The following is a 57,127-nucleotide window of genomic DNA, read 5'->3' as shown; positions in this document are numbered from 1 at the left end:
CGCAGGCACCCTGGGCGAGGCCGACCTCGCCGACATCGACGCCCGCCTCTCCGGCACCGACACGCTGCTGAAGACCGAGTACCCCGGCGATGACGGATCCCGCCAGCCCGTGCACACCCTGTACGTGCCCGCCGACCGGTTCCGGCTCGACCTGCCGGCGCAGTTCGGCCAGACGGCCGCACTGGCCGTGGCGGACTTCGGCGGCACCGTGGCGCTTGCCCAGGCTGTCGGCCTCGGTGCGCTCGCCGACGAGCTCGCGCCTCTCGTGGACGCCAAGCTCGTCGCCGAGCCGATCGAGGACCTGCGCCTCGACTTCGAGGACGGCTATGGCGCTCGCGGTGACGACGAGGAGGACGCGGATGCGGTCCTCGCCGCCGAGCGGGTGGCTCAGGCCGTCGCCGCCGGCGTCGCGCCCCCGTTCATCGGGATCCGGTTCAAGTGCTTCGAGGCGCCCACGCGCCGGCGCGGGATCCGCACGCTCGACCTCTTCCTGTCGACGCTGGCCGCGAACGGTCCGCTGCCGGACGGCCTGGTGCTGACGCTGCCCAAGGTCACCACGGTCGAGCAGGTCGAGGCGATGGTCTCGCTGTGCGAGCGGTTCGAGGAGCGCCTCGGGCTGCCCGCGGGCCGGCTGCGCTTCGAGGTGCAGATGGAGACGCCGCAGCTCATCGTCGCCGCGGACGGATCCGTTCCGGTCGCGACGCTCCTGCACCGCGCCGACGGCCGCGTCTCCGCGCTGCACTACGGCACCTACGACTACAGCGCCTCGCTGCAGATCGCCGCGGCCTACCAGTCCATGGAGCACCCCGCCGCCGACTTCGCCAAGCAGGTCATGCAGGTGGCGGTCGCCGAGACGGGCGTGCGGATCTCGGACGGATCCACGAACGTGATCCCCGTCGGCGATCCGGACCACGTCATCGAGGCGTGGAAGCTGCACGCCCGCCTGGTGCGGCGCTCGCTCGAGCGCGGCTATTACCAGGGCTGGGACCTGCACGCCGCCCAGCTGCCCACTCGGTACCTCGCGACCTACGCGTTCTACCGCGAGGGTTTCGCCGCGGCTGCCAAGCGCCTGGACAACTACCTGCACGGCAGCGACGCCACGATCATGGACGAGCCGGCGACGGCCCGCGCCCTGGCACGGTTCGTCGTGCGCGGCCTGGAGTGCGGCGCGCTCACGGCCGACGAGGTCCGCTCCGCGACCGGATCCGAGCCCGCAGAGCTGGTCCGCCTCGCACACCCGAAACTCGCAACCAAGGAGGCCGTCTCTTGAGCACCCGCACCTACTACACGCCCGCCGGCGGGCTGCCCCCGCAGACCGACCTGCTCACCGACCGCGCGGTCGTCAAGCTCGCCTACACCTTCATCCCGAAGGGCGTGATGCGCGACATCGTCACCAGCAGCCTGCCCGGGTTCTCGAACACGCGGGCATGGATCATCGCGCGTCCCACGCCGAGCTCCGCGCAGACGTTCTCGCAGCTCATCGTCGAGATCGCGCCCGGGGGAGAGGCGGCCAAGCCCGAGCCGGAGGCCGGAGTGGAGAGCGTGCTCTTCGTGACGACTGGCGAGCTCACCCTCACGCTCGAGGGCGAGCGGCACGTGCTCGAGGCGGGCGGCTACGCCTTCATCACGCCGGGCGCGCAGTGGTCGCTCGCGAACGAGGGATCCGAGATCACCAGCTTCCACTGGATCCGCAAGGCCTACGAGTACCTCGAGGGCGTCGACGCTCCGGCGTCCTTCGTCACGAGCGACAACGACATCGAGCCCGTCTCGATGCCGGACACCGACGATGTCTGGGCCACCACCCGCTTCTCCGACGCGAGCGACATGGCGCACGACATGCAGGTCAACATCGTGACCTTCAAGCCGGGCGGATCCATCCCGTTCGCCGAGACGCACATCATGGAGCACGGCCTGTTCGTGCTGCAGGGCAAGGCCGTCTACCGGCTCAACGACGACTGGGTGGAGTGCGAGGCTGGCGACTACATGCTGCTGCGCGCGTTCTGCCCGCAGGCCTGCTACGCCGGCGGCCCCGAGGACTTCCGCTACCTGCTGTACAAGGACATGAACCGTCAGATCCGCCTGACCTGACGACCTGATCCCGTGTCGAACGCCGCGCACCCCTCGGGTGGGCGGCGTTCGGCGTCCGTGTGGCGTTTCGACGCCCACGGCGTCGGCAGGAGATGGAAATCGCTGCTCCCTCCAGTGCGGGAGCAGCGAAATCCATCTCTCCGAGCGGAGCTCGTAGGGAAGGAGATGGAAAACGTCGCTGAGCGTGTGCGGCGGGCGACGTCTTCCATCTCCGGACGGGGATCTGCCGACAGGGACGCGAGGGGATCCGGGTCGTCGATCCGGGGCGAGGCCGGGCTCCCATCCACAGCGAACGGGGCCCGCCGGATCGGCGAGCCCCGTTCGGGAGAGAGCGACAGTCAGGCCTTCAGGCCGGCGGCCTTGGCGGCCGCGGCCTCCTCGGCTGTCGGGATCTGCTCGATCCGGCCGAGCACCACGGTGAAGAAGAAGACGCCGATCACCAGCATGACGCCGGCGACGATGAACGCCACGGCGAAGCTGCCGGTGAACTGCACGATGAATCCGGTGACGATCGGGGCGGTCGTGCCGATGAGATTGTTCACCGTGTTCATGACCGCTCCGGTCGATCCGACCGCACCCTCGGGAGCGATCAGGGCGGGCAGGGAATTGGTGACGCTGAAGGCGATGGTGATGCCGGTCGTGCCCAGTGTGATCCAGATCAACGACCAGACCAGGTCGTGAGTGAAAGCGGTCCCGACGATCGTGATCGCGAGTAGCATGCCGCCGATGATGAACGCGCGCCGGACGATGGTGCTGGACTTGCCGTTCCTGATCAGACGATCCAACCAGAACCCAGGCAGCAGGTACTGGATGACCACGGCGAACAGCCAGGGGATCGCTGTAACCAGACCGGACTTGGCGACGTCCATGTGCATCTCGGCCTGCAGGAAGCCCGGAAGCCAGGTCAGCAGCATCCACTGCACGTATCCCGCGCAACCGAGGCCCAGCGACATACCCCACACCTTGCGCTGGCGCAGGATGTAGCCGAGGTTGGCAAGCGGGTTCGGCTTCGGGGCGTCCTCGTGCTGCGCGCCTCCGTCGAGGATGTGGTTCAACTCGGCATCGCTGAGCTTGCCCCTGCGGTTCATCTCCTTCGGGTCGCGGTACCGGAAGAAGAAGACGACCATGTAGATGAGGCTGAGCACCCCGATCGTGATGAATGCCCCGCGCCATCCGAAGAAGGCGACCGCGGCGCCGACGAGCGGGAAGCCGATCACGTTGGACAGGCGCTGGCCGCTGTCGAAGATCACCGTGGCCATGCCGCGTTCGGTGCGGGGGAACCAATAGCTGGTGACCTTCATCGCGCCGGGGAAGATCGGCGCCTCGGCGAAACCGAGGATCAATCGGGCGATGAGCAGCAGGCCCATGCCGCTGATCATGGCGGTGAGGAAGCAGGAGACGGCCCAGAGGAACGTCGCGGCTCGCATCACCCACTTGATGCCGATCTTGTCCAGCAGCATGCCCATGGGGATCTGCATGAGGGCGTAGGACCAGCCGAAGCTGCCCAGGATGATGCCGATCTGGCCCTCGGTCATACCGAATTCCGCCCGCATGTGGCCTTCGGCGACGGACATCGAACTGCGGTCGATGTAGTTGATCAGCACGGCGAAGAACAGCAGGATCCCGATGGACCAGCGCACCATGCCGACCTTCCTTGGCCGGGGGACGATCAGTCCCGTTCGAGGAATGGTGCCTGCGCCGTCGGAAGAAGGCGTGGTGGGACCGGATGAGGAAGACATGGCGTGGAGACCTCTCTTGCTCGACGTCGAGCTGAGTCTGGACGCACCATCGATCGATGGGCGCACTGGGACTCTAACTTCGGGGAAGAGATTTCGCAATGAAAGATACAGACTCCACATTGTGGAATTATGAGAGAGCGCGGTGATCAGAGGTCTCCCGTTGACACCGTCGAGCTCGCGGCCTAAACTTTCATCAATCAAGATTTTATTTCCACAATTCGGAAATAGCCCGAAACCCGAGACAGACATCAAGGACGATCTCATGAGCTACACCGTCAACGCCTCGATCCTGCTGACCGAGCTGCCGATCCTGGAGCGCCCGGCCGCCGCGAAGGCCGCCGGCTTCGACGCCGTGGAGTACTGGTGGCCGTTCTCCGTCGCCGTTCCCGCGCAGGACGAGGTCGACGCGTTCGTCACCGCGATCCAGGACGCCGGCGTGAAGCTGACGGGTCTGAACTTCTTCGCGGGCGACATGCCGGGCGGCGACCGCGGCCTGGTGTCGTGGGTGGGTCGTGAGGACGAGTTCGCCGCGAACATCGACGTCGTCGTCGAGATCGGCCGCCGCCTCGGCACTAAGGCCTTCAACGCCCTGTACGGCAACCGCCTCGAGAGCGTCGACCCGAAGGCGCAGGACGATCTCGCCGTGAAGAACCTCGCCGCCGCCGGCCGTGCGGTCGCCGAGCTGGGCGGCATCGTCCTGCTCGAGCCGGTCTCGGGCATGGAGACCTACCCGCTGAAGACCGCCGCCGACGCGCTCGCCATCATCGCGCGCGTGAAGGACGAGGAGGGTGTGGACAACGTCCGTCTCCTCGCCGACTTCTACCACCTCGCCGTCAACGGCGACGACGTCGCAGCCGTGATCGCCGGGTACGCCGCCGAGTTCGGCCACATCCAGATCGCCGACGCCCCCGGCCGCGGCGAGCCCGGCACCGGCGAGCTGCCGCTCGCGCAGTGGATCGCCGACGCTCAGGCCGGCGGCTACGACGGCGTCATCGGCCTCGAGTACAAGGCCACCCAGGCGGATCCCTTCGCCTGGATCACCACCGCGGCCGCCCAGGCCTGACCCACCAGATTTCCCGCGAAGGAGCGAAGACATGACCCGCATCGCATTCATCGGCCTCGGCATCATGGGCCTGCCCATGGCCAAGAACCTCGTCACCGCCGGCTACGACGTCACGGGCTACAACCGCAGCCAGGAGGCGATCGACAAGCTCGTCGCCGCCGGCGGCACGGGTGCCACAGGCATCGCTGACGCTGTGAAGGACGCCGACGTCATCATCACGATGGTCCCGGACTCCCCGGACGTGGCCGGTGTCGTGCAGGGCCCGGACGGGGTCTTCGCGAACGCGAAGGCCGGCGCGCTCTGGATTGACAACTCCTCGATCCGCCCCGACGTGGCCAAGGAGCTCGCCGAGGAGGCGGTCGCCGCCGGCCTCGGCGTCGTCGACGCCCCCGTCTCCGGCGGCGAGCAGGGTGCGATCGACGCGGTCCTCTCGATCATGGTCGGCGGATCCCCGGATGACTTCGCCAAGGCCGAACCGGTCCTGAACGCGATCGGCAAGACCATCGTGCACGTCGGTCCCGCCGGTGCCGGCCAGACCGTGAAGGCCGCCAACCAGCTCATCGTCGCCGTCAACATCCAGGCGCTCGCCGAGGCGGTCACGTTCCTCGAGGCGTTCGGCGTCGACACGGACGCCGCACTCAAGGTCCTCGGCGGGGGACTCGCCGGATCCAAGGTCCTCGACCAGAAGGGCCAGAAGATGCTGAACCGCGACTTCGCGCCCGGCTTCCGCCTCGCCCTCCACAACAAGGATCTGGGCATCGTCACCTTCGCGGCACGCTCGGTCGGGGTCACCGTCCCGCTCGGCGCCGCAGTCGCACAGCTCGTGAACGCGCTCGTCGCCCGCGGCGACGGGGGCCTGGACCACTCGGGCCTGTTCAAGCTCACTACCGAGCTCTCCGGCCGCGACTGAACACGGCGCCGCCGGTCGCTGAGCCTGTCGAAGCGCCCGGCCCGCGATCCGGGCCCTTCGACAGGCTCAGGGACCGGATCCCTCTTTCGATACTTCTCCCCTAAGGAAACTCCCATGACCCGCATGCGTGCAGTCGACGCGATCGTCCAGATCCTGATCAAGGAAGGCGCGGACGAGGCGTTCGGCCTCCCCGGCGCCGCCATCAACCCCCTCTACTCCGCGATCCGCGCCAACGGCGGCATCCGGCACACCCTCGCCCGCCACGTCGAGGGCGCGAGCCACATGGCCGACGGCTACAGCCGCACCGGCGACGGCCGCATCGGCGTGTGCCTGGGCACCTCCGGCCCCGCCGGCACCGACATGATCACGGGCCTCTACGCCGCGATCGCCGACTCCATCCCGATGCTCTGCATCACCGGTCAGGCGCCGGTGGCGAAGCTCGACAAGGAGGACTTCCAGGCCGTCGACATCGCGTCGATCGCGAAGCCCGTCACGAAGTTCGCCAAGACCGTCCTCGAGGGCGCGCAGGTGCCCGGCGTCTTCCAGTCGGCGTTCCAGATCATGCGCTCCGGCCGCCCCGGCCCGGTGCTGATCGATCTGCCGTTCGACGTGCAGATGACCGAGATCGAGTTCGACATCGACACCTACGAGCCGCTGCCCGTGGCCAAGCCCGTTGCGACCCGCGCGCAGGCCGAGAAGGTGCTCGACCTGCTCGTGGCAGCGAAGCACCCGGCGATCATCGCCGGCGGCGGCATCGTGAACTCGGGCGCCTCGGACAAGCTCGTCGAGCTCGCCGAGACCCTGGGCGTGCCCGTGTTCCCGACCCTGATGGGCTGGGGAGTGCTCCCCGACGACCACCCGCTCGCCGCGGGCCTGGTCGGCATCCAGACCTCGCAGCGCTACGGCAACGCGAGCTTCCTGGAGAGCGACTTCGTGCTGGGCATCGGAAACCGCTGGGCCAACCGTCACACCGGCGGGCTGGACACGTACCGCAAGGGCCGCACGTTCGTCCACGTCGACATCGAGCCCACCCAGATCGGCCGCGTGTTCGCACCCGACTACGGCGTGGTCTCCGACGCCGGCGCGTTCATCGACGCGCTGCTCGAGGTCGCCCGCGAGCGCGTCGCCGAGCTGCCCGACTACAACGGCTGGGCCCAGGAGTGCCGCGACCGCAAGGCGCGCCTGCAGCGCAAGACGAACTTCGACAACGTGCCGATGAAGCCGCACCGCGTCTACCAGGAGATGCTGACCGCGTTCGACCGTGACACCACGTTCGTCACCACGATCGGCCTGTCGCAGATCGCCGGCGCGCAGCTGCTGCACGTCTACGGTCCGCGCAAGTGGATCAACGCCGGCCAGGCCGGCCCGCTGGGCTGGACCGGTCCTGCGGCCCTCGGTGTGGTGCGTGGCAAGCCTGGTGAGCAGGTCGTCGCGCTCTCGGGCGACTACGACTTCCAGTTCATGATCGAGGAGCTCGCCGTGGGCGCGCAGCACAAGCTGCCGTACATCCACGTCGTGGTGAACAACAGTTACCTGGGCCTGATCCGTCAGTCGCAGCGCGGCTTCGAGATGGACTACGAGGTGTCGCTCGCGTTCGACAACGTGAACACCCCGCAGGACTCCTCCTCGATCGCCACCGGCTACGGCGTGGACCACGTCAAGGTCGCCGAGGGCCTGGGCGCCAAGGCGCTGCGCGTCGAGCGCCCCGAGGACCTCGCCGCGGGCTTCGCCGAGGCGCAGCGTCTGCGCGACGAGTTCCAGGTGCCGGTGGTGGTCGAGGTGATCCTCGAGCGCGTCACCAACATCGCCATGGGTGCGGATCTCGACACCATGAACGAGTTCGAGGATCTCGCGACGTCGCCCGCCGACGCCCCCGAGGCCATCTACGCCCTGCTCGACTGAGCAGCCGTCCGCCGACCCGTAGCCTGTAGGCGAAGCCGACGAGCCGGAAGTAGAAAGGCCACCATGCGCATCCTGATCGCCTCGGACAAGTTCAAGGGCTCCGCCACCGGACCCGAGGTCGCGGCCGCACTCGCGGCCGGGATCACCGCGACCGCGCCGGGGACCGCCATCGACGCGGTCCCCGTCGCGGACGGTGGAGAGGGTACGGTCGACGCCGCCCTCGCCGCCGGGTTCGAGGCGGTCACCGCGACGGTGACGGGGCCCACGGGGCAGCCCGTCGAGGCGCGCTTCGGCGTGCGGGGGGAGCAGGCCATCATCGAGATGGCCGCCGCGAGCGGGCTGGACCAGCTGCCCGGCGGCGTCAAGGACGCCCTTGGCGCCACCAGCCGCGGGACCGGAGAGCTGATCGCGGCGGCGCTGGACCACGGCGCGACCAGCATCGTGCTCGGCATCGGCGGCAGCGCCAACACCGACGGCGGTGCAGGGATGCTGCAGGCGCTCGGCGTCTCGCTGCGGGATGCCGAGGGGCAGGAGCTGCCGGGGGGCGGCGGGGCGCTCGCGCGCATCGCCGCGGTGGACGTGTCGGATCTGGATCCGCGTCTCGCAGCCACCGAGATCGTGCTCGCGAGCGACGTGGACAACCCGCTCCTCGGGGAGCGAGGCGCGCCGGCCGTGTTCGGCCCGCAGAAGGGGGCGAGCCCCCAGGACGTGACCGAGCTGGACGCGGCCCTCGCCCGCTACGCCGCGCTGCTCGAGCAGCAGCCCGGAGTCCGCGCCGCCACGACACTGCCCGGAGCGGGCGGCGCCGGCGGGGTGGGCTATGCCGCCCTGGCCGCACTCGGTGCCCGGCGCGAGCCCGGCGTGGAGGTCGTGCAGCGCCTCACCGGCCTCGCCGAGGCCCTCGGCAGCGGCGATTCCAGGGCCGACCTCGTCATCACCGGCGAGGGCAGCCTCGACGACCAGAGCCTGGGCGGCAAGACCCCGCTCGGCGTGGCCGCGGCCGCGCGTGCGGCGGGCATCCCCGTCATCGCCGTGTGCGGGCGCTCCACGCTGAGCGCCGAGGCGGCCAGGTCGGCGGGATTCGAGCGCGTGTACGCACTCAGCGAGCTCGAGCCGGATCCGGCCCGCAGCATGGCCGAGGCCACAGCTCTCCTCACGGAGGTGGGCCGCCGCATCGGCGCCGACGTCGGCGAGCTCGTGCCGCAGCGCTGAGCGCCCCCCGTCATCGCCGGGATCGGCCGTCGTGACAGCGACCGCCGCCGTCGCCGCCGCGTAGGATCGGAGGTCGGTGAACGATCCCGAGGATGTGGTGAACGGTCTCGCAGACGAGGTGGACACATGACGGAGCGCCCGCGTCTGCGTGACGTGGCCGCCCTGGCCGGTGTCTCGCCGACGACGGCCTCGCACGCGTTCAGCGGGCATCGCCCGGTATCGGCCGCGACGAAGGCCGCAGTGCTGAAGGCCGCGTTCGACCTCGGCTTCGTGATGGAGCGCGATGCGGGACAGCGCACTGTCGGGCTGCTGCTGCGCCCGCCCGAGGCCATCCGCGGGTTCGCGTCCGGCTCCGACGCCTTCACCTCCGTCGCCGGTGCGGTGCTGGTGGCTCTGCTGGGCGCCGGCTTCTCCGTCTCCTCCTTCCTCACACTCGACGACATCGGGGCTCAGGTCGGTCGGCTCGACGCCTTCGTGCTGCTGCACCCCCGCCGTGGGGACGAGGTGCTCCGTGCGCTCATCGAGCGGGACATCCCGACCGTGACGCTGGATCGGGATCCGGACGACGACGACTTCCCGTGGTGGATCAGCGCCGACCACGTCGTCAACGCGCGCATTCTCCTCGGTCACCTGCTGGAGCGGGGGGCGCAGCGCCCGGCGCTGATCGTCGGGTCGACGCAGAACACGTATCTGGAGTCGATCGCCGGCGTCTACGTCCAGGAGATGCGCGCGCGGGGGCTGCCCGTGCTGGTGAGGGAGCTGGAGCCGGTGCGTGGACAGCAGGGCGGAGCGGCGGCGGCCGAGTCGCTGCTGCGCACGCCGACACCGCCCGACGCATTCCTCACCTCATCGGACGTGTTCGCGGTGGGAGCGATCGAGGCGGTTCAGGCGCGCGGGCTTCGCGTTCCCGACGACGTGCTCGTCGCGAACATGATGGACAGCGTCATCGCCGAGCGTGCCGCGGTGCCGATCACGGCGATGAAGGCCAACATGCAGGTCTGGGCGTCGCAATTGACGCGGCTGCTGGAGCGCCGGCTGAACAGCGCCGCTCCGCTCACGTCGCATCTGCGCCTGGAGTTCGATCTGGTGGAACGTGCGTCGACACGGCGGCCGGGGTCAGGCGGCGAGTCGGCCCCGTGATCCCGCGCCGGTGGAGCGCCGACGGCGCCGCATGCGGGAGAGCCCGTCCAAATTATGCAAACGGTGTTGTCACCTCCCTGTCCGAGCGCGACGATATCTGCATCCGAAACGTTTATTCCGGATTGTGAAATCGAGTGTCGACGGCACTGTCGCCGTCGAGAGGGGTTCAAATCACAATGACGTCCAACGATTACGTCCACGTCCCGAGTCGGAGTTCCGAGGGGCTCGATGAGGCTCCCTCCGGCGTGTTCGCGGTGCAGGCGGGAATCAGTCCGCGCCTGTACAACCGGGACCTCGCTCCCACCAACCGCCAGAGCCGCCACTGGAGCGCGTACAGCATCTTCACCCTCTGGGCGAACGACGTGCACAGCCTGGGCAACTACGCATTCGCGATCGGATTGTTCACCCTCGGCCTCTCCGGCGGGCAGATCCTGGGCGCGCTCGGCTTCGGCGCGTTGTTCCTCTTCCTGCTGCTGACCTTCTCCGGATTCATGGGCGAGAAGACCGGCGTGCCGTTCCCGGTGATGAGCCGGGTCGCCTTCGGCATCCACGGCGCGCAGATCCCCGGACTGCTCCGCGGCGGCGTCGCGATCGCCTGGTTCGGCATCCAGACCTACCTCGCCTCCCAGGTGCTGCAGGTCGTGCTGATCGCGATCGCCCCGAGCCTCACGAACCTGCAGAGCGGGTCCTTCCTCGGGCTGTCGGCGCTCGGCTGGATCACGTTCGTCGCGCTGTGGATCATCCAGGTGATCATCGTCAGCTACGGCATGGAGATGATCCGCAAGTACGAGGCCTTCGCAGGCCCGATCATCCTCGCCACCTTCGTGATCCTCGCGGTCTGGGTTCTCGTGCAATCCGGATTCCAGGTCGACTGGGCGCCGACGAAGTCCGCCGGAGGCGCCGACAGCTGGCTGCAGATGCTGGGCGCCGCGTCCCTGTGGGTCTCGATCTACGGCACGTTCGTGCTGAACTTCTGCGACTTCACCCGCGGCGCCAAGTCGCGCAAGGCGATCGTGAAGGGCAACTTCTGGGGCATCCCGATCAACATGCTGTTCTTCGGCGTCATCGTCGTCATCCTCACCGGTGGCAGCTTCAAGATCAACGGCAGGCTCATCACCTCGCCCTCCGAGATCGTCTCCGCCATCCCGAACACGTTCCTGCTGGTACTCGCCTCGCTGGCGCTGATCGCCCTGACCATCGCGGTCAACCTGATGGCGAACTTCGTGGCTCCCACTTATGCGTTGAACAACCTGTTCCCGCGGCATCTGAACTTCCGCCGCGCCGCGCTGATCTCGGCCGTGATCGGGATCGTGATCACCCCCTGGAACATGTACAACTCCCCGGTCGTGATCGGCGTCTTCCTCGGCGGCCTCGGAGCGCTGCTCGGCCCGCTGTTCGGCATCATCATGGTCGACTACTGGCTGATCAAGAAGCAGCGGGTCAACGTGCCCCAGCTCTACTCGGAGTCCCCGATGGGCGAGTACGCGTACACCAAGGGCTTCAACCCGCGCGCCGTGATCGCCCTGATCATCGCCGGCGCGCTGTCGCTGCTGTTCACGTTCCTGCCGGTCTTCCACGCCATCAGCGACTTCTCCTGGTTCGTCGCCGCCGGATCCGCCGCGATCATCTACGCGATCATCGCCGACCGGCGCGGCCCGTTCCACGATGTCGACGGCACCGCGCTCGCGGTGGACGTCACCCACTGAGCGCGGAGGAGGAACACCATGCGCATTCTCATAGCGAACGTCAACACCACCGAGGCGATGACCGATGCCATCGCCGAGGCGGCACGCTCCGCCGCGTCGCCGGGCACGGAGATCATCGGTCTGACGCCGGACTTCGGCGCCGAGAGCTGCGAGGGCAACTTCGAGAGCTACCTCGCCGCGATCGCGGTCATGGACAAGGTCGTCCGCTATGAGGGCGAGTACGACGCCGTCATCCAGGCCGGCTACGGCGAGCACGGCCGCGAAGGCCTGCAGGAGCTGCTCACCGTGCCCGTCGTCGACATCACCGAGGCTGCCGCGTCCACCGCGATGTACCTCGGGCGGTCGTACTCCGTGGTGACGACCCTGGACCGGACGGTGCCGCTCATCGAGGACCGGCTGATCCTCGCCGGACTGCACGACCGGTGCGCCTCGGTGCGCTCCTCGGGTCTCGGCGTGCTGGAGCTCGAGTCGGATCCGGAGCGCGCGGTCGAGGCGATCGCCGCCGAGGCGCAGAAGGCGGTCGAGGTCGACCGCGCCGAGGTCATCGTCCTCGGCTGCGGCGGCATGGCCGAGCTCAAGGAACGCGTCGTCGAGTTGTGCGGCGTGCCGGTCGTGGACGGTGTGCAGGCCGCCGTCCAGGTCGCCGAGAGCCTGGTGCGCCTGGGGCTCACCACTTCAAAGGTCCGCACCTATGCCCCGCCCCGACCGAAGCGCGTCACCGGTTTCCCGGCGACCGCGCGCTGATTCCGGAGCACAATCGAATCACCCCACACCCACCCGTCAACCACCTCACAACGCCGGCGACGTCGCCGGCAGAAGGGAATCCGCGGACATGTCCCAGGAGACCGAAGAACACGCCTCGCTCGACCCGACCGGTGAGCACTACGATCTGGTGATCCGCGGCGAGCGGGTGCTCACCAGCTCCGGGATCCGGCCCCGTGAGGTCGGCGTCCGCGACGGCGTCATCATCGCGATGCAGCCGCTCGGCAACGCGCTCCGGGGCGACGAGATCATCGAGCTCGCCGACGACGAGACCCTGATCCCGGGGCTGGTCGACACGCACGTGCACGTGAACGAGCCCGGCCGCACGGAATGGGAGGGCTTCTCCTCGGCCACCAAGGCCGCCGCGGCCGGCGGCGTCACCACGATCCTCGACATGCCGCTGAACAGCATCCCGCCGACGATCGACGTGGAGGCGCTGGACATCAAGCGCGACGTCGCCCGCAATCAGGTGCACGTCGACGTGGGCTTCTGGGGCGGCGCCGTGCCGGGCAACATCGACAAGCTGCGGGGCCTGCACGACGCGGGCGCATTCGGGTTCAAGTGCTTCCTGCTGCACAGCGGCGTGGACGAGTTCCCGCCGCTGGACCCCGATCAGCTCGAGGAGGACATGCGCGAGCTCGCCACGTTCGACTCGGTCATGATCGTGCACGCCGAGGACTCCCGCGCGATCGACCGCGCGCCCAAGCCCGACGGCGATGACTACGCCAAGTTCCTCGCCTCGCGCCCCCGCGGTGCGGAGAACCTCGCGATCGCCGAGGTCATCGAGCGCGCCCGCTGGACCGGCGCCCGCGCGCACATCCTGCACCTGTCCTCCTCGGACGCGCTGCCGATGCTGCGCTCGGCTAAGCACGACGGCATCAAGCTCACGGTCGAGACCTGCCCGCACTACCTCACGCTCACCGCGGAGGAGATCCCGCTCGGCGCGACCGCGTTCAAGTGCTGCCCCCCGATCCGCGAGGCCGGCAACCGCGAACTGCTCTGGCAGGGCCTGGAGGACGGCACGATCGACTTCATCGTGTCCGACCACTCGCCCTCGACCCTCGACCTCAAGGACCTCGAGAACGGCGACTTCGCCGTGGCCTGGGGCGGCGTCGCGTCGCTGCAGCTCGGGCTGTCGCTGATCTGGACCGAGGCGCGTCAGCGCGGCCTGTCGCTGGAGACGGTGGTGGGCTGGATGAGCGAGAAGCCGGCGCAGTTCGCCGGTCTCACGGGCAAGGGGCGGATCGCGCCCGGCTACGACGCGGACTTCTCGATCTTCGCGGCCGACGACGCCTACGTGGTGGACGTGACCAAGCTGCACCACAAGAACCCGCTCACCCCGTACAACGGCAAGGCGCTCGCCGGCCGGGTGCGCAAGACCTACCTGCACGGCGAGGAGATCGACTTCGCCACTCCGCGCGGCCGCCTGCTGCGCCGCGGCATGGCCGAGGTCGGCTGACACCCACTGTCTCGGAGTCGTCCCCGTGAGCGCGAGCCATAGGTCGCGCTCACGGGGACGACTCGGAAGTGGGAGGCGCTTCGAAGCTCGTCGACGGTGTGCGGACAACGGCGTCCCTCATCGTCGGCGGATCCTGGTGATCCTGAACGGCGGATGCCGGCCCGATTCTGTATCGGGCCGGCATTTTCGCGTGCTCCGAGGTCTTGTCCCGCGAGACTCGAGTTGTCGCACCCGACCGGGCGGGGCGCCGCAATGCGGCTCAGACGCGCGCCGTCTTCACAGCTTCTCCTGCAGAACCGGGATCTCCTGCGAGATCGCGGCCGGTTCCGACGCGGGCGTCGCGGCTGCGCCGTCGATCGTGCCGTCCGAGATACCCTCGGCCTCGCCCTCGAACACGGGCACCTGCGGGTCGCGCTTCTCGAGCAGCACGAAGGAGAAGTATCCGAGCGCGCAGCCGATGAACCAGGTGTAGTTCCCGATCCACGCCACGTCGAAGGCGCCGAGGTCGGCGAACAGCTTGGGGAACACGCCCAGGATCACGGTGGGTATACCGGCGATCAGGATCGCCTTCACGCCGTTGGGGTTGTAGCCGTTGCGGTACCAGTACGGACCCTTCGCGTCCATCGTGTACATCGCGTCGACCTTGATCCGCTGGTGAGCGGCCACGTAGTAGCCGGCGATGAGGATGCCGAACAGGGGGCCGATCAGTGCGCCGAGCACGCCGAGCGTGTAGTGGATGGCGGTGTCGTTGGAGTACCAGTTCCACGGCGTGAGGATCACCGATCCGACGGCGGCGATCATGCCGCCCATCCGCCAGGAGATGCGGTGCGGAGCGACATTGGAGAAGTCGAAGGCGGGGGAGATGAAGTTCGCGACGATGTTGATGCCCACCGTGGCGATCACGAAGGTGAGCCCGCCGAGCAGGATCGCGAAGACGCTGTCGATCTTCTCGACGGTCTTGATCGGGTCCGTGATGAGCTCGCCGAACACCGGCACGGTGGCCGAGGCGGTGATCACGACCAGCAGCGAGAAGAACAAGAAGTTGATCGGAAGACCGAGGAAGTTGCCGCGCTTGACGGCGGCGAACGAGCGGCCGTACCGCGCGAAGTCGCCGAAGTTCAGCATCGGGCCGGAGAAGTACGACACCACGATCGCGATCGCGGTGGCCATGACCGGCAGCGAAGACCAGAAGTCCAGCGGCTTGCCGGCCGAGAGGTCGAAGCTGATGTGGACCCATCCCGCCTGCGAGACCAGGTAGATCGCAAGGACGATCATCACGACGTACACCGCGGGCCCGGCGTAGTCGATGAAGCGCCGGATGACTTCCATGCCGCGCCAGAACAGCGCCGCCTGAGCAACCCAGAGGATCGCATACGAGATCCAGCCCAGTGCCGACAGGCCGAGGAACGAGTGATTCACCAGGTCGTGGGTGCCCGGCACGAACTTCAGCAGCACGATGTTCAACGACTCGGCGGCGAGGAAGGTCTGCACCCCGTACCAGGCGATCGCGATGAGACCGCGGATGATGGCGGGGATATTCGCGCCCCGGATCCCGAAGATGGCGCGGTTGATCACGGGGTAGGGCACGCCGGTCTTCTGGCTGGGCTTGGCGACGAGGTTGGCGAACACCTGGACGATGACGATGCCTGCGACGAGCGCCACCAGCACCTGCCAGCTGGCGAGGCCGAGCGCGAACAGCGAGCCGGCCGTGAGGTAGCCGCCTACCGAGTGCACGTCGGACATCCAGAACGCGAAGATGTTGTACGCGCTCCAGCCCTGCTTGCGCAGAGGCGCGAGATCCTCGTTGGCAAGACGGAGGTCGTACTCGGGCTTCATATTGCCTGCTCCGACCGGAAGGCCGGCCGCCTCGACGATGTCGTGCGGTTTGGTCTCGGGGGCGGCAGAGCTCGCGGAAGGGGGAGGGGGAGGAGTCATCTCGGGGTGCCTTTCGGGAAGGTCCGCCGAGTCCGTCGGCGCCGCGGGTGATGCAGGGATCGCGCCTTCGAGACCTTGAGATGAAGCTATTGATGCGCTCTCCGTCACGGGTTTCCTCCGTGTAACGGCGACGTTAAGTTCGCCCGCCCGGTCTCTTGCCCGGGAACGTTCGATCCGGTAAAGTTGAGTCTTATCAACTCAACTTTCAAGGGGCGGATCCGATCCGGCCCTTGCGCCTCACATGCAAGGAGAACCCAGGAGGACGAATGGCCACCCCTCAGACGGCACAGCAGGACGAGCAGCAGTCGGCGCTCGAGCAGTTCGGCATCAACCTCACCGATCGCGCCCGCCAGGGCAAGCTCGATCCGGTGATCGGACGCGATGCGGAGATCCGCCGCGTGAGCCAGGTGCTCACCCGCCGCACCAAGAACAACCCGGTGCTGATCGGCGAGCCCGGCGTCGGCAAGACCGCCGTCGTGGAGGGCCTCGCGCAGCGCATCGTCGCCGGTGACGTGGCCGAGTCGCTCAAGGACAAGGAGCTGGTGTCGCTGGACATCTCGGCGCTCGTCGCCGGCGCCATGTACCGCGGCCAGTTCGAGGAGCGCCTGAAGAGCGTGCTCAAGGAGATCACCGAGTCCGACGGCCGCGTCATCACGTTCATCGACGAGCTGCACGTGCTCATGGGCGCAGGCGGGGGAGAGGGATCCGTCGCCGCCTCCAACATGCTCAAGCCCATGCTCGCCCGCGGTGAGCTGCGCCTCATCGGCGCGACCACGCTCAACGAGTACCGCGAGTTCATCGAGAAGGATGCGGCGCTCGAGCGCCGGTTCCAGCAGGTCTACGTGGGAGAGCCCTCGGTCGAGGACTCCATCGCGATCCTGCGCGGGCTCAAGGGCCGCTACGAGGCGCACCACGGGGTGACCATCAGCGACTCCGCGCTGGTCGCCGCGGCAGCGCTGTCGAACCGCTACCTGCCGAGCCGGCAGCTGCCGGACAAGGCCATCGACCTCATCGACGAGGCCATGAGCCGGCTCAAGATGGAGATCGACTCGAGCCCTGTCGAGATCGACCAGCTCAAGAGGTCGGTCGACCGGATGCGGCTCGAAGAGCTCGCGCTGAAGAAGGAGAAGGATGCGGCCTCGAAGGAGCGCCTCGCGAAGCTCCGGGAGCAGATGGGCGAGGCAGAGGCCGAGCTCGCCGGCCTCGAGGCCCGCTGGGAGCGCGAGCGCGGCGGCCTGAACCGGGTGGGCGAGCTCAAGAAGCGCCTCGACGAGGCGTTCACCGAGCGCGACAGGGCGCTGCGCGACGCCGACTACGTGAAGGCGTCGAAGCTCGAGTACGAGACGATCAAGCAACTGCAGGCCGAGCTCGCCGAGGCCGAGCGCCAGGCGGACGCCGTGAGCGACGAGCCGCGCATGGTCAACGAGCAGGTCACCGACGAGGACATCGCGGCCGTGATCGCAGCCTGGACGGGCATCCCCGTGGGCCGGCTGCTGCAGGGCGAGAGCGAGAAGCTCCTGCACCTGGAGCGCGAACTCGGCCGTCGCCTCATCGGGCAGAAGGAGGCGGTGGCCGCCGTCTCCGACGCGGTGCGCCGTTCGCGCGCCGGGATCAGCGACCCCGGTCGTCCCACCGGATCCTTCCTGTTCGTCGGCCCCACCGGCGTCGGCAAGACCGAGCTGGCCAAGGCGCTCGCCGAGTTCCTCTTCGACGACGAGCACGCCATGGTGCGCATCGACATGTCCGAGTACGGCGAGAAGCACTCGGTCTCCCGGCTCGTCGGCGCCCCTCCCGGGTACATCGGCTACGAGCAGGGCGGTCAGCTCACCGAGGCCGTGCGGCGGCGCCCGTACAGCGTGGTGCTGCTGGACGAGGTCGAGAAGGCGCACCCCGAGGTGTTCGACGTGCTGCTGCAGGTCATGGACGACGGACGCCTCACCGACGGCCAGGGCCGCACGGTCGACTTCTCGAACGTCATCCTGATCCTCACCAGCAACATCGGATCCCCGATCCTGATCGACCCGACGCTCTCGCCCGACGAGAAGCGCGAGGCCGTGATGGCGCTCGTGCGGCAGGCGTTCAAGCCCGAGTTCATCAACCGTCTCGACGACATCGTGATGTTCCAGGCTCTCACCGAGGACGACCTCGCCCAGATCGTGGAGCTCACGATCGACCAGCTGCAGCGCCGCCTCGCCGACCGCCGGCTGACGCTCGCCGTCACCCCGGATGCGCGCGCCTGGCTGGCCGAGCGCGGCTACGACCCGGTGTTCGGAGCCCGGCCGCTGCGGCGACTGATCCAGAACGAGGTGCAGAACCGGCTGGCGTCGGCGCTGCTCTCCGGCCGCGTGCACGACGGCGACATCGTGCGGGTGGATGTCGCCGCCGATGGATCCTCGCTGGTCCTCACCAGCGATGGCCCCACCGCGCCGCGCGAGGCGGACGCCGGCTCGGATGACGAGACGATCGAGGCCGAGCTGCTCGACGACTGACACGCGGCGCCGTCACGCCAGGGGCCCGGATCTTCCTGATCCGGGCCCCTTTTCCGCGCTTGCACGGCGGCGATCGGGCGGAGCATATATCCGCATTACGGAAAGTACCATCCGAGATTCGGAAAAAAGTCTTGACTCTCGACGAGTGCTCCCGTTAGCCTGAGGGGGTCTCCAGAGCTGGAGATGCACCTGGACCAACAGCATCCGCCCCGCTCGCGAGGCGGACGAGACCATTCGTCGTCGAACCGCCACAGCGTGGCGTTGCGGACGGCCGGCGCTCAGCTCACCCGGTGCCTGCACCCGACGAAGAGGTCGAATTGACTACCAAGCAGAAGAAGGAGTTCGTCCGCCCCGAGGACGAGCGACTGCCGATCGGCGCGACCATCGGCTACGGCATCCAGCACGTGCTCACGATGTACGGCGGCATCATCGCCCCGCCGCTCATCATCGGGCAGATCGCGGGCCTCAAGCCGGCTGACATCGGCGTGCTCATCGCCGCGTGCCTGTTCATGGGCGGACTCGCCACGATCCTGCAGACGGTCGGCGTGCCGTTCTTCGGATCGCAGCTCCCGCTCGTGCAGGGCGTCTCGTTCGCCGGCGTCGCCACGATGGGGGCGATCGTCACGAGCGGCGGCGGGCTGCCGGCGGTGTTCGGATCCGTGATCGCCGCGTCGGTGATCGGTCTGCTCATCGCCCCGGTGTTCGCCACCATCATCCGGTTCTTCCCGCCCGTCGTGACCGGAACGGTGATCACCACCATCGGACTCAGCCTCCTGCCCGTGGCGGCCGGCTGGATCGTCGGCACCGGTGAAGGCTCCAACGCGGCGAAGGGCGCCCTGCCCGGGAACCTCATGCTCGCCGGCATCACGCTCGTGATCGTGCTGATCCTCAGCAAGATCCCGGTGGGCGCGATCTCGCGTCTGGCGATCCTGCTGTCGATCGTGCTCGGCACCATCGTCGCGGTCTTCCTCGGCAAGGCCGACTTCAGCAAGGTCGGGCAGGGCGACATCTTCGCCCTTCCGCAGATCTTCGGATTCGGCATGCCGACGTTCGAGCTCGCCGGCATCATCTCGATGTTCATCGTGATCCTGGTGACGCTGACGGAGACCACCGCCGACATCCTCGCCGTGAGCGAGATCGTGGGCACCAAGGTCGACTCCAAGCGCATCGCCGCCGGCCTGCGCGCCGACATGCTCTCCAGCGCCGTCTCGCCGATCTTCGGCACGTTCACGCAGTCCGCGTTCGCGCAGAACGTCGGCCTGGTCGCGATCACGGGCGTGAAGAGCCGCTTCGTGGTCACCGCCGGCGGTGGCGTGCTCGTCATCCTGGGCCTGCTGCCCGTGCTCGGCCGTGTCGTCGGCGCCATCCCGTCGCCGGTCCTCGGCGGTGCCGGCCTGGTGCTGTTCGGATCCGTGGCCGCATCGGGCATCCGCACGCTCGCCAAGGTCGAGTACAAGGACAACATGAACCTCGTGATCGTCGCCACGTCGCTCGCGGTGGGCATGCTCCCGATCGCCGTGCCGTCGATCTACGCGCAGATGCCGGCCTGGTTCGTGACGATCTTCCACTCCGGAATCAGCTCGGCCGCGGTGACGGCGATCCTGCTGAACCTGCTGTTCAACCACCTCGGCAGCGCCAAGCGCAAGAACGCCTTCGTGTCGGCTCCGACCCGCAGCATCCCGGTCGCGTACCTGGACGCCTTCGAGGACGGGGACTCGATCGTCGACGGCAAGATCGTCGACCGGGACGGCAACGAGGTCGCGGTCGAGCGTCCCTCGCACTGACCCCGGACCCGCGAGACTGCAACTGAGTCTCGAAACTGCAGCACAATCCTGCAGTTTCGAGACGGGGTTGCAGTCTCGCGGGTTCCGTCGGCCGGGACAGACGGGGCCCCGAGATCCACAGTCCGAATAGTGGAAATCAGGATCCAGGATCCGGAAAAGCATTGACCTCGACATCGGAGCAGTGATAGATCTGAAGTGTCTCCCTCATCGGGGACGCACCTGGATCAGCAGACAGGTCAACACTGAGCTGGCCCCCGCGGGGCCGGATCCGGCTCCGCCTCATCCACAGGGAGTCTGCTCAATGTCCGAATCCACTCGCACCGTCTGGCTGAAGAACCCGCTCGCGATCCACACCGGCGACACCGCCGACGCCCGCGGCGGCCTGGTGGTCGCCGGTTCCACGATCCTCGAGGCGGTGCCCGCCGGCGGATCCCCGTCGCGGCCGGTCGACGAGGTCTACGACGCCTCGCGGCACGTGATCATCCCCGGCCTGATCAACACGCACCACCACTTCTACCAGACCCTCACCCGTGCCTGGACGCCCGTGGTCAGCGCCGAGCTGTTCCCCTGGCTGAAGGGTCTGTACGGCGTCTGGGCGGGGCTCACCCCGCGCGACCTCGAGCTCGCGACCACCGCGGCGCTCGCCGAGCTGCTGCTCTCGGGCTGCACCACCGCCGCCGACCACCACTACCTCTTCCCGAACGGGCTCGAGGAGGGCATCGACGTGCAGGTCGATGTCGTGAAGCGCCTCGGCATGCGCGCCACGCTGACCCGCGGATCCATGTCGCTGGGCGAGAAGGACGGAGGGCTGCCGCCGCAGAGCACCGTGCAGGACGCCGACGTCATCCTCGCCGACAGCGAGCGCCTCGTCGATGCCTACCACGAGCGCGGCGTCGGCGCCTTCGTGCAGATCGGTCTCGCACCATGCTCTCCGTTCTCGGTCACCACGGGCGTGATGCGCGACACCGCCGCCCTCGCCGAGCGCCTCGACGTCCGCCTGCACACCCACCTCGCCGAGACCATCGACGAGGAGGACTTCTGCCGCGAGACCTTCGGGCTGCGCACGGTCGATTACCTCGAGAGCGTCGGCTGGCTCTCCGACCGCACCTGGCTCGCCCACGGCATCCACTTCGACGACGCCGAGATCGCGCGCCTGGGCGCGGCCGGCACCGCCGTCTCGCACTGCGCCACCTCGAACATGCGGCTCGCCTCGGGCATCGCACGGGCGGTCGAGCTCGAGGCGGCGGGCGTGCCGGTCGGCCTGGGCGTGGACGGATCCGCGTCGAACGACGGCTCCAACATGATGATGGAGGTGCGCCAGGCCCTGTACCTGCAGCGCCTGCGCTACGGCGCCGCCGCCGTCACGCCCGAACACGCCCTGAACTGGGCGACGCAGGGCTCGGCGCGTGCCCTCGGCCGCAACGACATCGGCATTCTGGCGCCGGGCAAGCAGGCGGATCTGGCGATGTTCACCCTCGACGAGCTGCGCTTCTCGGGCAGCCACGACCCGCTCGCCGCCCTGCTGCTGTGCGGCGCCGAGCGCGCCGACCGGGTCATGGTGGGCGGCGCCTGGCGCGTGCTCGACGGGCAGATCGTCGGCCTGGACGTGCCGCAGCTCATCGCCGAGCACAGCGCCGCGGCCCGCCAGCTGCTCGCCCGGCACGGCTGAGGCCCGGGCCGCCGCGCCCCGGGCCGCTGACCCCCTCGCTCACTGGTCGCATATTGCGGTTTCGCGAGCTCGAATACCGCAATTCGCGACCAGTGAGCAGATCCGGGCCGGGCGCGGATCCGGGCCGGAGGCGGGATCCGGGCCGGGGGCAGATCCGGGCCGAGGGCGGATCCGGGTGGGGGGCTAGCGTCGCGTGGTCGCCCAGTCCTCGGGACCTGTGGATCCGGCCGGGTACTCCTGCATCGGCACCGCGCCCGAGCGCCAGGCATCGAGAGCGGGCTGGATGATCCGCCAGCACTGCTCGGCCGCGTCGCCCCGGACGGACAGCGCCACATCGCCGTCGAGGATCTCGCTGAGCACTTCGGTGTAGGCCAGCAGCGTGCCCTTGCCGAGTTCGGTGGACAGCACGTCGCGGCGCAGGGCGAACGGGTCGTCGCCGCCGTTCACGTTCAGCTCGAGCGCGATCCGGTCGGGGCCGAGCGAGAAGCGCAGCACGCCGCCGTCGGTCGGCGTCCCGGTGAGCCCGCCGGGGATGTGCCGCACCGGCCGGAACGTGACGACGATCTCGGCGCAGCGCTCGCCGAGGGCCTTGCCGCTGCGCAGCGTGAAGGGCACGCCCGCCCAACGCGCCGTGTCGACCTCGCAGGTGATCTCGGCGAGGGTCTCGGTGTTGCGCGCCGGATCCACGCCCTCTTCGTCCGCGTAGGACGGCACGGCGCGGTCGCCGCTCGTGCCGGCGGTGTAGCGGGCGCGGCGGGTCGACACGACCGGGTCGTCGCCGAGGATCCGAGTCGCGCGCAGGGCGGCGGCCATGGCGTCGCGCAGGTCGATCTCGTCCAGGTCCGCCGGCTGCTCCATCGCGAGGATCGCGAGCACCTGCAGCAGGTGGCTCTGGATCATGTCGACCAGCGCCCCGGCCTTGTCGTAGTAGCGGGCCCGATTCTCCAGGGCCAGCGACTCGTCGTAGCGCACCAGAACCGACTGCACGTGATCCGCCGACCAGACCGGCTCGACCAGCCGGTTCGCGAAGCGCACGCCCATGACGTTGAGGATCGTGGAGCGGCCCAGGAAGTGATCGACGCGGAAGACCTGGTTCTCCGGCACGATCCGGGTGACCAGAGCGTTGAGCGCGGCGGCGCTCTGCTCGTCATGACCGAACGGCTTCTCCAGCGCCAGGACCGTGCCCGCGGGCAGGGGGATGTCGACGAGCTTCTCGCACGCGGCCTCGGCCACGGCGGGCGGGAGCGCGAAATAGATCACGAGCGAGCCTTCGGTGCCCGCGATGAGCCCCGCCAGCGAATCGCGGTCGGTGACGTCGGCCTTGACGTACGTGGTCCCGGCGATCCGCGGCAGCTGATCCGTGCCGTCGACCGTGGCGAATGCGGTGCGCACGGCCTCCTGCCAGCGCTCATCGGACCAGTCGTCGGATCCGGCGCCGCGGAGCACCAGAGCGCGGTCGGGCTGGCGTTTCAGCAGCTGCGCGATCGCGGGCAGCAATAGGCGGGAGGTGAGGTCGCCGGAAGCGCCGAGGATGAGCAGCGTCGTCGGGGTGGTCATAGCCCCCACGATAGGCCGCGCCGCGCCCTTCCTGTCGGTGACCCGGGCTAGGCCCCGGATCCTGTGCCTCGCAACATTCGAGTCGTCTCCCTGAGCACGGCCTATAGCTCGTGCTCAGGGAGACGACTCGAATGGGGGAGGGGGAGAAACGCATGTGCGAGACTGCGGCCATGGGTGAGGGTGACGTGCCGGCCGTGCTGATCGAGGACTACGCGCTGCTCAGCGACGGGCGCACCGCCGCGCTCGTGTCGCGGGCCGGCAGCATCGACTGGCTCTGCGCGCCGCGCCTCGACTCCGCGTCGCTGTTCGGCGCCCTGCTCGGCGGGGTCGAGCAGGGGCACTGGAGTCTGCGCCCGGCGGATCCTGACGCGACCGCGACGCGGCACTACGACGGCGACACGTTCTGCCTCGTGACCCGGTGGTCCACCGCCGACGGCGTCGCCGAGGTGACCGAATGGATGCCGATCCTGCTTCCCAAGGATGCGGGGTCGCTCGAGGGAGCGCGGGCCGCGCTGGGCGCAGATCGCACCGACATCATCCGGCGGATCACGGGCATCACCGGGCGCGTGGGTTTCGTGCAGGAGCTGCGCCTGCGGTTCGACTATGCCAGGGCGCTGCCGTGGGTGCGCCAGACCGGCAGCCCGGAATCCCCGGAGCTGACCGCGACCGCCGGCCCCGACGCCGTCGTGGTGCGCGGCGCCGCGCTGCAGCCGCACGGGCACAGTCATGTCGGCACGGTCGAGGTCGCCGCGGGTGAGAGCGTGGACCTGGCTCTCACCTGGTTCCCGTCATACCGCCCGGCTCCGGCGCCGCTCGATGCGGAGGCCGCGGAGCGGGCCACCCGGGCGTGGTGGCAGGACTGGGCCGACGGGATCGCCCACGAGGGTCCGCACGAGGACGACGTGCGGCGCTCGCTGCTGATCCTGCGCGCGCTCACGAACCGCGAGACCGGCGGCATCGCGGCCGCGGCGACGACGTCCCTGCCCGAGGACTTCGGCGGTGCGCGCAACTGGGACTACCGCTACGTCTGGCTGCGCGACGCGGCGCTCACGCTCGAGGCCCTGCTGGCGCACGGCCTCGCGGACGAAGCGCGCGCGTGGCGTGACTGGCTGCTGCGGGCGGTCGCGGGGGATCCGGCCGATCTGCAGATCATGTACGGACTGGCGGGGGAGCGAGATCTGCACGAGCGCGAGATGCGCTCTCTGCCCGGCTACGCCGGATCCGCTCCGGTGCGGGTGGGCAACGCCGCGGCGGAGCAGTTCCAGGCGGACGTCGTCGGCGAGGTGATGGTGACGCTCGCCGCCGCGCGCCGGGCGGGCCTCGACGACTCCGCGCGCTCCTGGTCGCTGCAGCGGGTGCTGCTGCGGCACGCCGAGCAGCGATTGGATCGGCCGGACAACGGCATGTGGGAGATCCGCGGGGATCCGCAGTTCTTCACCCACTCCCGGGTGATGCTGTGGGCGGCGTTCGACCGCGGGGTGCGCGCGGTCGAGGAGGACGGCGAGCACGGCGAGGTGGATCGCTGGCGCGAGGTGCGCGATCGGCTGCGCGCCGAGATCGACGCGCACGGCGTGCGCGGGGGCCGCTTCGTGCAGCACCGCGACACGGACGAGGTCGACGCATCGTTGCTGCTCATCCCGCGCACGGGCTATTGCGCGCCCGACGACCCTCGCATGCTGGCGACCGTGGAGCGGATCGAGGAGACCCTGATCCACGGCGGGCTGGTGAACCGCTACCGCACCAGGTCGGGCGTGGACGGTCTGCCCGGCGGTGAGCACACGTTCCTCGCGTGCTCGTTCTGGCTCGTGGAGCAGTATGCGGTCACCGGGCGCATGGCGGAGGCGCGGGAGCTCATGGACCGGCTGTGCGCGCTGCGCAACGACGTCGGCATGCTGAGCGAGGAGTACGACCCGGTGGGGCATCGGCACGTCGGGAACACACCGCAGGCGTTCTCGCACCTGTCGCTCGTGCGGGCCGCCGACGCGCTCGCCGCGGGGTTGCACAGCGAGCGCTGAATTCGGCCGGCTCGAGTTCGTGTCGGGGTGCAGCGCCGGATCCCGAGATCAGGACGAATGACCGAGATCAGGCGGATATCGGCGGATCCGACCTGATCTCGGTCACATCTCCTGTTCTCGGCGTGCGCCGCACCCGGGAGGCCCTGTTCTCAGGATTCGTCGATCCCGGGAGAGGCCCTGGCGGCGCCGACGCGGTGAGGATCCGATCACGCAGAACGCCCTCCCCGCGTGCAGGCGGAGAGGGCGTTCGGATCCGGTCGGATCAGTCGTTGACGAGCAGCGTCTCGGCGATCGGACGGCGGGTGCGCGGCGCGTTCTCGCGCTGCTGCAGCTCCTCCGACGCGGTGCGGATGTCGCCCAGCTCGCCGACGGCCATGACCGAGATCGGGGTGAAGTCGCTGCTCAGGTCGAACGCGGCCGCGATGGCGTCGCGGTCGAAGCCGCCCATCTGGTGGGTGGACAGGCCGTTGGCGTGCGCCTGCACGGTGAAGTGCGCGGCCGCCTGGCCGGTGTCGTACAGGGCCCAGGTCATGGGCTCCCCGTCGCGGGTGGTCTCGGCGACGAACACCACGAGTGCCGCAGCGTCGGGGGCCCAGCCGCTGTTGAAGCCGGCCAGGGTCGCCACGATCTTCGCGTGCGCCTCGGAACCGCGGCGCGCCACGATCGCGCGCCAGGGCTGGAAGTTCACGGCGGTCGGCGCCCAGCGGGCGGCCTCGAGTGCGCTGGCCAGCGCGGCCTCGTCGATGGCGGAGGTGGCGTCGAAGATACGGGTGCTCCAGCGCTCGGCGAGGACGTCGAGGATCGGGGCGTCGGTGACCGCGGTGCGGTCGATGGCGGGCGTGCTCATGGTGATGAGGCCTTTCGGATCGGGTCGTGTGCTGCCGGACCTCATCGTCCGTACAGCAGGGGTTAACGATCCATGCACGTGAATATTCCGAGCGGGTTCGGATCCGTTCGGAGAGCGCCAGACCCGAACCCGAACCCGGATCCGCGGATCGCGCCCTCCACGACCGCGAGACTGCATCTCTGTCTCGAGACTGCAGTCCATTCGTGCTGTCTCGAGACGAAGATGCAGTCTCGCGGGTAGGTAGACCGGAACCCGCCGAGGCGAGACTCGCCGAGGCGCGACCCGGATCCGGTCAGCCCTTCAGCGCCTCCGACAGCTTGACTCTGCCGCCCATGCGCAGCAGCGAGTTCTCGTAGATCTTCGCTGCGACGAGGATCGCGGCCACGCAGGCGACGAGCAGGATCACCAGCGACAGGAGCGGCTCCCACCACTGCGCATCGCCGACGAACAGCCGTACCGGCATCGCGACCGGGGCGGAGAACGGGATGTAGGACAGGATCGTCATCACGACCGGGTTGTCGTTGAAGATGATCGTGAGGATGTACGGCGCCATCACCAGCATCGTGATCGGCATCGTGGTGGATCCGATGTCCTCCTGACGTGACACCAGGGCAGCGGCGGCGGCGAACAACGAGGCCAGCAGCACGAACCCGAACAGGAAAAACACGGCGAACCACACGAGCGGCGCTCCGAGCCCCTCCAAGACGGTGTTCTGCCCGGTGACGATGAGCCCGACCATCGCGATCGCGGCAAGAGCGAGGATCTGCGCCATCGCCAGCACCGTGTTGCCGAGGACCTTGCCGGCCAGGAGCACTCGCGCGGGGATCGCCGCGAGCAGCAGTTCGACCACGCGGGTGGACTTCTCCTCGACCACGCTCTGCGCCATGGTCATTCCGAACGTGGACGCCGCCATCAGGAAGACGACGCCGAAGCCGATCGCGACGAGGTACCGCAGCAGCGGATTGGTCGTGTCCGGTTCGAGGATCGTGACCTTGGGCGCCTTCGCGAGCAGGCCCTGCAGGCTGTTCGGCGCGCTCTTGAGCGCCACGATCTCGTAGCCGAACGCGGTGTCGCCGGGCGCCGGGATCAGGGCGGCCTCGACCTTCCCTTCGCGGACCAGCTTCTCCGCCGCGGTGGGATCGGCCACCTCCGTCGGTGCCAGACCGGGCACGCCGTTCACCGCCTGCGCGGTCTCGGAGGTCACCGCGATCTTGGTCTCCGAGGTGTTCTTGCTCATGAAACCGCCGATGAGCACGCCGGCGAGGGCGATGAGCAGCAGGATCCCCGTGGAGATCAGGAACGCCTTGCTGCGCAGCTTGGATCCGATCTCGCGCTCGGCGACGAGGAAGATGCCGCTCGAGACGGAGAGCGCGCCGCTCTGCGGGGTTGCGGTGCTCACTGGATGACCTCCTTGAAGATCTGGGCGAGGGTGGGATGCTGCGGGGAGAACGAGTGCACGACGCCGTGGCCGAGCGCGGTGCGCAGCACGCGCTGGGCGTCCTCCGGGGTGTCGGCGTCGAAGACGGCGGTACCGCGCTCGAAGTCGACGACGGTGATGCCGGGCTCGGAGCGGATCCAGCCCGCATCTGCGTCGGAGACCAGTTCGTAGCGCGGGGCGGAGTGCTGCGCGCGCAGCTGCTCGCGGGAGCCGGCGGCCCGGATCGTGCCACCCGCGATGATGACGAGGTCGTCGCAGAGTCGCTCCACGACGTCGAGCTGGTGCGAGGAGAACAGGATCGACGCGCCCTGCGCGGCCCTGGCCTGCAGCACTCCGGCCACGACGTCGACGGCGAGCGGATCCAGTCCCGAGAACGGCTCGTCGAGGATGAGCACCTCGGGGTCGTGCACCAGGGCGGCGGCGATCTGGGCGCGCTGCTGGTTGCCGAGCGAGAGCGACTCGATGGTGTCGTGCAGCCGTTCGCCGAGGCCGAGCTCGGTCAGCAGCGCCTCGCCGCGGGCGGTCGCCTCGGACTTGCCGAATCCGTGCAGCCGCGCGAGGTACGCGACCTGCTCGAGCACCTTCATCTTCGGATACAGGCCGCGTTCCTCGGGCATGTATCCGAAATGGCGGCGGTCGGCGGCCGCGACGTCGTGCCCGCCCAGGCGCACCGTGCCGCCGTCGGCGCCGAGCACACCCAGCACGATCCGCATCGTGGTGGTCTTGCCGGCGCCGTTGCCGCCGACGAAGCCCGTGAGCCGGCCGGGTTCGACGCGGAACGAGACGTCGTCGAGCACGCGCCGGGCGCCGTAGCTCTTGGTGAGGCCATCGAGTTCGAGCAGCCCCGTGGTCGTGGTGCGGGTGAGCACTGTGGTCATGAGAGCAACGCTAATGAGCCATGCCGGGCGCGGACATCCCCCATGCGGCGGATCCGGCGGCGTCCTTCGCGGGACGGACGTGCGCTCAGCGCCGCCCGAGGTGCAGGACGCCGCGCACGAGCAGGCCGGCGAGCAGGGCCCAGAACGCGGCGCTGACGCCCCAGAACGCCATGCCGCTGGCGGCGACGAGGAACGTCACCACAGCCGGGGTGCGCTCGCCGGGATCGTCGATCGCCTGCTGCACCGCGGATCCGAACGCGCCGAACAGGGCGAGGCCGGCGACGGCCGGGATCACCGCGACCGGGGCGAGCACCACGAGCGCCGCGAACGCGGCCGAGCATCCGCCCAGCACCAGGTACGACACCCCGGTCGAGACCCCGGCGATCCAGCGGCGCTTCGGATCCGGCTCCGCGTCGGGTGCGGCGGCGAGGGCGGCGCTGATGGCGGCGAGGTTGATCGCGTGCCCGCCCGCGGGGGCGCCGAGCGCGCTGCCGATGCCTGTCACCAGCATGGCGGGGCGCCATGGCACGGCATAGCCGAAGCTGCGCATCACCGCAACGCCGGGTACGTTCTGCGACGCCATCGTCACGATGAACAGCGGCAGCGCGATGCCGACCAGCGCCCCGACGGTGAAGGTCGGCATCGTCAGCTCGACGTGCGGCAGCAGGGAGATCGGATCCAGGACCGCGCCCGCGCCGGTCCCTGAGCCGGTCGACGGGCCGCCCGTCACGATTCCCACGACGATCACGACCGTCGCCGTGAGGAACGCCAGGGGCACCGCCCAGCGCGGCGCCAGCCGGGCGAACACGAGCCAGGTCAGGACCACGGGGATCACGCCCCACGGATTCTTCCCGAGGCCGATGATCGGGGCCAGGCACAGCGGCAGCAGCACGCCGGCCAGCATCGCCTGCGCGATCGACGGCGGGATCGCGGCGATGAGGGTTCCGAGTTGCGGGACGAGCGCCGTGAGCAGGATCAGACCGGCCACGATGAGGAAGGCGCCGACCGCCGCCGGCCACCCTCCCTCGATCGAGCCGGACGCGGCGAGCAGCGCCGCGCCCGGGGTCGACCACGCCGCGGTGATCGGCATGCGGTACCGCCAGGCCAGCACGATGCAGGCGATGCCCATGGTGAGACAGAGGGCGAGCAGCCCGCTGGCGGCCTGGGCGTGGGTCGCTCCGACGGCGGCGAGGCCGGTGAGCACGACCGCGAACGAACTCGTGAATCCGACGAGCGCCGTGACGACCCCGGCCATGATCGGCCGGGACGAGGACGGGCGGGGGATCGGCGGGCTCGAGGTTTCGGGCATGGGGAGAGGCTAGCGGGGTGCGCGGGTGCGCCGAGCACGCGGGGTGTTGGCGGAGCGACGAGCGGACGGAGCGTTGGCGGAGCGACGGGCGGAGCGGGCCGACACCTCGCGGCGGTCTGCGGTCTCAACTCCGGAGGACGTTTGCAACTCCGCAGGACGAAGCTCGCGGGATCCTCCTGCAGAGTTGCAAACGTCCTGTGAAATGGGGCGAGGATCCCGAGCGGGCCGGTACCCGGCGTGATGCATTACGCCAGCCCGAGCCGATGCGCCAGCACCACGGCCTGCACCCGATCGCGGGCGCCCAGCTTCTGCAGGATCCGCGACACATGCGTCTTCACGGTCGCCTCGCCGATGAACAGCTCCGCGGCGATCTCGGCGTTGCTCCAGGCCTCGGCGACAAGGCGCAGCACCTCGGCCTCGCGCTCGGTGAGCGGCTCGGGCAGTTCGGCGCTGGGGAGGGCTGTGGATCCGGTCACGGTGGCCGCGTGCGTGTCAAGGACGGACGGGGGCGCTGCCGGCTGCGCCGCGAACCGCTGCAGCACCCGTCGGGTCACCTCCGGCGCGAGCATGCCGTCCCCGGCGGCCAGGGCACGCACGGCGGCGACGAGCTCCTCCGGCCCGGCGTTCTTGAGCAGGAACCCGCTGGCTCCGGCATCCAGCGCGTCGAAGAGGTAGTCGTCGCGGTCGAAGGTCGTCACGATCGCGATCGATGAGCGGATCCGCCCGTCCGCCGTGATCCGCCGGGTCGCCTCGAGCCCGTCCATGTCGGGCATCTGCACGTCCATCGTGATCACGTCGGGCAGCAGGGAGCCGGCGAGGTCGACCGCCTCGGATCCGGTGCCGGCCTCTCCGACGACCTCGATGTCGGGCTGCAGGTCGAGGATCGTGCGGAACCCCGCACGGAGCATGGCGTGGTCGTCGACGATCAGCACGCGGATCGGAGCGCTCACAAGGACTCCTCGCCGCGGCCCGGCGCACCGGATCCCGACTCCGCCAGGGCGCCGGCGGGCGTGGAATCGGGCGCGGGCGTGGAACCGGGAGTGGGCGCAGGCACGGGGCCGGGGCCGGGCGCGCCCACGGGCAGCGTCGCCCGCACCCGGAACCCGCCGGTCGGCCGCGGCACGAGCTCGATCGATCCGCCGGATGCCGTCGCACGCTCCCGCATGCCGAGCTGGCCCAGGCCGGGCCGCAGTCCGGTGACGAGCCGCCCCGTGTTCACGACCTCGAGCTCGACGGATCCCGGCTCGTAGCGGATCCGCACATCCGCCTCGGCGTCGGGGCCGGCATGGCGGCGGGCGTTCGTGAGCGACTCCTGGGCGATCCGGTAGAGGTTCACCGCGGTCAGGCGCGGCACCGGCGCGGCCTCGCCGATCACCTGCAGCCGCGTGGGCAGGCCCGCCGCCGTCGACGCTGCCGCGAGCTCGGCGATGTCGTCGACACCGACCGTCGAGGATCCGTCGTCGCTGTCGCCGGGCGCCCGCAGCGTGTCGAGCAGCTGGTGGAAGTCTCGGATGGCGTCGCGCGCGGCGGTCTCGATGCCGGCGACGATCGCCGTCGCCGCCTGCGGATCCTGCGGGATCATCATGCGCGCCGCTCCCGCCTGCACGCCCATGACCGAGACGTGGTGCGCCACCACGTCGTGCAGCTCCCGGGCGATGCGCACACGGTCCAGCGCCACCGCCTGAGCCGCGCTGAGCGCGCGCTCGCGCTCGAGCTCGGCCGTGCGCTGCTCGAGGGCGGCTCGCTGTCGGGCGGCGCTCCAGCTGCGCTCGCCGAAGTAGTAGGCGCCGCCGAAGTACAGCACGTTCAGCAGCACCTGCAGCATGAGGAACGCCACGAGCGGGGAGAACATCCCGGCCACGACGTCCGCCTTGTGCGCCTGATCGATCGCCTGCCGGTACATCTCGATCACGAGCCAGACGGCCATCACGACGATGATCCCGGTGCGCACCAGGAACGCACTGCGGCGCGTGTTCATCCAGGCGCCGACCGTGTAGAGGCTGATGAACATCGCGATGTTGCCGGCGTAGATCTCGGGGACCTTCAGCGAGGTAGCCACCACGAAGGCGAGCGAGACGACGATCGCGACCGCGGCCGGCCACCGGCGCCGCACCGCGAGCGCCGCGGAGATGACGATGACGTACGGCATGGCCGTCCACAGCTCGGCCTGGTCCGCGCCGTAGACCTTCGCGATCGAGGAGAGCCCGGCGCTGAGGATCCCTCCCACGAGCATGACGCCGGCCAGGAGCACGTCCTGCCGCAGTTCGCGCGGGGTCGGGGTGCGGGTGAACGGCGGCATCCCTCCACCGTAGGGCGGGCCCCGGCCGGAGAGCATCCCCCGTACGGCGGATCCGGCTCGATGCGGCACGACCCGGCGAATCCGGCTCGATGCGACCCCGTACGGCGGATCCGCGGATGCGAGACTGGAACGTGACCTCGCCCTCGCCGGTACCGCCGCGCCCGCGCCTCGCCCCGCTGTATCTCGCGGGATTCACCACCGCCTTCGGCGCGCACGGGATCGCGGCTGCTCTGGGGGCGGAGACCGAGGACATCGGCTGGACCCTCCTCGCATTCGGCTTCACGCTCGCGCTGTACGACCTCGCCGAGGTGCTGCTCAAACCCGTGTTCGGCGCGCTCAGCGACAGGATCGGGGTGCGACCCGTCATCGTCGCAGGGCTGCTCGCGTTCGCCGCGTTCTCCGTGGTCGGCGCGCTCGTGCCCGGCACCGTCGGGCTCATCGTGGCGAGGTTCGGGCAGGGTGCGGCGGCCTCGGCGTTCTCTCCGGCGTCGTCGGCCGCGGTCGCGCGGCTCGCAGACGACGCCTCCCGCGGTCGCTACTTCGGACGCTACGGATCCTGGAAGAGTCTCGGCTATGCGCTGGGCCCGCTGCTGGGTGCGGCGCTCGTCGTCTGGGCGGGCCTGCCCGCGCTGTTCTGGGCGCTCGCCGCGGTCGCCCTGGTCGCGGCCGCGTGGGTGCGGTTCGGCGTCCCGGCGGTGCCGGTGCTGCCCCGGAAGCGCGTGACCCTCGCGGATCTCGCGCGCGAGGTCACCGCACGCGGGTTCCTGGTGCCGACTCTCGTGCTCGCGGCGACGACAGGCGGCCTCGCGGTCGCGGTCGGGTTCCTCCCCCTGCTCGGCCGCGAGACCGGCATCGGCACGGTCGGCAGCATGGCGCTCGTCACCGTGCTGGCCGTCGTCAGCAGCGTCGTGCAGCCGCTGGCGGGATCCCTGCACGACCGCGGACGGCTTCCCGTGCGTTCCGGCGCGGTCGGCGGGCTCGCGCTGCTGGCGGCCGGGATCCTGGTCGCCGGACTGTGGCCGCTGCTGCCGACGCTCGTCGTCGCGGCTGTGCTCATCGGTGCGGGTGTGGGGCTGGCGACGCCGCTGGCGTTCTCGCACCTGGCTGCCACCACGCCGTCGGAGCGGATGGGGCGCACGATGGGCTCCGCGGAGCTCGGTCGCGAACTCGGCGACGCGGGCGGACCCCTCGTCGCCGGTGCCGTGGCGACCGCGACGCTGCCCGGCGTGGGCCTCGTCGTCGTGGCTGGGCTGACGGCAGGCGCGGGGATCCTCGCCGCTCTCGGGTTCCGCCGCCCGCCCGCCGGGAGCTGACCACGACGTTACTTGCTCTTGACAAGCGAACTTGCAAAAAGCAAGCTAGTCGCATCGGACCCGATCCGGGATCCGCCGACAGAGGAGTCATCGTGACGAACGTCTTCATCAGCCTGCCCACGTCCGACCTCGAGCGCGCGAAGGCCTTCTATGGTGCGCTCGGCTGCGAGTTCCGTCCGGACTTCTCGGACGAGAACGGCACGTGTTTCGCGTGGGACGACAACGTCTTCCTCATGCTCATCACACGCGAGTTCTTCGCGACTTTCACGGACAAGCCGATCGTGGATCCGCACACCGCGGTGCAGGTCTCGATCAACTTCTCCCGCGACTCGCGCGAGGACGTGGATGCGATGGTCGCGAAGGGCGTCGCCGCGGGCGGCACCGAGCCGCAGCCTGCGCAGGACTACGGCTTCATGTACATGCGCGATCTGAACGACCCCGACGGCAATGCCCTCGGCTTCCTGTACTCGGTGCCGGAGGATGCCCGGCAGGACGCCGACGCGCAGCCGGCGACCCAGAACGCCGGGGTCTGATGCGGGGCGGGCGCTGACATGGCCGCACGCAGCTACGGCCAGTACTGCGGGGTCACCACCGCCGTCGAGCTGATCGGCGAGCGGTGGGCGCTGCTCATCGTGCGCGACCTGCTCGTCGGCCCGCGCCGTTACACGGACCTGAAGCAGGGGCTGCCGCGGATTCCGACGAACATCCTGTCCACCCGGCTCAAGGAGCTGCAGGAAGGCGGGGTCGTGCGCCGGGTGCCGCTGCACGGCTGCGGGCTCGTGTACGAGCTCACGCCATACGGTCGGGCGCTCGAACCGGTGGTGCTCGCGCTCGGGCGCTGGGGCTTCCAGACGATGGGCGATCCCGGCGAGGGCGACGTCGTCACTCCTGACTCGCTCACCATGGCGCTGCGCACCGCGTTCCGCACGGACCGCGCGCAGGACCTCGATGTCGAGCTGCACGTCGGAGACGTCGCGCTGCGTGCGGTGGTCCGCGGAGGGGAGCTCTCGGTCGCGCAGATCGCCCCGTCCGCGCCGCCCGTGGGCGGCGTGCTTCCGCCGGGCGACCCCGAGGCCGTCCTCGTCGCCGGCCCGGGCATCCGGCACCTCATCGGCGGCGAGGTCACGCCGGACGAGGCGATCGCGCAGGATCTGGTCGCCGTCGTGCGCGGCGAGGAGCGGATCCTGGGCGTTTTCGCGCAGACCTTCCACATCGACCGGCTCGCGGCGTAGCGTCGCCGTGGGGTAGGACACCGCCCGCATCTCACCGCGAGACTGCACGGCGATGCAGTCTCGCGAACGGCGGCGGCACCGAAATGACGAACGACCGAACCGGATCCGGGATCCAGGAGGAGCAGACATCATGACCGGACGCATCATCATCGACCTGTTCACGACCGTCGACGGCGTCGCCCAGGCGCCGGGCGGCCCCGAGGAGGACACCAGCGACGGCTTCCGTTTCGGGGGCTGGCAGGCCACGCTGCCCAGCGAGGCGGTCATGCGCAGCGTGACCCAGGGCATGGAGACGCTCGACGCGCTGCTGCTCGGGCGCCGCACGTACGACATCTTCGCGGGCTACTGGCCGGAGCACACCACGGGCCCCGAGGGCTTCATCGGGCAGCTGTTCAATCGCGTGCCCAAGTACGTGGCGTCGCGCGACGCCGACATCGAACTCGACTGGGAGGGCAGCAGCCGGGTCGGCGCCGATCTTCCGGCCGAGATCGCGGCGCTGCGCGAGAAGCACCAGGACGTGCACGTGATCGGCAGCGTCGACTTCGTGCAGACCCTGCTCGCCGAGCAGCTCTACGACGAGCTGCAGCTGTGGGTGTATCCCATCGTGCTCGGCCAGGGCAAGAAGGTGTTCCCCGATGGGGCGACCCCGCACAATCTGCGCCTCGTGCACGCCGAGTCGGGCGACGGCGGCACACTGCTGCTGCGCTACGCGCCGCTGCCCGGGGAGCCCACCACCGGCACGATGTGAGCCCGCGAGACCGCGTGTCGCATTCGTGACCGGAATATCGCGGATCCGTCTTTCCGGGAGTCGGTCGCGAAACTACAGTCATCCGTAACGCGTGGGGACGTTGACCCGAACACCCGCACTCTGGGGAGTGCGGGTGTTCCCATGTGCGGATCCGGTCGCAGGAATTTCCTCTTTCCTGAGAGAACCCTGTGACGATAGATTGCATCGACGCCTGGTTCTTCAGGCTCCGGCCGCGCCCGACGAAGGGCAACGGTCGCTGACCCGAGGGGGACCAGGATGTCTACAGGCGTGTCTGCACGTCGCGGCTGGAAGGGCGCACTCGTCGCGCTGCTTGCCGCGGCGCTGATGTTCACCGGAGTAGGGGCAGCTAATGCCGATCCGACGCCGGGAACTGGTGGGTCGATCGCGGGTGTCGTCACGAGCGACGTCGACGGATCCCCGATCGCAGGCGTGTACGTCGAGGCGCAGAACAATGACGCCTCCTCCCTCGCCGGGGCGACGACCGGCCCGGACGGCACCTATCGAATCGATGGATTGCGCGCGGGTGCGCATCGTGTGCATTTCCTGACCTATGGCACGCCGTACATCAGCGAGTACTGGAACAACTCGTCGAGCTACTTCGGCTCGACGACGGTGGACGTGCAGGAAGGCGCCGTCGTCGCCGGGATCGACGCGGGGCTCAGCGCCGGCGCCTCCATCAGCGGGGTCGTCACTCGGGAAGACGGCACGCCCGTCGCGAGTAGTCCTGTCTGGGCGAACGGCGCGAATGGGGGTTTCAGCAGCGGGTTCACCGACTCTTCGGGCGCTTACACGATTCCGGGCCTCGCAGCCGATTCCTACGTGGTCCAGTTCCAGGGGACCTGGGACGGGCTCGTCGGCGAGTACTGGAACAACGCGGCTGACTACTTCTCCGCGACCAGGGTCTCCGTGGCGGCCGGTGGCGCGGTCACCGGAATCGATGCCGTGCTCTCGGCGGGCGGATCCGTCCAGGGCATGGTCACGAAGGCCTCCGACGGCTCCGCCGTCACCAATGGCTGGGTCGCCGTCTTGGACGCGAACGGCAATACGGTCGCCCAGGCGGGTGTCTCCATCGATGGCACATATCGGATCGACGGGATCCGCCCGGGCGACTACAAGGTCAAGTTCTCGTCCAATGATTCGAGCCTGCTCCCGCAGTATTGGGCTGGTGCCGCGACAGCGGCCATGGCGACCTCCGTCTCGATCGCTTCCGGTCAGACGGTGAGCGGCATCGATGCGGCGCTGCAGGCACTTCCGTCGCAGATCAGCGGCACCGTGACGCGAGCATCCGATGGAACGCCGGTGGCGGGCATCTCGGTGAGCGCGAGCGGTACCGGCGGGTACTACTGGGCGACCACCGATGACACCGGCGCCTATCGGATCTCTGCCGCGCCGGGGCAGTACGCCGTCGAGTTCCGCGACAACTATCAGACGTTCGCCACCCAGTGGTGGAGTGGTGCCGCCAGTGCACAGGACGCGACGTCGATCACACTCCTCGAGGGCTCGCAGCTCACGGGCATCGATGCGAGCCTCGATGCGACCGTGACGATCCGCGGTTCCGTGCTCCTCGACGGATCGACGGATCTGCGCGGTCATTCCTCGAGCATCGCTGTGATCGCCGAGTCGGACGGCCAGTTCGTCGGGATGAGCTATGTCCACCCCGACGGCACGTACGCCCTGTCGATCGGACCCGGCACCTACACGGTGCGCGTCGAGGGCACGGAGGGCTTCGCCTACGCGATCGCGCCGCAGTACTACTCGCACTCGGTTTCCGAGGCGGGCGCGACCCCGGTCGTCGTCTCCGGCACCGGCGATGTCACGGGCATCGACTTCGACGTGTCCTCGCTCACTGCGGGCGTCGCGCTGTCGTCGGGTACGGCCCATCCGGGCGATACGGTCCACGTGACTGCGTCTGGCTTCGCGCACGGTGAGCCAGTCGATATCGAACTGCATTCCGTACCCGTCCAGCTCGCATCGGTCACTGCCGGCGCCGACGGCACCATCGACGCGACCGTCACCATTCCGGCAGACGCGTCCGCCGGAGCGCACCGGATCGTGCTCAAGGGCCAGATGTCAACGCTGACAGGCGGTGCTGCGCTGACCATTCCGGGAGTTGCGGGGCCCGGCGGATCCGAAGGTCCCGGAACAGGCACCGGATCGGCCGGTACGGGAACGGACCCCTCGGGAGCGTCGTCGGGGTCCGGCACTGCGCAGCTTCCGGCGACCGGCGCGGAGATCCCGGACGCCGCTCTGCTGCTCGGTGCCCTGCTGCTGCTCATCGGGGCCGCGCTCGTACGGATCCACCGTCGGCAGCAGGCCTGATCGGATCGACGCCTCGCGGGCGCCTCGTCAGCTTCGGCGGCGGGGCGCCCGTGGTGCATCGACACGCATGACGACGTCCCCCGGAGCAGTACGTCGCCCCGGACCCCTTCGCCGGCACATGGGGAGTTCTCCCCGTGCGTCGATCCGGAAGGGTCAGTAGCCTCGAGAGCACAGGAGCTTCCGGGGGGAACCATGAGTGCGGAGAAAGTCGTCATCGACTACGACCTGCTGGACGGTGTGCGCACGTCGATCAGGACGATCATCACCGCATTGAAGGATGCGCCCGAGAACGCGCACGATGCGGCCGGCGCGATCGACCGTCCTTTCGAGCAGCCGCAGCTGCAGGCACTCGCCGGGGACTTCCGCGGTGAATGGGAGTCCCGCCGCGAAGATCTCATCATTTCTCTCGAGGACGTCTCCGGATACATCAGCGATGTCATCGATTCGTACTACGGACTGGACCGGTGGTTCTGATGGGTGGATCGGTCGAGGGCGGCACCGCGGGCGTCGCGGTCGGCACCGGGCAGGAGATCCGATCGATGGTCGGTGAGCCGGATGCCGTCCAGAAGGCGGGCCACGCGATGTCCGGCTACGGCCGGCTGATGACGGAGGTCGGTCAGCAGCTGCTGATGATCAAGGATTCCGAGATCGCGGAGTGGCGGATCACCGGCAAGGCCACGGACAAGCTGAGGTCGGGAGTGGCAGAGGCTGCACAGATGCTCGCCATCGCCAGCGCTCTCTACGCCCCCATCGGGCAGGCGCTGGAGATCTACGGGACCAAGACGAGCGACTATCAGACCGAGCTCAACAAACTGGCGCTCACCTGCCAGGAGCAGTGGCGTACGCATCAGCGGCTGCTCGCCGCGTACAAGTCGTCGACCGCACCGACACCGGACGATCCCGACTACGACCAGAAGCAGCGGGAGCGCTCCAAGGCGGAGACCGAGGTGATGGATGCGTATGACGCATGGAGTCACAATGCGACGCTCTGGAACAACACCTACGTCAGTTGGTTCGCCCAGTACACCTCCGCGGTGACGAGCCTCTCGGATCCGCGACTGGAAGCCATCCGCAAGGGAGAGCTTCCGGAGGTCACGCCGCTCACTCTGTTCCCCAACGGTGATCCGGATCCGACGGATGTGGACCAGGGCAGTGTCGGCGACTGCTATCTGCTGTCGGTGCTCGCAGGGATCGCGAAGGGCGACCCGGACAAGATCAAGGATCTGATCACCGCCAACGCGGATGGCACCTACACGGTCCATTTCAAGGACGGCGACATCACGGTGCGCGTCGACCAGCTGCCCGACGACGGTCAGGCCGACTGGGTGCGCGTCATCGAGGGCGCATACCAGGTGCACGAGGGCAGCTTCGAGGAGTTCGACAATGGCGGCGACCCCGCGGCTGTGATGAAGGCGATCTACGGCGGGGATGCCGACTACAAGGACAACAAGAGCGGCACCTGGGACTGGCTGACCGGCGGTAACGACATCGACGACAGCGGCGGCCAGATCAAGGACGCCCTCTCGCACGGTCGTCCGGTCGTCGCGATCGCCTCGGACGGCGCGCTCGGCTTCGACGGAGGCGGTCACGCCCTCACCGTGACGCGGTCCTATGACAAGGACGGTGTGGCGATGGTTGAGATCCGCAATCCATGGGGCAGCAACAACGGGCACGAGGGGGCCATCCGCGACGCCGGCGGCACTCTGCACGACCCGGATGACGGCTATTTCACGATGTCGTTCGCGGACTTCGCGAAGGCTTTCACCGCCGTGGAGATCCAGAAGTGATGCGCGGGCCCATCGTTCGCACCGGCGTCGTCGTCATCGCCGCGAGCCTTCTGCTGACCGCGTGCAGCGCACATCCCGAGGAGGAAACCATGCGCACATCGTCCACGCCCTCGCCGTCCGCCGCGGCGGCGGATCCGAATCCGCAGGAGCCGGTTGCGGAGTTGCTCGCGGAAGCCGATCTCGTCGTGTTCGGAAAGGTCGATTCCGTCGACGTTGCCATCGATGCCGAGCATCCGCGTCCGCGCCCGGCGCAGACCGCCACCGTGACGGTGGAGCAGGTGCTGAAGGGCGATGCGCCCACGACGATCACGGTGACGAAGCCCGCCGGCACCTGGTACTTCCTCACCGATACGACCGAGGAGTCGTACGACGCCAAGTGGGCCGGGGTCTTCACCCTCAAGCGCGACGGTGAGGGCTACGTCTTGTTCGGCAACACCGGCGTGCAGGACGATGCCGGGGCTCTGCCGGCCTTCCAGCGCGTGCTCGCCGGGCAGCCCGAGCGTGCGCCCGCGGCGACCGAGGCGCAGTTGAAGGACTGGACTGCCCGGGCCGACATCATCGTGTTCGCGACCGCCCGCGGCGCGTCCGACCACGTCACGCTGCGCACGCCACGGACCGACTTCTCGACATCCGCCACCCTCACCCCGATCGAGGTGCTGAAGGGAACGATGACCTCGCCGATGCAGGTCGTGCAGGGCCCCCAGCCGGAGACGGCGGGCGGCACGTGGGCGTTCCCCGTGACCGAGGCGGGCGAGGACGGGATCTATTTCATCGACACCTCCAGCGGCACGCCGACGGTGCTCAACACGACCAGGCCCAGCCAGGTCAACGAGAACCGGATCCCGCGGGGCTGACGGCGTCAGTCCGCGAGCACTCGCTCCAGCACGACCGCGACGCCGTCTGCGGTGTTCGACGTGGTGACCTCGTCCGCGGCCGCGAGTGCTTCGGGCTCGGCGTTCGCCATGGCGATGCCGCGGCCGGCCCAGCCCAGCAGCTCCACGTCGTTCAGAGCGTCGCCGAAGGCGAGGACCTCGGTGCGGTCGATGCCGAGCCGGGCGCACAGCTGCGCGAGCCCGGTGGCCTTGGTGACGCCCTCGGCCATCACCTCGACGAACGGCGCGCCGGACAGCGTCGCCGCGAAGCCGGCCTGATCCAGGGTGCCCAGCACGGCGAAGATCTCCGCCGGGGAGATCGTGGCGTGCCGGATCACGAGCTTGAGGCTCGGCGCCGCCAGCACGTCGGCAAGCGGCACGGCACCCATCGTGCGCGGGTCGCGCTTGTGGTCGCTGAGGGTCGCGACGGCGGCGTACCCGTCCTGCGCGACGAACACCTCGCCGCCCTCGCGCACGCTCGCGAACAGCAGATCCGGGACCCGCTCGCCGAGCTCCCGCGCGATCCGCTGCTGCACCGGCACCGCGATCTCGGATGCGAACAGCAGCTCGTGCGTGCCGAGGTGGATGCCGTACGCGCCGTTGCCGCACAGCGCCCAGCCCTCGAACCCCGCCTCCGCGGCGATCGCGCGCAGCCCGATCGGCTGGCGGGCGGTGACGGGCACGACGACGATGCCCGCGGCATGTGCGGCGTCGAGCGCAGCCCGGGTGCGGGCGGTGACGTGCCCGGACGGGTCGAGGAGGGTACCGTCGAGATCGGTCGCGATCAGGCGGACCGGGGATCCGGAAGCGGCCGACGTCGCCGTCGAGTCGCGCTCGGCCGGATCCGCGACGGTGCTCATCAGGCGAAGATCATCGGCATGTCGTCGTCGTCCTCAGCGGCCCCCGCGAGCTCGAGGTCGACGACCACCGGCACGTGGTCGCTGGGCTGCTCGCCCTTGCGCTCGTTGCGGTGGATCGAGGCGCCCTTCACCGCGTCGCCGAACGCCGCGGATCCGAGCACGAAGTCGATCCTGATGCCCTCGTTGCGCGGGAACTTGAGCCGCTGGTAGTCCCAGTAGGTGTACCCCTCGGGCAGCAGCGGCCGCACCACGTCGTGCACGCCCGCCGACTCCAGGGCGAAGAACGCCGCGCGCTCCTCGGGGGAGACATGCGTGGACTTGCCGACGACGATGTCCGGATCTCCGTTGTCGTGGTCGAACGGGATGATGTTGAAGTCGCCGACGAGGGCGAGCGGGAGGCCGGGCGAGGCCGCGAGCTCGGCCGCGGTCGCGGTGCGCAGCGCCTCCAGCCAGTGCAGCTTGTAGGCGAGGTGCGGATCGTCGAGCGAGCGGCCGTTGGGCACGTACAGGCTCCACACGCGGACGCCGTTGACGATCGCGCCGATCGCCCGCGCCTCCTGGGGCGCATCGGGGCCCTCGTGACCCTTGGCGAATCCAGGCATGCCGTCGAACGCGGTGCGCACGTCGGTCATCGGCTCGCGGCTGGCGATCGCGACGCCGTTCCACTGGTTCAGGCCGTGCACCTCCACGTGGTAGCCGGCCTCCTCGAAGGGCGCGTACGGGAACTGCTCCGGCTTGCACTTGATCTCCTGCATCGCGAGCACGTCGATGTCCTCGCGGACGGCGAACTCGACGGTGCGGGCGACACGGGTGCGGATGGAGTTGACGTTCCAGGTGGCCAGGCGCATGAATCCAGCCTACGGGCGGGCGGGGACGTCGCCCGGCCCTGCCACGGATCCAGCACCCCCCTCAGGGAGCGATGTCTGCAGTGACTCGACGCGGAACCGGATCCGCGTCGCTCCCGAACCCAGCGGGACGTTCGGGAACCGCAGGGATCCGGCCCGCGCCCGTTTGCGTTCCGTAGGGAACGACTCCGGCCCGGCGATGGGCGGCGCAGGGTGGAGCCATGGTCATCGAACAGCGGTTCACGCCCTCGCAGCACGGGCATTCGGCCGGCACGGCCCGACGGGCCCGTCCGTCCTGGGGCTACCTGTCGCGCTCGGTCAGCCGGTACGGCGTGGTGTCGAGCGAGCTCGTCATCTACTCGCCGGACGTCTCGGAGCGCGATCGGCGCTGGGCCGAGGCCTCCCGGTCCTACGGCGCTGTCGCCGCCGGAGTCGCGCTGCTCGCGTGGATCGGCTTCGCGGCGGCCGGCATCTCGCCGCTGGTCGCCATCCTGGTGATCGCAGCGGTCGCGGTGCTGGTGGGCCTGCTGCTCGCCCGTCGCACCCGCGCGGTGCGCCGGGGCGCGGCGCGGGTCTCCGCCTGCGGCTCCGCCCTGCTCGCCTACGGGCCCGACCATGACGCCCAGCGCCGGCTCGACGCCCTGGCGGAGACGATGCAGCACGCGAGCGCGTCCTACCGCGCGGGGGAACTAGACCCGGAGGGATTCGAGCGGGTCTGGCGCGCGACGTACGCACACGCGGCGCCGTAACCCGAACGGGTCCGTTCAAAGCGCGCAAATGGCTGCATCCAGGGCGTGGATGCAGCCATTTGCGCGCTTCGAAAGCCGAAGAGGGGTCAGACCCGGGCGGCCTGCTCGGCCTTCTTCTCGCGGCGCAGGCCGTGCAGCAGCGGCTCGGTGTAGCCGCTCGGCTGCGCGGCGCCCTCGGTGATCAGGCGGCGGGCCGCGGTGAACGCGATGCCGGGCTGCTCACCCTCCGCGAACGCGAGCGGCTCGTAGTTCTCGTCGCCCGCGTTCTGGGCGTCCACGACGACGGCGAGGCGGCGCAGGCTGTCGTCGACCTGCTCCTCGGTGATCACGCCGTGCTGCAGCCAGTTCGCCAGCAGCTGGCTCGAGATGCGCAGTGTGGCGCGGTCCTCCATGAGGCCAACGTCGTGGATGTCCGGGACCTTCGAGACGCCGATGCCCTGGTCGATCCAGCGCACCACGTAGCCGAGGATCGACTGCACGTTGTTGTCGACCTCGGTCGCGACGACCTCGGGCGTGAGCGCAGAGGGATCCGCGAGCGGCGGCACCAGCAGCCGGTCGAGCGCCTCGGCCGAGACCGGGGGCAGCGCCGCGCGCGCGGCGAACGCGTCGACCTGGTGGTAGTGCAGCGCGTGCAGCGTGGCGGCCGTGGGCGACGGCACCCACGCCGTCGACGCGCCGGCCAGCGGGTGCGCGATCTTCTTCTGCAGCATGTCGTGCATGAGGTCGGGCTCGGCCCACATGCCCTTGCCGATCTGGGCGTGGCCGGTCAGGCCGCTCGCCACGCCGATCGCGACGTTGCGGTCCTCGTAGGCCTGCATGAACGGCTGCGCCTTGATGCCGGCCTTCGGCAGGAAGGGGCCCGCGTGCAGCGAGGTGTGGATCTCGTCACCCGTGCGGTCCAGGAATCCGGTGTTGATGAACACGACGCGGTCGCTCGCGGCGGCGATCGAGGCGGCGAGGTTCGCCGAGGTGCGGCGCTCCTCGTCCATGATGCCGATCTTCATCGTGTTCGCGGGCAGGCCCAGCAGCTCCTCGACGCGGCCGAACAGCTCCGCCGCGAACGCGACCTCCTCGGGGCCGTGCATCTTCGGCTTCACGATGTACATGGATCCGGTGCGCGAGTTGGTGCCCTTGTTCGCGCCCTCGAGCTCGGGAAGGGATCCGAGCGCGGTCATGATCGCGTCGAGGATGCCCTCGAACACCTCGTCGCCGTTGCGGTCGAGCACGGCGGGGGTGCGCATGAGGTGGCCCACGTTGCGGACGAACAGCACGGCACGGCCGGGCAGGGTGACCTCGCCGCCGTCGGCCGTGCGGTACACGCGGTCCGGGTTCAGCGCACGGGTGAAGGTCTTGCCGCCCTTGGTCACCGTCTCGGAGAGGGTGCCGTCCATGAAGCCGCGCCAGTTGCGGTAGCCGAGCGCCTTGTCGTCCCCGTCGACGGCGGCGACGGAGTCCTCCAGGTCGAGGATCGCGGTGATCGCCGACTCGAGGATGATGTCCTGCACGCCCGCGGCGTCGGTGCGGCCGATGGGGCCGGAGCGGTCGACGAGGATCTCCGCGTGCAGGCCGTTCTGCACCAGGACCACCGTGTCGGGGGCATCGGCGTCGCCGGTGTAGCCGACGAAGCGGGCCGGATCCGCCAGGCGGCGGTCGCCCGAGTCGGTCGCCACGACGAGTCCGTCGGCGTCGACGCGGTAGCCCGTGGCGTCGCGGTGCGAGCCCTCGCCCAGCGGCGCGATCTCGTCGAGCAGCTCGCGGCCGAAGGAGACCACGGCCGCGGCGCGGGCGGGGTTGAACTCCTTGCCGGGGGCGAGCTCGCCGGTGCGCTCGATCGCGTCGGTGCCGTAGAGCGCGTCGTACAGCGAGCCCCAGCGGGCGTTCGCCGCGTTCAGGGCGAAGCGGGCGTTCAGCAGCGGCACCACGAGCTGCGGGCCGGCCATCGTGGCGATCTCGGGGTCGACGTTCTCCGTGGTGACGGCGACCTGCTCCGGCACGGGGACCAGGTAGCCGATCTCGGTGAGGAAGGCGCGGTAGGCGGCAGGATCCGGCTGACCCGGGTTCTGGCGGTGGAACTCGTCGATCTGCTGCTGCAGCTCGTCCCGCCGGGCGAGCAGCGCGGCGTTGCGCGGCACCAGGTCGTGGACGATCTCGTTCACGCCTGCCCAGAACGCCGTGGCGTCGCGGCCGGAATCGGCAAGCGACGCTTCAGCGAACTCGACGATCGGCGCGGCGACCGACAGGTCTGCGCGGGAGAGGTACGAGGTCATAGTTCCATTCCTTCTGTGCGGGCGCCAAGGCGCTTGAGGGTTTCCAGGGCGATCTCCGCGTCGAGCGCGGGCGGGCCTCCGGCGATGCCGAGGCCGCCGACGTGGAACTCGCCGAAGAAGATCGGCATGCCCCCGTCGATCGTGGTCATGGTGCCGCCGGTGCCGAGGGGCAGGGCCGCGGAGAGGGCCTCGGCGATCTGTCCGGTGCGGCGGCGGATCGAGGCGCTGCTCTTCGCCTTGCGCTGCGAGGTGTCGGCGCTGTGCGGCGTCGAGCCGTCGGCCATGCCGTAGGCGATGAGAGTCATCGACGGATCGGCGACGGCGGCCACTGTCGGCAGGCCGCGCTCGGCGCCGATCACGAGGGCGAGCGCCACGGCGCGCGCGGCCGTCTCGTACGTGATCGTGACGGTCTGTCGGTGTGTGGACATCGGCGTCTCCTCGGCGTGATTTATCTCGATGTCGAGATTACCTCTCGACGCGAGATTACCACAATGTGAAGCTTAAGTTCCACATCTCGAAAGAAGGAGGCGAAAATTGGTATCCCATCTGGTTCGTTCAGCGGACGGCGGGATCCGCCGTCCCGACCAGGATCCCGCGCGCCAGCACGTGGAAGTGCCGGTTGAAGCCGAGGTAGGCGGGCGTCTCGTCGCCGTCGAGGTCGATCTGCTCGATGTCCAGCGCATCGACCGTGATGACGTAGCGGTGCACGCCCGTGCCGGCGGGAGGGGCGGCGCCGATGTAGCGCTGCAGGCGGGCCTCGTTCGGCACCGTGATCGCCGGGGCGGGAAGGGATCCGGGTTCGCCGTCGCCGGCGCCCGCGGGAAGCGAGCGCACGTCGGCGGGGAGGTTCGCGACGGCCCAGTGCCAGAAGCCGGATCCGGTCGGGGCGTCGGGGTCGTAGATCGAGAGCGCGAAGCTCTTCGTGCCTGCCGGCGGCTCTCCCCAGACCAGGCCGGGGGAGCGGTCGTCCCCGCCGCGGGAGGCGGACCAGGCCCAGACCGGCAGCGGTCCATCCGCGTCGAAGTCGGGGCTGGAGAGCTCCAGCGGCGGCACGGGCTTGAGCCGGGCGAGGGCGGCGTAGGTGTCGACGTCGAGCATGCGGAACCTCCAGTCACGGCCGCGCCGTCGCGTCGTTCGCGGCGCCGTGACGGCCACGGCCCATCCTCGCACCGTCTTGCCGGACGCGACCAGCGCGGATCCGGATCGGCCGGGAGCTCCTGCGGCCGGGGAGCGCCGCCCTAGACTTGTGCCGTGACGCTCAGCACCCCCGAACTCGAAGCCGACCGCCAGGCCCTCATCGCCCTGATCAAGGACGAGGCGGTGTTCCACGGAGACTTCACCCTGGCCAGTGGCAAGCAGGCGACCTACTACGTCGACATGCGCCGGCTCACCCTTGACCACCGCGCAGCGCCCGCGATCGGACGCATCGTGCTCGACCTCATGCAGGGGCTCGACGGCATCGCCGCCGTCGGGGGCCTCACGCTGGGCGCGGACCCGATCGCCAACGCCGTGATGCACGAGTCGGTGCGCGCCGGATCCCCGGTCGACGCCTTCGTGGTGCGCAAGGAGCCCAAGGACCACGGCCGCGGGCGCCAGATCGAGGGCGCCGACGTCACGGGCAAGCGCGTCGTGGTGGTCGAAGACACCTCGACCACGGGTGGATCGCCGCTCAAGGCCGTCGAAGTGCTGCGCGCCGCGGGCGCCGAGCCGGTCGCCGTGATCTCGATCGTCGACCGCAAGACCGGCGCGCAGGCCGCGATCGAGGCCGCGGGCCTGCAGTGGCTCGCTGCGATCGACCTGGACGACCTCGGGCTCGACCCGCAGTGACCTTCGCCGCGACCTCGGCCGCGGCTCTCCGCGACGTCTGCACGACGTTGCGACGTCTGCACGATCGGATCCCGGATCCCGTCCTGCATCCGTCCCCGGATCGTGCATCCGTCCCTGACATCAGGAGCATCGCATGACCAGATCCGCAGACCGCCGGGTCGCGCTCGCCGTCGACGTGGGCGGGACCAAGCTCGAGGCCGCCCTGGTGCGCGCCGACGGCACCGTCGTCGACGGCACGCGCAGCCGTCGCCCGACCGGCCCCGACGCGACCTTCGAATCGCTGCGCGCCGCGATCGGCGAGGTCGTGGCCTACGCCCTCACCGGGCTGAGCGCGGATGACGAGCTGGTCGGCGCCGGCATCGGCAGCGCGGGCCCGGTGGACCGCGTGCAGGGCACGATCGTTCCCGTGAACATGCCCGCCGCGCACGGCTTCGGGCTGCGCGACGCCGTGCGCTCCGCCGCCGAGGAGGTGCACGGGAACGCCGTCGAGACCGTGCTCGCGCACGACGGCGGCTGCCTCGCGCTCGCCGAGTCGCGGTACGGCGCCACGCGCGGCGCCGCGGCATCGCTGTCGATCGTGGTGTCGACCGGCGTCGGCGGTGGGTTCGTCGTGGACGGTCGCTACCTGCCCGGATCCTCGGGCAACGCCGGCCACCTCGGCCAGGTGCACGCGACACCCGAGCTCACCGTGGAGCAGGTCGCCTCCGGTCCTGCGAGCGTGGCCTGGGCCCGCACGCAGGGATGGTCGGGACAGCAGGGCGAGGATCTGGCCCGCGACGCGCAGGCGGGGGATACGATCGCGCGCGCCGCGATCGAGCGCTCCGCCCGCACGGTGGGTGCGGCGCTCGCCGACGCCTCGACGCTCGTGGATCTGGAGGTCGTCGCGATCGGCGGCGGCTTCTCCCGCGTCGCCGACGACTACATCGACCTGGTCCAGGCCGCGCTCACCGAGAGCGCGCAGCACGACTACTCCCGCCGCACGCGCGTCGTCCGTTCGGGTCTCGGCGACGAGGGTCCGCTCATCGGCGCCGCGGCGCTCGTGCTGCGTGCATAGATCCAGGCTCGTGCTGCGATCCAGGCTCGTGCTGCGCGCATAGATCAAGCTCGTGCTGCGCGCAAAGATCCAGGAAGGTTCCACTTCTGTAGGACGGAATCCACGGATCCGTCCTACAGACGTGCGAAAGTCCTGTGGAATGGCGCGCTCACCGGTCCGGTAGTCGAGGGGCGCTCAACGACCGGGTGAGCCCTTGTCGTCCTCGTCCCAGGGGCCCTCCCACCAGGCGCCACGGTCGCGGGCGGAGCCGCCGCGGCGGTTGCGCGCGAACTGCACGATCCACGCGGTGAGTGAGCCGAGCGCGATGACGGCCGCGACCCAGATGATCGGATTCGAGGTCACGGCCGCTTCCCCTCCGCCGCGTCGGCGACGATCTTCGCGATGCGCGCGGCCCGGGTCTCGGCCCGCTTCGCCATCGCGATCTGCGTCAGGCCGACCTTCTTCGCCGACGGCGGGAAGGCGTCCCATCCCGCCCGCCCGGCAGGGGATGCGTCGAGCGCGGCGATGAGGTCGTCCGGCTCGATGCCGGCCTCGGGACCGTCCAGCACGCTCCAGGCGCCGTTGGCCTTGGCGACCTCGATCGCGCGGATCCCCGCGGCCTCGAGCAGGCCGGCCTCCTCGAGCAGGGCGATGCGGGCCTTGTTCGTCGCCGCCCAGCCGCTGGACGCGCGGCGCGGCGCGAACCAGAGCCCGCCGATCCGCTCATCGAAGCTGCGTACCGGACCGTCGATCCATCCGAAGCAGAGCGCCTGCAGGATGGCCTCCTCGTAGCCGACGTGCACCTCGTCGTTCCCCGGCCGCGGCCGCACCAGCCAGGCGCCGGTCGCGGTCGCATGGTTCTCGGCGAGCCATGAACGCCAGGCGGCGGCGTCCGTGGCGACGACCCGCTCGCCCTCGTCGAGTGCGCCCATGGATCAGCCCTTCGTCTTCGGCGCCTTCTGCGGGATCGTACGGATCGTCTCGGTGATGCGGGGGAGCAGGTCGGCGACCGACTGCACGACCTCGTCCGGGCGGAACGGGTACTTCTCGATCTCCGCGGTGTCGCTGATCCCGGTGAGCACGAGAATCGTGTGCAGGCCCGCCTCGATGCCCGCGACGACGTCGGTGTCCATGCGATCGCCGATCATGCCGGTGCGCTTGGAATGCGCGCCGATCTTGTTGAGTGCCGAGCGGAACATCATCGGATTCGGCTTTCCGACGACGTACGGATCCTTGCCCGTCGCCTTCGTGATGAGTGCGGCGATCGCGCCGGTGGCGGGCAGCGGTCCGTCCGCGCTCGGGCCCGTGGCATCCGGGTTGGTGACGATGAACCGGGCGCCGTCGTTGATCAGGCGGATCGCCTTCGTGATCGCCTCGAACGAGTAGTTGCGGGTCTCGCCGACCACGACGAAGTCGGGGTTCGTCTCGGTCATGATGAAGCCCGCGTCGTGCAGGGCGGTGAGGATCCCGGCCTCGCCGATCACGAACGCGGATCCGCCGGGGAGCTGCTGCTGCAGGAAGTCGGCGGTCGCGAGCGCGGAGGTCCAGATCCGCTCCTCCGGCACGTTCAGCCCGCTCGTGCGCAGACGCGCGGACAGGTCTCGCGCGGTGAAGATCGAGTTGTTCGTCAGCACGAGGTAGGGGATGCCGCTGCTCTCCCAACCGGCGAGCAGTTCGGACGCCCCGGGGATGGCGTCGTTCTCGTGCACGAGCACACCATCCATGTCGGTGAGCCAGCATTCGATGTCGTCGCGTTGTGCCATGCGCCCAGCCTAGGACTCCCGGATTACGGGGGGATGACAGCGTGGCCCCGTGCGTAATTCAGGTCGGATCTGCTCTGGAGGCCCGGATCCGGCCATGTTCACGCCATCACGCGAGATCCGTCCTGAATACGGCACGCCGACACCCGCTGCCGCCGAGCGGCCGCCGTGGATCCGGTGCCGCCGAGCGGCCGCCGTGGATCCGGTGCCGCGGATTGGGTGCTGAAGAACCAGTGCCGTGGATCCGATGACCGCGGTCAGGCCGACAGCCAGACCGCGTCGGCGCCGTCGGAGGGGAGCGGAACATCGGAGCCCTCGATCCGCAGTCCGTCGCGGGTGACGACGACCTCGCCGCCGATCACCAGGCCCGCGGATTCCAGAGCGCGCAGCAGCTCGGGATCACGGTCGTCCACGCGCAGCACCCGGCCCGCGTGGCCGGTGGCGGCGTCGGCGAGCAGCACGAACGGCTCGCGCTCGATGCGGCCGTCGGCGTCGGGGATCGCATCACCGTGCGGATCGAATCGCGGCCGTCCCAGGCGCGCATCGATGCCCTCCAGCAGACGGTCGCTGATGGTGTGCTCGAGCACCTCCGCCTCGTCGTGCACCTCGTCCCACGCGTAGTCGAACTCGCGCACGAGCCAGGTCTCGATGAGGCGGTGTCGGCGGATGATCGCGAGGGCGCGCTGCTCCCCCTCCTCGGTGAGGCGCACTGCGCCGTAGGGCACGTGCGAGACGAGGCCGGCTGCGGCGAGCTTCTTCACCATCTCGGTGACGCTGGACGGGGCGATGCCGAGCTTCGCGGCGAGCTGCGACGGCGTGATCGGCGCCGGCTGCCATTCGGTGTGCGCGAACACCGTCTTCAGGTAGTCGTCGGCCGCGGGGGATGCCACGGGTCCAGCCTAACCGGCATGGCTTTCGGCGCGAGCCGGCTCCAAGAGTGCGACTGGCGCCCGGCGCTCAGCCCCCGGGGCCACGTGGGGCGAGGGCCCCGGAGGAGCGAGGTCAGTGGCCGATCGCGGAGAGCACGGCGAACGCGGCCTGGCCGGCGAAGAACATGATCCCGAAGCCGGCGAACGCGCCGAGCAGCGAGAGGCGCCCGTCGAAGCCCTCGACGCCGCGCATGCCGATCGCGCGAGCGCGGAACGACAGGATCAGGGTCAGGGCGCCCAGTGCGAGCTGCACCCAGGGGCCGCCCGCCGGCAGCAGTTTCGGCACGGCGACGAGCAGGATCCCGAGTGCGCCTGTGACGAGCGATGCCCAGGTGCAGATGCGTACGGCCCGGCGTGCGGATGCCTGCGCCTCGGCCTTCTCGGCGGCGCGCTGCGCGGCGGACGGGCGGCGGGATCTTGCCATCCCTCGAGCCTACCGGCGGAGGCTGTGGGTCCTGCCTGGGCCGTATCGTCCGTCCGATGGATCCGGACGTGTGAGCTGCGGCCCGGCCCCGGCCCCGGGGACGGGGTCGGATCCGCCAGGACCGCCGCGCCGCCCCGCTCAGCGCGCCGCCATGGCATGCCGGGACGACGCAGGAGACTGGATCCGACCCCGCGACGGCGCGGGCGGGCGAGGGAGCAGACCATGTCGAGCCAGCAGGCCATCTCGAGCGAGGACCTCGATGCGTTCCTCGGGCGACTGCCGGAGAGCAGCGCACGGCCGCTGCCGGAGAGCACCTGGCACGAACAGGCGCAGGAGCACCTCACACTGGGGGAGCGGTCTGCCGATCGCCTGCGCAACGCGATGGGCAGCTGGGGTTTCGTCGGCGGGTTCGTGCTGTTCATGGCGGTGTGGTGGATCCTCAATACGATCAAGAGCACGGCGTGGGATCCCTATCCGTTCATCCTGCTGAACCTGTTCCTCAGCATGCTGGCCGGTCTGCAGGGCGCGATCCTGCTCATCGCCGCGAAGCGGCAGGACGCGATCTCCGCCGCGCTCGCTCAGCACGACTTCGACACCAACGTCGCCGCCAGGGTCGACATCGAGGCGCTGCTGGAGATCAATCGTCGCCAGCTCGAGATGATCGCCGAGCTGCAGGGCATCGCCCGCGCCCTGGTACCGGCGCAGACCGGTGGGGCGGCCGCGACGGACGTCGATGCGCAGGACGTCGCGACCGAGGTGGCCGCCGCGAAGGCGACGGCGAGAGCGGCGGAGACCCGGGCCGAAGTCCGGGCGGAGGCTCAGGTCCAGGAGGACGGGAGCGGCTCGCCGGCCGCGCCCGAGAACGGATCCGGATCCGGATCCGGGTCCCTTCGACCGCGAGACTCCAATTGAGTAACGAGACTGCACGCCTGATTCGCTGTCTCGTTACTCCGTTGCAGTCTCGCGGTCAGGAAACGCGGACGCCGGATCCGGTCCGGTGTCAGGACCCGCTCAGCAGCAGCCAGAGCAGCACGGCGTTGAGCGCGATGAGCAGGGCAGCGGCGATGATGCCCGCGATCGTGGTCCACGGTCGGTTGGCGTAGCGCCCGAGCGTGCGCTGCCGGGCGGTGAGCGCGACGAGGGGGATGAGCGCGAACGGGATCCCGAACGACAGCGCCACCTGGCTGAGCACGAGGGCGAAGGTGGGGTCGACGCCGAGCCCGAGGATCAGCAGCGCCGGGATGAGCGTGATGAGCCGCCGCACCGGCATCGCGATGCGGATCCGCAGCAGGCCGTGCATGATCTCGGCGCCCGCGTACGCCCCCACCGCGGTCGAGGCCAGGCCGGACGCGAGCAGGCCGACCGCGAACAGAGTGCCGATGAGCGGCCCGAGCTGCGCGCTGATCGCGGCGTGCGCGCCCTCGAGGGAGTCGGTGCCGTCCACACCGGGCAGCGTGGCGGCGGCCAGCAGCAGCATGCCGAGGTTCACGGCGCCCGCGACGACCATCGCCAGGGTGACATCCCATCGGGTCGCGGTGAGCAGCCGCGCGATCGGGGTGCGCGTGGTCGGCTCGGGGTCTCCGCCCGGGTGCACGGGGGCGGATCCGAATCGGTCCCTGGCGAGGGCGGAGTGCGCGTAGATCGCGTGCGGCATGATCGTCGCGCCGAGGATCGAGGCGGCGAGCAGCACGGATCCGGAATCGGTGAAGCGCGGCATGAGCCCGCCGAGGGCGGCGGACGGATCCGGCGGGGCCACCAGCAGCCCGGCGAGGAACCCGATGGTGACCACGGCGAGCAGGCCGATCACGACGAACTCGAACGGCCGGGCGCCGCGACGGCCCTGCACGGCGAGCAGCGCCATCGAGACCGCGCCCGTGATGAGGCCGCCGAGCAGCAGGGGGATCCCGAACAGCAGCTGCAACGCGACCGCGCCGCCGATGACCTCGGCGATGTCGGTCGCCATCGCGACGAGCTCGGCCTGCAGCCAGTACGCGCGCCGCGCGAACCGGTGCTGCAGCCGGTCGCCGATCAGCTCGGGGAGGCTGCGCCCGGTGACGACGCCGAGCTTCGCGGAGAGGTACTGCACGAGCCACGCGATCACGTTCGCCACGATGACCACCCAGACCAGCAGGTAGCCGTAGCCTGCTCCCGCCGTCATGTTGCTGGCGACGTTGCCCGGGTCCACATAGGCGACTCCTGCCACCAGCGCAGGGCCGAGCAGCGCCGCACCGCGGGCGGACGCCGCGGCATCGGCGCGCGAGGGTGCGAAGGTCACCGTGGATTTAGGCACACCGAAAACCTACCCCACTTTTAGGTGCGCCGAAATAGTCGGATCCCGTTCGCGGGCGTGCGCGCTCGACGACCCGAGGTGGGCGCGCCCGCTCGACAGCGCCGGGCGGGGGATCGCGCGCAGATACGCTGGCGGGATGCAGGATCCAGAGGTCGTCGGCGAGTCCGAGCCCACGCCCGAGTCAACTGCTGCACCCGAGCCAGCGCGTGCTCCCGAGCCCGCGCCCGAGTCCACTGCTGCACCCGAGCCAGCGCGTGCTCCCGAGCCCGCGCCCGAACCGGAGCCCACGCACGGTGTCGGCCCGTGGGAGGGGGAGTGGCCCGCCGAAGATCGCCTCGATCCCGAGCTGCTCGCGAACGGCGACCGGCGCAACGTCGTGGACCGCTACCGGTACTGGCGGATGGAGGCGATCGTCGCGGACCTCGACACCCGGCGGCACGGTTTCCACGTCGCGATCGAGAACTGGCAGCACGACATGAACATCGGCTCGATCGTGCGCAGCGCCAACGCGTTTCTCGCCGACACCGTGCACATCATCGGACGACGGCGCTGGAACCGGCGCGGAGCCATGGTCACCGATCGATACCAGCACGTGATGCACCACGACACCGTGCAGGCGTTCACCGCGTGGGCGGAGGCCGAGCGCATCCCGATCATCGCCGTGGACAACCTCGACGGCGCCGTGCCCGTGGACCGGGCGGATCTGCCGGAGCGCTGCGTGCTGCTGTTCGGCGCGGAGGGGCCTGGGCTGTCGGACGAGGCGCTTGCGGCGGCGTCAGGGCACGTCGAGATCACGCAGTACGGATCCACCCGCTCGATCAACGCCGGAGCGGCCGCGGCCGTGATCATGTACGAGTGGTGCCGGAGGCACGCCGGCTGACGCCATGATCCGGATCCGTCTCACTCGCACGGGTGAGGACGCGCGCAGAGCCGCGTGCGAGCATGGGGACGTGCGGACAGGGAAGGCGCGGAGCGGCGGGCGCGGCGGCACCGTGCTGATCGTGGCGCTGGCCGCCCTCGTCTTGCTGCTGCCGATCAGTCTCGCCTCGCTCGCGTGGTCGACGCCGCACGCGGCGCCCCTGGTGACCGCAGGGCTCGCCCTCTCCTTCGCCGCACTGCACGGCGCGTCCCTGCTCGCGGTGCGGCATCCGAGGCCGGCATTCCTCCTGGCCAGCGCCGTGATGCTGCTGCTCGTGCTGATCCCCGCGGCGCGCGACGCCTCTGCGGCCATGCACCCCTCGGTCGTCGTCTACCTGCTCTGCCTGGCCCAGGTCGCCGTGCGCGAGCGGGTGCGGCTGTCGGTCATCGCGTTGGCCGTCGCGCTCGTGGGTGCAGGGATGATCGCGTGGGCCGAGCCGTCCTTCGGGTCCGGGACCGGGTCGGGCGCCGATGTGGGGCTGCTCCGGCTCGGCGCCTTCCTCGGGCTCGCTGCCAGCGCGACCGCCGCGTGGGCGTGCGGTCTGCTGGTGCGGTTCGCGACGAGCCGGGCCGAGGAGCGCACCGTCGTGCGCGTGCAGCAGGCGATCGCGGACGAGCGGATGCGCATCAGCGGCGAGCTGCACGACGTGGTGGCGCACGCGATGACGGTCATGATCGCGCAGTCCGAGGTGGCGCGGGCGCTGTTGCGCGAGCGTCCGGACGTCAGCGAGCAGGCGCTCGGCGTCGTCGTGGACACGGGCCGCGACGCATTGCGCGGCATGCGCGCGATCGTCGCGGCCGACGGCGACGCGCCCAAGGAGCCGCTGCCGACGGCGGACTCCCTGGCCGAGCTGATCGCCTCGGTGCGCAGCCCCGCGTGCGCGGTCGAGCTCGCCGAGAGCGGAGAGCGCCGCGACCTGGCCCCCGCGCCGGCGCTGGCGCTGCACCGTGCGGTGCGCGAGGGTCTCACGAACGCCATGCGGCACGCGTTGCCGCCGGTGCGGGTCGAGGTGCGCCTCTCCTGGGCCGAGGGGCACGTGGTCGCGGAGGTCGAGGACGACGGCGGATCCGGACGCAGCGGATCCGATCTCGGCACAGGCACCGGTCTCGTGAGCCTGGCCGAGCGGCTCCGGCTGGCGGGCGGGTCGCTCGTGGCGGGGCCGGTTGCGGACGTCGAGAGCGGCTCGTCCGGGCTCGCCGGATCCCGCGGCTGGCTGCTGCGGGTCGAGCTCCCGGTGCTGCGCGAGAGCGACTCGGACAGGGTAGCGACGGTGACGCGCCCGGCGGATGAGGGGGACGGCGAATGACGATCCGGGTGCTGCTCGTCGACGACCAGGAGCTGTTCCGCGAGGCCGTGGCGATCATGCTGGCCCGGGACCCGCGCATCGCCGAGGTCGCGACCGCCGCTGATGCGCAGGGCGGCATCGAGCACGTCCGCGGCCACGCGGTTGACGTCGTGCTGATGGACATCCGCATGCCCGGCATGGACGGCATCGCCGCGACCAGGGAGATCCTGCGGTTGAAGTCCGGGATCCGCATACTCATGCTCACCACGTTCGACCTCGACCAGTACGTCGTCGAGGCGATCCGCGAGGGGGCGAGCGGGTTCCTGACGAAGGACGCAGCGCCGCAGGAGCTCGCCGACGCCGTCGTCGCGGCGGCCGCCGGCGACGCGGCCATGTCGCCGCGCGCGACGGCGGCGCTGCTGGGCTTCGTGCGCGAGGGCGGGCCCACGGTCGATCCCGAAACCGCGCTCGCGCCGCTCAGCGGCCGGGAGCGGGAGGTCGCGCGGGCGCTCGCGACCGGTGCCTCGAACGATGACATCGCGCGGACTCTGTTCCTCAGTGCGAACACGGTGAAGACGCACGTGAAGGCGGTGCTCGCGAAGCTCGGCCTCGCCGACCGCGTGCACGTCGTGATCTGGGCCTACGAGAACGGCATCCGCCGCCCCGGGCGCTGACAACGCTCCCCGGGATCATCCCCGCGGGTGATCCGGAACCGTCCTCGGGGGCGACGCGGAGAACGGTTCCGGATCCGTAGCGTGCCGGACATGAGAAACAGAACGCGTGTCGCACTGCTGATCCTCGGTGTCGTGCTGGGCGCCGCTGTCGCGCTGCTCGGCGCCATCGGACTGCTCTTCGCCGGAGTGGTGCCCACGGGGGTGAGCCCGAGCCTGGTCTCGGCGGTCGTCGGCGCGCCCACAGCGGCGGTGGTGTCGATCGCGGCGGGGCTCGCCGCGATGGCTGTCGGAGTGCTCGGACTGCGCGGGCGCAGGGCGGACGCGTCGGTGAGCGCGGTCGGTGTCACCGTCGCGGCGCCCGCCGGGCTGCGCATCATCGCCGTGACCGTGGCGCTGCTGGTGGCGGCGCTCATCCCGGGCGGGATCATCCCGGTCGCCGGGTACTCGTTCGTGCTCGTCGTGGCGGGGCTCGTCGTCGCGGGTCTCGTGCTGCTGACGGTGCGCCATCCGTTGATCGGGGCGGCCGGGATCCTGCTCGTGATCGGCGTTGTCGGGTTCGCCGCGCTGCGGCTGCCGCTTGGCACGTTCGCGCCACGCGTGCTGGAGGCGCTCGCTCCGCGATTCGGCGAGCTGACCGTCTCGTTCGTGCACCTGGTCGCCGCGGGCGCGCTCGCCGCCTGGGCGATCGGCGAACCCGCGGTGCGCGGGCGGTTCGCCGCGGGCGTGCTGCGGCACCGGCGTGCGATCACCGTGGCCGCAGCGCTGTGCGCGC

General features: G+C 70.1%; 50 protein-coding genes (2 of these 50 only partly in view). 30 read left to right on the top strand and 20 right to left on the bottom strand.

All coding sequences use genetic code 11. The annotated features are described in order from the left end of the window. Positions 1-1,270, top strand: the 3' portion of a protein-coding gene (locus ACTJI8_RS16000; protein WP_440734408.1) for a DUF6986 family protein. 5 nt of this gene lie to the left of the window's left edge; the window shows 1,270 of its 1,275 coding nt (coding positions 6-1,275); the start codon falls outside the window, past its left edge; its stop codon occupies positions 1,268-1,270. Further along, complete coding sequence (locus ACTJI8_RS15995) at positions 1,267-2,088, top strand: bifunctional allantoicase/(S)-ureidoglycine aminohydrolase (protein WP_440734407.1); 822 nt, start codon at positions 1,267-1,269, stop codon at positions 2,086-2,088. The genes ACTJI8_RS16000 and ACTJI8_RS15995 overlap by 4 nt, the downstream gene beginning before the upstream one ends. Before the next feature lie 338 nt (positions 2,089-2,426). Here the strand turns inward: ACTJI8_RS15995 and ACTJI8_RS15990 are convergent, their stop codons facing one another. Beyond that, positions 2,427-3,731 carry an MFS transporter gene (locus ACTJI8_RS15990; RefSeq protein WP_440734406.1) on the bottom strand — a complete coding sequence of 435 codons (1,305 nt, stop codon included), beginning with the start codon at positions 3,729-3,731 and terminating at the stop codon, positions 2,427-2,429. Between the two features lie 358 nt (positions 3,732-4,089). Between ACTJI8_RS15990 and ACTJI8_RS15985 the strand changes: the two genes are divergently transcribed. The 8 genes from ACTJI8_RS15985 (at position 4,090) to allB (ending at position 13,981) form a co-directional block, all read left to right on the top strand. Next, on the top strand, positions 4,090-4,890 hold the full coding sequence (locus ACTJI8_RS15985) for a hydroxypyruvate isomerase family protein (RefSeq protein ID WP_440734405.1): 801 nt from the start codon (positions 4,090-4,092) through the stop codon (positions 4,888-4,890). A 31-nt stretch (positions 4,891-4,921) separates the two neighbouring features. Next, on the top strand, positions 4,922-5,800 hold the full coding sequence (locus tag ACTJI8_RS15980) for a 2-hydroxy-3-oxopropionate reductase (RefSeq protein WP_440734404.1): 879 nt from the start codon (positions 4,922-4,924) through the stop codon (positions 5,798-5,800). A 114-nt stretch (positions 5,801-5,914) separates the two neighbouring features. Beyond that, positions 5,915-7,702 carry a glyoxylate carboligase gene (gene gcl / locus ACTJI8_RS15975; RefSeq protein WP_440734403.1) on the top strand — a complete coding sequence of 596 codons (1,788 nt, stop codon included), beginning with the start codon at positions 5,915-5,917 and terminating at the stop codon, positions 7,700-7,702. A 63-nt stretch (positions 7,703-7,765) separates the two neighbouring features. Further along, positions 7,766-8,914 carry a glycerate kinase gene (locus tag ACTJI8_RS15970; RefSeq protein ID WP_440734402.1) on the top strand — a complete coding sequence of 383 codons (1,149 nt, stop codon included), beginning with the start codon at positions 7,766-7,768 and terminating at the stop codon, positions 8,912-8,914. 126 nt (positions 8,915-9,040) lie between these two features. Then, positions 9,041-10,054 (top strand): LacI family DNA-binding transcriptional regulator, encoded by a 1,014-nt coding sequence (locus tag ACTJI8_RS15965; protein WP_440734401.1) that lies wholly within the window; start codon positions 9,041-9,043, stop codon positions 10,052-10,054. Positions 10,055-10,230: 176 nt separating this feature from the next. Beyond that, a complete protein-coding gene (locus tag ACTJI8_RS15960; protein ID WP_440734400.1) occupies positions 10,231-11,760 on the top strand; it encodes an NCS1 family nucleobase:cation symporter-1 in 1,530 nt (509 codons plus the stop codon). An 18-nt stretch (positions 11,761-11,778) separates the two neighbouring features. Next, complete coding sequence (locus ACTJI8_RS15955) at positions 11,779-12,504, top strand: aspartate/glutamate racemase family protein (RefSeq protein ID WP_440734399.1); 726 nt, start codon at positions 11,779-11,781, stop codon at positions 12,502-12,504. An 88-nt stretch (positions 12,505-12,592) separates the two neighbouring features. After that, a complete protein-coding gene (gene allB / locus ACTJI8_RS15950; protein WP_440734398.1) occupies positions 12,593-13,981 on the top strand; it encodes an allantoinase AllB in 1,389 nt (462 codons plus the stop codon). Between the two features lie 276 nt (positions 13,982-14,257). Here the strand turns inward: allB and ACTJI8_RS15945 are convergent, their stop codons facing one another. Then, on the bottom strand, positions 14,258-15,916 hold the full coding sequence (locus ACTJI8_RS15945; RefSeq protein WP_440734397.1) for an NCS1 family nucleobase:cation symporter-1: 1,659 nt from the start codon (positions 15,914-15,916) through the stop codon (positions 14,258-14,260). 266 nt (positions 15,917-16,182) lie between these two features. Between ACTJI8_RS15945 and ACTJI8_RS15940 the strand changes: the two genes are divergently transcribed. The 3 genes from ACTJI8_RS15940 (at position 16,183) to ACTJI8_RS15930 (ending at position 21,858) form a co-directional block, all read left to right on the top strand. After that, on the top strand, positions 16,183-18,405 hold the full coding sequence (locus ACTJI8_RS15940) for an ATP-dependent Clp protease ATP-binding subunit (RefSeq protein ID WP_440734396.1): 2,223 nt from the start codon (positions 16,183-16,185) through the stop codon (positions 18,403-18,405). A gap of 290 nt (positions 18,406-18,695) precedes the next feature. Further along, positions 18,696-20,189 carry a nucleobase:cation symporter-2 family protein gene (locus ACTJI8_RS15935; RefSeq protein WP_440734395.1) on the top strand — a complete coding sequence of 498 codons (1,494 nt, stop codon included), beginning with the start codon at positions 18,696-18,698 and terminating at the stop codon, positions 20,187-20,189. 301 nt (positions 20,190-20,490) lie between these two features. Beyond that, positions 20,491-21,858, top strand: coding sequence for an 8-oxoguanine deaminase (locus ACTJI8_RS15930; RefSeq protein ID WP_440734394.1), 1,368 nt, complete (start codon positions 20,491-20,493; stop codon positions 21,856-21,858). A gap of 183 nt (positions 21,859-22,041) precedes the next feature. Here ACTJI8_RS15930 and ACTJI8_RS15925 read toward each other — a convergent pair whose 3' ends face one another. Further along, a complete protein-coding gene (locus tag ACTJI8_RS15925; protein WP_440734393.1) occupies positions 22,042-23,415 on the bottom strand; it encodes a glucose-6-phosphate dehydrogenase in 1,374 nt (457 codons plus the stop codon). 152 nt (positions 23,416-23,567) lie between these two features. Between ACTJI8_RS15925 and ACTJI8_RS15920 the strand changes: the two genes are divergently transcribed. After that, entirely contained in the window at positions 23,568-25,430 is a 1,863-nt protein-coding gene (locus ACTJI8_RS15920; RefSeq protein WP_440734392.1) for a glycoside hydrolase family 15 protein, read from the top strand. A 262-nt stretch (positions 25,431-25,692) separates the two neighbouring features. Here the strand turns inward: ACTJI8_RS15920 and ACTJI8_RS15915 are convergent, their stop codons facing one another. The 6 genes from ACTJI8_RS15915 to ACTJI8_RS15890 all read right to left on the bottom strand — a co-directional run bounded on the left by ACTJI8_RS15915 (position 25,693) and on the right by ACTJI8_RS15890 (position 32,201). Continuing rightward, positions 25,693-26,277, bottom strand: coding sequence for a nitroreductase family protein (locus ACTJI8_RS15915; protein ID WP_440734391.1), 585 nt, complete (start codon positions 26,275-26,277; stop codon positions 25,693-25,695). 292 nt (positions 26,278-26,569) lie between these two features. Next, positions 26,570-27,676 (bottom strand): ABC transporter permease, encoded by a 1,107-nt coding sequence (locus ACTJI8_RS15910; RefSeq protein WP_440734390.1) that lies wholly within the window; start codon positions 27,674-27,676, stop codon positions 26,570-26,572. Continuing rightward, the gene (locus ACTJI8_RS15905; RefSeq protein WP_440734439.1) at positions 27,673-28,557 is read right to left on the bottom strand and encodes an ABC transporter ATP-binding protein; all 885 of its coding nucleotides are present in this window, start codon (positions 28,555-28,557) and stop codon (positions 27,673-27,675) included. Before ACTJI8_RS15905 ends, ACTJI8_RS15910 begins: the two co-directional genes overlap by 4 nt. Positions 28,558-28,678: 121 nt before the next feature. After that, entirely contained in the window at positions 28,679-29,902 is a 1,224-nt protein-coding gene (locus ACTJI8_RS15900; RefSeq protein ID WP_440734389.1) for a benzoate/H(+) symporter BenE family transporter, read from the bottom strand. 245 nt (positions 29,903-30,147) lie between these two features. Then, positions 30,148-30,852: a response regulator gene (locus ACTJI8_RS15895; protein WP_440734388.1), complete on the bottom strand. Its 705-nt coding sequence runs from the start codon at positions 30,850-30,852 to the stop codon at positions 30,148-30,150. Further along, entirely contained in the window at positions 30,849-32,201 is a 1,353-nt protein-coding gene (locus tag ACTJI8_RS15890; protein ID WP_440734387.1) for a sensor histidine kinase, read from the bottom strand. Before ACTJI8_RS15890 ends, ACTJI8_RS15895 begins: the two co-directional genes overlap by 4 nt. Before the next feature lie 116 nt (positions 32,202-32,317). On the opposite strand from ACTJI8_RS15890, the gene ACTJI8_RS15885 reads away from it, so the two are divergent. The 8 genes from ACTJI8_RS15885 to ACTJI8_RS15850 all read left to right on the top strand — a co-directional run bounded on the left by ACTJI8_RS15885 (position 32,318) and on the right by ACTJI8_RS15850 (position 40,475). Further along, the gene (locus ACTJI8_RS15885; protein WP_440734386.1) at positions 32,318-33,514 is read left to right on the top strand and encodes an MFS transporter; all 1,197 of its coding nucleotides are present in this window, start codon (positions 32,318-32,320) and stop codon (positions 33,512-33,514) included. Between the two features lie 92 nt (positions 33,515-33,606). Then, positions 33,607-34,047 carry a VOC family protein gene (locus ACTJI8_RS15880; RefSeq protein ID WP_440734385.1) on the top strand — a complete coding sequence of 147 codons (441 nt, stop codon included), beginning with the start codon at positions 33,607-33,609 and terminating at the stop codon, positions 34,045-34,047. 18 nt (positions 34,048-34,065) lie between these two features. After that, entirely contained in the window at positions 34,066-34,746 is a 681-nt protein-coding gene (locus tag ACTJI8_RS15875) for a winged helix-turn-helix transcriptional regulator (protein ID WP_440734384.1), read from the top strand. 130 nt (positions 34,747-34,876) lie between these two features. Then, entirely contained in the window at positions 34,877-35,494 is a 618-nt protein-coding gene (locus ACTJI8_RS15870) for a dihydrofolate reductase family protein (protein ID WP_440734383.1), read from the top strand. Positions 35,495-35,782: 288 nt separating this feature from the next. After that, positions 35,783-37,834, top strand: a complete 2,052-nt coding sequence (locus tag ACTJI8_RS15865) for a carboxypeptidase regulatory-like domain-containing protein (protein ID WP_440734382.1) — start codon at positions 35,783-35,785, stop codon at positions 37,832-37,834. A gap of 192 nt (positions 37,835-38,026) precedes the next feature. After that, positions 38,027-38,308 carry a hypothetical protein gene (locus ACTJI8_RS15860; protein ID WP_440734381.1) on the top strand — a complete coding sequence of 94 codons (282 nt, stop codon included), beginning with the start codon at positions 38,027-38,029 and terminating at the stop codon, positions 38,306-38,308. Further along, positions 38,308-39,621 carry a C2 family cysteine protease gene (locus ACTJI8_RS15855; RefSeq protein WP_440734380.1) on the top strand — a complete coding sequence of 438 codons (1,314 nt, stop codon included), beginning with the start codon at positions 38,308-38,310 and terminating at the stop codon, positions 39,619-39,621. Before ACTJI8_RS15860 ends, ACTJI8_RS15855 begins: the two co-directional genes overlap by 1 nt. A gap of 89 nt (positions 39,622-39,710) precedes the next feature. After that, positions 39,711-40,475 carry a hypothetical protein gene (locus ACTJI8_RS15850; protein ID WP_440734379.1) on the top strand — a complete coding sequence of 255 codons (765 nt, stop codon included), beginning with the start codon at positions 39,711-39,713 and terminating at the stop codon, positions 40,473-40,475. 5 nt (positions 40,476-40,480) lie between these two features. Here the strand turns inward: ACTJI8_RS15850 and ACTJI8_RS15845 are convergent, their stop codons facing one another. Both ACTJI8_RS15845 and ACTJI8_RS15840 read right to left on the bottom strand, forming a co-directional pair. Next, the gene (locus tag ACTJI8_RS15845; RefSeq protein ID WP_440734378.1) at positions 40,481-41,353 is read right to left on the bottom strand and encodes an HAD family hydrolase; all 873 of its coding nucleotides are present in this window, start codon (positions 41,351-41,353) and stop codon (positions 40,481-40,483) included. Further along, entirely contained in the window at positions 41,353-42,201 is an 849-nt protein-coding gene (locus ACTJI8_RS15840; RefSeq protein ID WP_440734377.1) for an exodeoxyribonuclease III, read from the bottom strand. The genes ACTJI8_RS15845 and ACTJI8_RS15840 overlap by 1 nt, the downstream gene beginning before the upstream one ends. Before the next feature lie 218 nt (positions 42,202-42,419). On the opposite strand from ACTJI8_RS15840, the gene ACTJI8_RS15835 reads away from it, so the two are divergent. After that, a complete protein-coding gene (locus ACTJI8_RS15835; RefSeq protein ID WP_440734376.1) occupies positions 42,420-42,947 on the top strand; it encodes a DUF6611 family protein in 528 nt (175 codons plus the stop codon). Positions 42,948-43,033: 86 nt separating this feature from the next. Here ACTJI8_RS15835 and ACTJI8_RS15830 read toward each other — a convergent pair whose 3' ends face one another. The 3 genes from ACTJI8_RS15830 to ACTJI8_RS15820 all read right to left on the bottom strand — a co-directional run bounded on the left by ACTJI8_RS15830 (position 43,034) and on the right by ACTJI8_RS15820 (position 46,312). Continuing rightward, positions 43,034-45,214, bottom strand: a complete 2,181-nt coding sequence (locus ACTJI8_RS15830; RefSeq protein WP_440734375.1) for a malate synthase G — start codon at positions 45,212-45,214, stop codon at positions 43,034-43,036. Beyond that, on the bottom strand, positions 45,211-45,642 hold the full coding sequence (locus ACTJI8_RS15825; RefSeq protein ID WP_440734374.1) for a GlcG/HbpS family heme-binding protein: 432 nt from the start codon (positions 45,640-45,642) through the stop codon (positions 45,211-45,213). The genes ACTJI8_RS15830 and ACTJI8_RS15825 overlap by 4 nt, the downstream gene beginning before the upstream one ends. 127 nt (positions 45,643-45,769) lie before the next feature. Next, the gene (locus tag ACTJI8_RS15820) at positions 45,770-46,312 is read right to left on the bottom strand and encodes a YbhB/YbcL family Raf kinase inhibitor-like protein (protein ID WP_440734373.1); all 543 of its coding nucleotides are present in this window, start codon (positions 46,310-46,312) and stop codon (positions 45,770-45,772) included. Between the two features lie 153 nt (positions 46,313-46,465). On the opposite strand from ACTJI8_RS15820, the gene pyrE reads away from it, so the two are divergent. Continuing rightward, on the top strand, positions 46,466-47,041 hold the full coding sequence (gene pyrE, locus ACTJI8_RS15815) for an orotate phosphoribosyltransferase (protein WP_233311770.1): 576 nt from the start codon (positions 46,466-46,468) through the stop codon (positions 47,039-47,041). A 133-nt stretch (positions 47,042-47,174) separates the two neighbouring features. Beyond that, positions 47,175-48,095 carry an ROK family protein gene (locus tag ACTJI8_RS15810; RefSeq protein WP_440734372.1) on the top strand — a complete coding sequence of 307 codons (921 nt, stop codon included), beginning with the start codon at positions 47,175-47,177 and terminating at the stop codon, positions 48,093-48,095. Between the two features lie 174 nt (positions 48,096-48,269). Here ACTJI8_RS15810 and ACTJI8_RS15805 read toward each other — a convergent pair whose 3' ends face one another. The 5 genes from ACTJI8_RS15805 to ACTJI8_RS15785 all read right to left on the bottom strand — a co-directional run bounded on the left by ACTJI8_RS15805 (position 48,270) and on the right by ACTJI8_RS15785 (position 51,187). Further along, positions 48,270-48,437: a hypothetical protein gene (locus ACTJI8_RS15805; RefSeq protein WP_440734371.1), complete on the bottom strand. Its 168-nt coding sequence runs from the start codon at positions 48,435-48,437 to the stop codon at positions 48,270-48,272. Then, on the bottom strand, positions 48,434-49,006 hold the full coding sequence (locus ACTJI8_RS15800; RefSeq protein ID WP_440734370.1) for a YdeI/OmpD-associated family protein: 573 nt from the start codon (positions 49,004-49,006) through the stop codon (positions 48,434-48,436). Before ACTJI8_RS15800 ends, ACTJI8_RS15805 begins: the two co-directional genes overlap by 4 nt. A 3-nt stretch (positions 49,007-49,009) precedes the next feature. Next, positions 49,010-49,837: an HAD-IIA family hydrolase gene (locus ACTJI8_RS15795; protein ID WP_440734369.1), complete on the bottom strand. Its 828-nt coding sequence runs from the start codon at positions 49,835-49,837 to the stop codon at positions 49,010-49,012. A gap of 254 nt (positions 49,838-50,091) precedes the next feature. Next, a complete protein-coding gene (locus ACTJI8_RS15790) occupies positions 50,092-50,724 on the bottom strand; it encodes a metal-dependent transcriptional regulator (RefSeq protein WP_440734368.1) in 633 nt (210 codons plus the stop codon). Between the two features lie 112 nt (positions 50,725-50,836). Then, positions 50,837-51,187 carry a hypothetical protein gene (locus ACTJI8_RS15785; RefSeq protein ID WP_440734367.1) on the bottom strand — a complete coding sequence of 117 codons (351 nt, stop codon included), beginning with the start codon at positions 51,185-51,187 and terminating at the stop codon, positions 50,837-50,839. 222 nt (positions 51,188-51,409) lie between these two features. On the opposite strand from ACTJI8_RS15785, the gene ACTJI8_RS15780 reads away from it, so the two are divergent. Next, positions 51,410-52,099, top strand: coding sequence for a DUF1003 domain-containing protein (locus ACTJI8_RS15780; protein WP_440734366.1), 690 nt, complete (start codon positions 51,410-51,412; stop codon positions 52,097-52,099). 88 nt (positions 52,100-52,187) lie between these two features. On the opposite strand, the gene ACTJI8_RS15775 is transcribed toward ACTJI8_RS15780, so the two are convergent. Further along, positions 52,188-53,477 carry an Nramp family divalent metal transporter gene (locus ACTJI8_RS15775; RefSeq protein ID WP_440734365.1) on the bottom strand — a complete coding sequence of 430 codons (1,290 nt, stop codon included), beginning with the start codon at positions 53,475-53,477 and terminating at the stop codon, positions 52,188-52,190. A 136-nt stretch (positions 53,478-53,613) separates the two neighbouring features. Between ACTJI8_RS15775 and ACTJI8_RS15770 the strand changes: the two genes are divergently transcribed. The 4 genes from ACTJI8_RS15770 to ACTJI8_RS15755 all read left to right on the top strand — a co-directional run. Continuing rightward, on the top strand, positions 53,614-54,357 hold the full coding sequence (locus tag ACTJI8_RS15770) for a TrmH family RNA methyltransferase (RefSeq protein ID WP_440734364.1): 744 nt from the start codon (positions 53,614-53,616) through the stop codon (positions 54,355-54,357). Between the two features lie 70 nt (positions 54,358-54,427). Next, entirely contained in the window at positions 54,428-55,702 is a 1,275-nt protein-coding gene (locus ACTJI8_RS15765) for a sensor histidine kinase (RefSeq protein ID WP_440734363.1), read from the top strand. Next, positions 55,699-56,355: a response regulator gene (locus ACTJI8_RS15760; protein WP_440734362.1), complete on the top strand. Its 657-nt coding sequence runs from the start codon at positions 55,699-55,701 to the stop codon at positions 56,353-56,355. Before ACTJI8_RS15765 ends, ACTJI8_RS15760 begins: the two co-directional genes overlap by 4 nt. Before the next feature lie 90 nt (positions 56,356-56,445). After that, positions 56,446-57,127: the 5' portion of a hypothetical protein gene (locus ACTJI8_RS15755; RefSeq protein ID WP_440734361.1), read on the top strand. It continues 527 nt past the right edge of the window; only the first 682 of its 1,209 coding nucleotides appear in the window; its start codon is at positions 56,446-56,448; its stop codon lies off the right edge, out of view.

Source organism: Microbacterium sp. 22303 (assembly GCF_052045265.1).
Lineage (GTDB): Bacteria > Actinomycetota > Actinomycetes > Actinomycetales > Microbacteriaceae > Microbacterium.
This window is presented reverse-complemented; position numbering and strand designations above follow the sequence as displayed.

What these genes read in the sequence shown, in the direction of transcription:
- ACTJI8_RS15800 (WP_440734370.1), bottom strand. Translation starts at nt 49,006, where the DNA reads ATGGGCGCACTCGACGAGGGCGAGCGGGTCGTCGCCACGGACGCCGCC.
- ACTJI8_RS15855 (WP_440734380.1), top strand. Translation starts at nt 38,308, where the DNA reads ATGGGTGGATCGGTCGAGGGCGGCACCGCGGGCGTCGCGGTCGGCACC.
- ACTJI8_RS15770 (WP_440734364.1), top strand. Translation starts at nt 53,614, where the DNA reads ATGCAGGATCCAGAGGTCGTCGGCGAGTCCGAGCCCACGCCCGAGTCA.
- ACTJI8_RS15925 (WP_440734393.1), bottom strand. Translation starts at nt 23,415, where the DNA reads ATGACCACCCCGACGACGCTGCTCATCCTCGGCGCTTCCGGCGACCTC.
- ACTJI8_RS15965 (WP_440734401.1), top strand. Translation starts at nt 9,041, where the DNA reads ATGACGGAGCGCCCGCGTCTGCGTGACGTGGCCGCCCTGGCCGGTGTC.
- ACTJI8_RS15980 (WP_440734404.1), top strand. Translation starts at nt 4,922, where the DNA reads ATGACCCGCATCGCATTCATCGGCCTCGGCATCATGGGCCTGCCCATG.
- ACTJI8_RS15900 (WP_440734389.1), bottom strand. Translation starts at nt 29,902, where the DNA reads ATGCCCGAAACCTCGAGCCCGCCGATCCCCCGCCCGTCCTCGTCCCGG.
- gcl (WP_440734403.1), top strand. Translation starts at nt 5,915, where the DNA reads ATGACCCGCATGCGTGCAGTCGACGCGATCGTCCAGATCCTGATCAAG.
- ACTJI8_RS15860 (WP_440734381.1), top strand. Translation starts at nt 38,027, where the DNA reads ATGAGTGCGGAGAAAGTCGTCATCGACTACGACCTGCTGGACGGTGTG.
- ACTJI8_RS15850 (WP_440734379.1), top strand. Translation starts at nt 39,711, where the DNA reads ATGCGCACATCGTCCACGCCCTCGCCGTCCGCCGCGGCGGCGGATCCG.
- ACTJI8_RS15835 (WP_440734376.1), top strand. Translation starts at nt 42,420, where the DNA reads ATGGTCATCGAACAGCGGTTCACGCCCTCGCAGCACGGGCATTCGGCC.
- ACTJI8_RS15830 (WP_440734375.1), bottom strand. Translation starts at nt 45,214, where the DNA reads ATGACCTCGTACCTCTCCCGCGCAGACCTGTCGGTCGCCGCGCCGATC.
- ACTJI8_RS15820 (WP_440734373.1), bottom strand. Translation starts at nt 46,312, where the DNA reads ATGCTCGACGTCGACACCTACGCCGCCCTCGCCCGGCTCAAGCCCGTG.
- ACTJI8_RS15885 (WP_440734386.1), top strand. Translation starts at nt 32,318, where the DNA reads ATGCGAGACTGGAACGTGACCTCGCCCTCGCCGGTACCGCCGCGCCCG.
- ACTJI8_RS15875 (WP_440734384.1), top strand. Translation starts at nt 34,066, where the DNA reads ATGGCCGCACGCAGCTACGGCCAGTACTGCGGGGTCACCACCGCCGTC.
- ACTJI8_RS15760 (WP_440734362.1), top strand. Translation starts at nt 55,699, where the DNA reads ATGACGATCCGGGTGCTGCTCGTCGACGACCAGGAGCTGTTCCGCGAG.
- ACTJI8_RS15810 (WP_440734372.1), top strand. Translation starts at nt 47,175, where the DNA reads ATGACCAGATCCGCAGACCGCCGGGTCGCGCTCGCCGTCGACGTGGGC.
- allB (WP_440734398.1), top strand. Translation starts at nt 12,593, where the DNA reads ATGTCCCAGGAGACCGAAGAACACGCCTCGCTCGACCCGACCGGTGAG.
- ACTJI8_RS15870 (WP_440734383.1), top strand. Translation starts at nt 34,877, where the DNA reads ATGACCGGACGCATCATCATCGACCTGTTCACGACCGTCGACGGCGTC.
- ACTJI8_RS15955 (WP_440734399.1), top strand. Translation starts at nt 11,779, where the DNA reads ATGCGCATTCTCATAGCGAACGTCAACACCACCGAGGCGATGACCGAT.
- ACTJI8_RS15920 (WP_440734392.1), top strand. Translation starts at nt 23,568, where the DNA reads ATGTGCGAGACTGCGGCCATGGGTGAGGGTGACGTGCCGGCCGTGCTG.
- ACTJI8_RS15940 (WP_440734396.1), top strand. Translation starts at nt 16,183, where the DNA reads ATGGCCACCCCTCAGACGGCACAGCAGGACGAGCAGCAGTCGGCGCTC.
- ACTJI8_RS15990 (WP_440734406.1), bottom strand. Translation starts at nt 3,731, where the DNA reads ATGGTGCGCTGGTCCATCGGGATCCTGCTGTTCTTCGCCGTGCTGATC.
- ACTJI8_RS15915 (WP_440734391.1), bottom strand. Translation starts at nt 26,277, where the DNA reads ATGAGCACGCCCGCCATCGACCGCACCGCGGTCACCGACGCCCCGATC.
- ACTJI8_RS15890 (WP_440734387.1), bottom strand. Translation starts at nt 32,201, where the DNA reads ATGCCGCCGTTCACCCGCACCCCGACCCCGCGCGAACTGCGGCAGGAC.
- ACTJI8_RS15945 (WP_440734397.1), bottom strand. Translation starts at nt 15,916, where the DNA reads ATGACTCCTCCCCCTCCCCCTTCCGCGAGCTCTGCCGCCCCCGAGACC.
- ACTJI8_RS15845 (WP_440734378.1), bottom strand. Translation starts at nt 41,353, where the DNA reads ATGAGCACCGTCGCGGATCCGGCCGAGCGCGACTCGACGGCGACGTCG.
- ACTJI8_RS15840 (WP_440734377.1), bottom strand. Translation starts at nt 42,201, where the DNA reads ATGCGCCTGGCCACCTGGAACGTCAACTCCATCCGCACCCGTGTCGCC.
- ACTJI8_RS15960 (WP_440734400.1), top strand. Translation starts at nt 10,231, where the DNA reads ATGACGTCCAACGATTACGTCCACGTCCCGAGTCGGAGTTCCGAGGGG.
- ACTJI8_RS15780 (WP_440734366.1), top strand. Translation starts at nt 51,410, where the DNA reads ATGTCGAGCCAGCAGGCCATCTCGAGCGAGGACCTCGATGCGTTCCTC.
- ACTJI8_RS15795 (WP_440734369.1), bottom strand. Translation starts at nt 49,837, where the DNA reads ATGGCACAACGCGACGACATCGAATGCTGGCTCACCGACATGGATGGT.
- ACTJI8_RS15785 (WP_440734367.1), bottom strand. Translation starts at nt 51,187, where the DNA reads ATGGCAAGATCCCGCCGCCCGTCCGCCGCGCAGCGCGCCGCCGAGAAG.
- ACTJI8_RS15985 (WP_440734405.1), top strand. Translation starts at nt 4,090, where the DNA reads ATGAGCTACACCGTCAACGCCTCGATCCTGCTGACCGAGCTGCCGATC.
- ACTJI8_RS15970 (WP_440734402.1), top strand. Translation starts at nt 7,766, where the DNA reads ATGCGCATCCTGATCGCCTCGGACAAGTTCAAGGGCTCCGCCACCGGA.
- ACTJI8_RS15825 (WP_440734374.1), bottom strand. Translation starts at nt 45,642, where the DNA reads ATGTCCACACACCGACAGACCGTCACGATCACGTACGAGACGGCCGCG.
- ACTJI8_RS15930 (WP_440734394.1), top strand. Translation starts at nt 20,491, where the DNA reads ATGTCCGAATCCACTCGCACCGTCTGGCTGAAGAACCCGCTCGCGATC.